The 57,671-nt window shown below is 43.6% G+C and carries 45 protein-coding genes, 1 tRNA gene and 1 pseudogene (2 of these 47 running past the window's edge); 32 read left to right on the top strand and 15 right to left on the bottom strand.

Translation table 11 applies throughout. The annotated features are described in order from the left end of the window. The 16 genes and pseudogenes from V1358_RS08125 to V1358_RS08050 form a co-directional block, all read left to right on the top strand. A pseudogene (locus tag V1358_RS08125) lies at positions 1-796 on the top strand (mannose-1-phosphate guanylyltransferase/mannose-6-phosphate isomerase); it begins 640 nt to the left of the window's first position. A gap of 257 nt (positions 797-1,053) precedes the next feature. Next, positions 1,054-1,827: an ABC transporter permease gene (locus V1358_RS08120; protein WP_347393158.1), complete on the top strand. Its 774-nt coding sequence runs from the start codon at positions 1,054-1,056 to the stop codon at positions 1,825-1,827. Next, positions 1,824-2,522 (top strand): ABC transporter ATP-binding protein, encoded by a 699-nt coding sequence (locus tag V1358_RS08115; protein WP_347393157.1) that lies wholly within the window; start codon positions 1,824-1,826, stop codon positions 2,520-2,522. The genes V1358_RS08120 and V1358_RS08115 overlap by 4 nt, the downstream gene beginning before the upstream one ends. Then, positions 2,522-3,430, top strand: a complete 909-nt coding sequence (gene rfbA, locus V1358_RS08110) for a glucose-1-phosphate thymidylyltransferase RfbA (protein WP_347393156.1) — start codon at positions 2,522-2,524, stop codon at positions 3,428-3,430. The genes V1358_RS08115 and rfbA overlap by 1 nt, the downstream gene beginning before the upstream one ends. Further along, positions 3,431-3,988, top strand: a complete 558-nt coding sequence (gene rfbC, locus V1358_RS08105; RefSeq protein WP_347393155.1) for a dTDP-4-dehydrorhamnose 3,5-epimerase — start codon at positions 3,431-3,433, stop codon at positions 3,986-3,988. It abuts the gene before it with no gap. After that, complete coding sequence (rfbD, locus tag V1358_RS08100) at positions 3,985-4,857, top strand: dTDP-4-dehydrorhamnose reductase (protein ID WP_347393154.1); 873 nt, start codon at positions 3,985-3,987, stop codon at positions 4,855-4,857. The genes rfbC and rfbD overlap by 4 nt, the downstream gene beginning before the upstream one ends. Then, entirely contained in the window at positions 4,844-5,932 is a 1,089-nt protein-coding gene (rfbB, locus tag V1358_RS08095) for a dTDP-glucose 4,6-dehydratase (RefSeq protein WP_347393153.1), read from the top strand. Before rfbD ends, rfbB begins: the two co-directional genes overlap by 14 nt. A gap of 18 nt (positions 5,933-5,950) precedes the next feature. After that, on the top strand, positions 5,951-6,880 hold the full coding sequence (locus tag V1358_RS08090) for an NAD-dependent epimerase/dehydratase family protein (RefSeq protein ID WP_347393152.1): 930 nt from the start codon (positions 5,951-5,953) through the stop codon (positions 6,878-6,880). A gap of 6 nt (positions 6,881-6,886) precedes the next feature. Further along, the gene (locus tag V1358_RS08085; protein WP_347393151.1) at positions 6,887-9,994 is read left to right on the top strand and encodes a rhamnan synthesis F family protein; all 3,108 of its coding nucleotides are present in this window, start codon (positions 6,887-6,889) and stop codon (positions 9,992-9,994) included. A 323-nt stretch (positions 9,995-10,317) separates the two neighbouring features. Continuing rightward, positions 10,318-11,613 (top strand): hypothetical protein, encoded by a 1,296-nt coding sequence (locus V1358_RS08080; protein ID WP_347393150.1) that lies wholly within the window; start codon positions 10,318-10,320, stop codon positions 11,611-11,613. 1 nt (position 11,614) lies between these two features. Further along, on the top strand, positions 11,615-12,622 hold the full coding sequence (locus V1358_RS08075; RefSeq protein WP_347393149.1) for a hypothetical protein: 1,008 nt from the start codon (positions 11,615-11,617) through the stop codon (positions 12,620-12,622). A gap of 2 nt (positions 12,623-12,624) precedes the next feature. After that, positions 12,625-15,225 (top strand): acyltransferase family protein, encoded by a 2,601-nt coding sequence (locus tag V1358_RS08070; RefSeq protein ID WP_347393148.1) that lies wholly within the window; start codon positions 12,625-12,627, stop codon positions 15,223-15,225. Beyond that, complete coding sequence (locus tag V1358_RS08065; RefSeq protein ID WP_347393147.1) at positions 15,218-17,107, top strand: hypothetical protein; 1,890 nt, start codon at positions 15,218-15,220, stop codon at positions 17,105-17,107. Before V1358_RS08070 ends, V1358_RS08065 begins: the two co-directional genes overlap by 8 nt. 16 nt (positions 17,108-17,123) lie before the next feature. Further along, positions 17,124-18,098 carry a hypothetical protein gene (locus V1358_RS08060; RefSeq protein WP_347393146.1) on the top strand — a complete coding sequence of 325 codons (975 nt, stop codon included), beginning with the start codon at positions 17,124-17,126 and terminating at the stop codon, positions 18,096-18,098. After that, entirely contained in the window at positions 18,091-19,062 is a 972-nt protein-coding gene (locus tag V1358_RS08055) for a glycosyltransferase family 2 protein (protein ID WP_347393145.1), read from the top strand. Before V1358_RS08060 ends, V1358_RS08055 begins: the two co-directional genes overlap by 8 nt. 27 nt (positions 19,063-19,089) lie before the next feature. Then, entirely contained in the window at positions 19,090-20,148 is a 1,059-nt protein-coding gene (locus V1358_RS08050; protein WP_347393144.1) for a hypothetical protein, read from the top strand. A 19-nt stretch (positions 20,149-20,167) separates the two neighbouring features. On the opposite strand, the gene V1358_RS08045 is transcribed toward V1358_RS08050, so the two are convergent. The 4 genes from V1358_RS08045 to V1358_RS08030 all read right to left on the bottom strand — a co-directional run bounded on the left by V1358_RS08045 (position 20,168) and on the right by V1358_RS08030 (position 23,730). Further along, positions 20,168-20,992 carry a sulfotransferase gene (locus V1358_RS08045; RefSeq protein WP_347393143.1) on the bottom strand — a complete coding sequence of 275 codons (825 nt, stop codon included), beginning with the start codon at positions 20,990-20,992 and terminating at the stop codon, positions 20,168-20,170. Continuing rightward, on the bottom strand, positions 20,992-22,200 hold the full coding sequence (locus V1358_RS08040) for a tail fiber domain-containing protein (protein WP_347393142.1): 1,209 nt from the start codon (positions 22,198-22,200) through the stop codon (positions 20,992-20,994). The genes V1358_RS08045 and V1358_RS08040 overlap by 1 nt, the downstream gene beginning before the upstream one ends. 8 nt (positions 22,201-22,208) lie before the next feature. Then, entirely contained in the window at positions 22,209-22,661 is a 453-nt protein-coding gene (locus tag V1358_RS08035; RefSeq protein ID WP_347393141.1) for a hypothetical protein, read from the bottom strand. A 130-nt stretch (positions 22,662-22,791) separates the two neighbouring features. Further along, complete coding sequence (locus tag V1358_RS08030) at positions 22,792-23,730, bottom strand: hypothetical protein (RefSeq protein WP_347393140.1); 939 nt, start codon at positions 23,728-23,730, stop codon at positions 22,792-22,794. A 230-nt stretch (positions 23,731-23,960) separates the two neighbouring features. Here V1358_RS08030 and V1358_RS08025 point away from each other — a divergent pair, with 230 nt between their 5' ends. The 6 genes from V1358_RS08025 to galE all read left to right on the top strand — a co-directional run bounded on the left by V1358_RS08025 (position 23,961) and on the right by galE (position 36,462). After that, positions 23,961-32,300, top strand: a complete 8,340-nt coding sequence (locus tag V1358_RS08025) for an Ig-like domain-containing protein (RefSeq protein WP_347393139.1) — start codon at positions 23,961-23,963, stop codon at positions 32,298-32,300. A 66-nt stretch (positions 32,301-32,366) separates the two neighbouring features. Then, a complete protein-coding gene (locus V1358_RS08020) occupies positions 32,367-33,251 on the top strand; it encodes a glycosyltransferase family 2 protein (RefSeq protein WP_347393182.1) in 885 nt (294 codons plus the stop codon). Between the two features lie 57 nt (positions 33,252-33,308). Then, positions 33,309-34,022, top strand: a complete 714-nt coding sequence (locus V1358_RS08015; RefSeq protein ID WP_347393138.1) for a glycosyltransferase family 2 protein — start codon at positions 33,309-33,311, stop codon at positions 34,020-34,022. Positions 34,023-34,025: 3 nt separating this feature from the next. After that, positions 34,026-34,391, top strand: a complete 366-nt coding sequence (locus tag V1358_RS08010; RefSeq protein ID WP_347393137.1) for a DUF2304 domain-containing protein — start codon at positions 34,026-34,028, stop codon at positions 34,389-34,391. 164 nt (positions 34,392-34,555) lie between these two features. After that, a complete protein-coding gene (galU, locus tag V1358_RS08005) occupies positions 34,556-35,431 on the top strand; it encodes a UTP--glucose-1-phosphate uridylyltransferase GalU (protein WP_347390294.1) in 876 nt (291 codons plus the stop codon). A gap of 14 nt (positions 35,432-35,445) precedes the next feature. After that, a complete protein-coding gene (galE, locus tag V1358_RS08000) occupies positions 35,446-36,462 on the top strand; it encodes a UDP-glucose 4-epimerase GalE (protein ID WP_347393136.1) in 1,017 nt (338 codons plus the stop codon). Positions 36,463-36,505: 43 nt separating this feature from the next. Here the strand turns inward: galE and V1358_RS07995 are convergent, their stop codons facing one another. The 3 genes from V1358_RS07995 to rsuA form a co-directional block, all read right to left on the bottom strand. Continuing rightward, positions 36,506-37,870 carry an MBL fold metallo-hydrolase RNA specificity domain-containing protein gene (locus tag V1358_RS07995; RefSeq protein WP_347393135.1) on the bottom strand — a complete coding sequence of 455 codons (1,365 nt, stop codon included), beginning with the start codon at positions 37,868-37,870 and terminating at the stop codon, positions 36,506-36,508. Between the two features lie 72 nt (positions 37,871-37,942). Beyond that, positions 37,943-39,574, bottom strand: coding sequence for a methyl-accepting chemotaxis protein (locus V1358_RS07990; protein WP_347393134.1), 1,632 nt, complete (start codon positions 39,572-39,574; stop codon positions 37,943-37,945). A 133-nt stretch (positions 39,575-39,707) separates the two neighbouring features. Continuing rightward, on the bottom strand, positions 39,708-40,412 hold the full coding sequence (gene rsuA / locus V1358_RS07985; RefSeq protein ID WP_347393133.1) for a 16S rRNA pseudouridine(516) synthase RsuA: 705 nt from the start codon (positions 40,410-40,412) through the stop codon (positions 39,708-39,710). 69 nt (positions 40,413-40,481) lie between these two features. Between rsuA and zapE the strand changes: the two genes are divergently transcribed. After that, positions 40,482-41,612, top strand: a complete 1,131-nt coding sequence (gene zapE / locus V1358_RS07980) for a cell division protein ZapE (RefSeq protein WP_347393132.1) — start codon at positions 40,482-40,484, stop codon at positions 41,610-41,612. Positions 41,613-41,614: 2 nt separating this feature from the next. Here zapE and slmA read toward each other — a convergent pair whose 3' ends face one another. Both slmA and coaBC read right to left on the bottom strand, forming a co-directional pair. Further along, positions 41,615-42,202, bottom strand: coding sequence for a nucleoid occlusion factor SlmA (gene slmA, locus V1358_RS07975; protein ID WP_347390301.1), 588 nt, complete (start codon positions 42,200-42,202; stop codon positions 41,615-41,617). Between the two features lie 94 nt (positions 42,203-42,296). Then, entirely contained in the window at positions 42,297-43,484 is a 1,188-nt protein-coding gene (coaBC, locus tag V1358_RS07970; protein ID WP_440589873.1) for a bifunctional phosphopantothenoylcysteine decarboxylase/phosphopantothenate--cysteine ligase CoaBC, read from the bottom strand. Between the two features lie 120 nt (positions 43,485-43,604). On the opposite strand from coaBC, the gene radC reads away from it, so the two are divergent. The 3 genes from radC to rpmG all read left to right on the top strand — a co-directional run bounded on the left by radC (position 43,605) and on the right by rpmG (position 44,952). Continuing rightward, the gene (radC, locus tag V1358_RS07965; RefSeq protein WP_347390302.1) at positions 43,605-44,279 is read left to right on the top strand and encodes a RadC family protein; all 675 of its coding nucleotides are present in this window, start codon (positions 43,605-43,607) and stop codon (positions 44,277-44,279) included. 268 nt (positions 44,280-44,547) lie between these two features. After that, entirely contained in the window at positions 44,548-44,784 is a 237-nt protein-coding gene (gene rpmB, locus V1358_RS07960) for a 50S ribosomal protein L28 (RefSeq protein WP_010364213.1), read from the top strand. A gap of 12 nt (positions 44,785-44,796) precedes the next feature. Beyond that, the gene (rpmG, locus tag V1358_RS07955; RefSeq protein WP_099643121.1) at positions 44,797-44,952 is read left to right on the top strand and encodes a 50S ribosomal protein L33; all 156 of its coding nucleotides are present in this window, start codon (positions 44,797-44,799) and stop codon (positions 44,950-44,952) included. 191 nt (positions 44,953-45,143) lie between these two features. Here rpmG and V1358_RS07950 read toward each other — a convergent pair whose 3' ends face one another. Next, the gene (locus tag V1358_RS07950; protein WP_347390303.1) at positions 45,144-47,000 is read right to left on the bottom strand and encodes a cation:proton antiporter; all 1,857 of its coding nucleotides are present in this window, start codon (positions 46,998-47,000) and stop codon (positions 45,144-45,146) included. A gap of 549 nt (positions 47,001-47,549) precedes the next feature. On the opposite strand from V1358_RS07950, the gene putP reads away from it, so the two are divergent. The 3 genes from putP to V1358_RS07935 are packed head-to-tail and all read left to right on the top strand — an operon-like array spanning position 47,550 to position 51,420. Continuing rightward, positions 47,550-49,046, top strand: coding sequence for a sodium/proline symporter PutP (gene putP, locus V1358_RS07945; protein ID WP_347393131.1), 1,497 nt, complete (start codon positions 47,550-47,552; stop codon positions 49,044-49,046). A gap of 23 nt (positions 49,047-49,069) precedes the next feature. After that, positions 49,070-50,176 carry a glutamate 5-kinase gene (proB, locus tag V1358_RS07940; protein WP_347390305.1) on the top strand — a complete coding sequence of 369 codons (1,107 nt, stop codon included), beginning with the start codon at positions 49,070-49,072 and terminating at the stop codon, positions 50,174-50,176. Continuing rightward, positions 50,173-51,420, top strand: a complete 1,248-nt coding sequence (locus V1358_RS07935; protein WP_347390306.1) for a glutamate-5-semialdehyde dehydrogenase — start codon at positions 50,173-50,175, stop codon at positions 51,418-51,420. Before proB ends, V1358_RS07935 begins: the two co-directional genes overlap by 4 nt. A 76-nt stretch (positions 51,421-51,496) precedes the next feature. Here V1358_RS07935 and V1358_RS07930 read toward each other — a convergent pair whose 3' ends face one another. From V1358_RS07930 to V1358_RS07915, 4 genes are all read right to left on the bottom strand, one after another. Then, positions 51,497-52,711 carry a methyl-accepting chemotaxis protein gene (locus V1358_RS07930; protein ID WP_347390307.1) on the bottom strand — a complete coding sequence of 405 codons (1,215 nt, stop codon included), beginning with the start codon at positions 52,709-52,711 and terminating at the stop codon, positions 51,497-51,499. A gap of 144 nt (positions 52,712-52,855) precedes the next feature. Further along, positions 52,856-53,554: a glycerophosphodiester phosphodiesterase gene (locus V1358_RS07925; RefSeq protein ID WP_347390308.1), complete on the bottom strand. Its 699-nt coding sequence runs from the start codon at positions 53,552-53,554 to the stop codon at positions 52,856-52,858. Next, complete coding sequence (locus tag V1358_RS07920) at positions 53,551-54,414, bottom strand: DMT family transporter (RefSeq protein WP_347393130.1); 864 nt, start codon at positions 54,412-54,414, stop codon at positions 53,551-53,553. The genes V1358_RS07925 and V1358_RS07920 overlap by 4 nt, the downstream gene beginning before the upstream one ends. Positions 54,415-54,972: 558 nt before the next feature. Further along, positions 54,973-55,048: transfer RNA gene (locus tag V1358_RS07915), tRNA-Ala, on the bottom strand. Positions 55,049-55,200: 152 nt separating this feature from the next. Between V1358_RS07915 and V1358_RS07910 the strand changes: the two genes are divergently transcribed. Next, a complete protein-coding gene (locus V1358_RS07910) occupies positions 55,201-55,593 on the top strand; it encodes a hypothetical protein (protein WP_347390310.1) in 393 nt (130 codons plus the stop codon). Then, a complete protein-coding gene (locus V1358_RS07905) occupies positions 55,593-56,126 on the top strand; it encodes a prolyl-tRNA synthetase associated domain-containing protein (protein WP_347393129.1) in 534 nt (177 codons plus the stop codon). Before V1358_RS07910 ends, V1358_RS07905 begins: the two co-directional genes overlap by 1 nt. On the opposite strand, the gene V1358_RS07900 is transcribed toward V1358_RS07905, so the two are convergent. Continuing rightward, entirely contained in the window at positions 56,072-57,214 is a 1,143-nt protein-coding gene (locus V1358_RS07900) for an MFS transporter (RefSeq protein WP_347393128.1), read from the bottom strand. The genes V1358_RS07905 and V1358_RS07900 overlap by 55 nt on opposite strands. A 227-nt stretch (positions 57,215-57,441) precedes the next feature. Here V1358_RS07900 and V1358_RS07895 point away from each other — a divergent pair, with 227 nt between their 5' ends. Beyond that, positions 57,442-57,671, top strand: partial view of a DUF2058 domain-containing protein gene (locus tag V1358_RS07895; protein ID WP_347390313.1) — the start only. The gene runs 313 nt beyond the window's last position; only the first 230 of its 543 coding nucleotides appear in the window; the start codon lies at positions 57,442-57,444; the stop codon falls past the right edge of the window.

Here is a 57,671-nt window from a genome sequence, read left to right as displayed (position 1 = left end):
TTCTTGATGAACTCAAAAAGTATGCACCGCAAATTTATCGTCATGTATTCAAAGCGCATGCGAATGCACAGCATGATCTTGACTTTATACGTGTGGATAAAAGCAGTTTTGAATCGTGTCCTAGCGACTCTGTTGACTATGCGGTGATGGAACAAACCGATAAAGGGGTAGTATTGCCTGTTGATATGGGTTGGCATGACTTAGGCTCGTATGATGCGTTATGGCAAATGAAAGAAAAAGATGAGCTCGGAAATGCGCATTTTGGTGATGTTAAGAATATTGACTCAATTGCTTAGTCCACTCAGAAAATCAATTTGTAGCTACTATTGGTATCGAAAACTTAGTAATAGTCGCAACAAAAGACTCTGTCTTGGTTACTCCGCGGGATCGTGCTCAAGATGTAAAGCAAGTAGTTGCCTATCTAGCCGGATCCGGTAGATGCGAGCATGAGCAGCATTACCAAGTTCACAGGCCTTGGGGGAGCTATGACACTATAACTAGCGGTAAACGTTATCAGGTAAAACGAATTTCGGTTAAGCCGGGCGGCACTTTGAGCAAGCAGCTACATCACCACAGAGCAGAGCATTGGGTAGTGGTATCTGGCACTGCGCTCGTGCAAATTGATGGGAAGGACAGCCTGCTAACAGAGAATCAATCTACCTATATCCCCGTAGGTAGTGTTCATCGCTTGAGTAACCCAGGTAAAGTAACGCTAGAGCTTATTGAGGTGCAAAGTGGTAGCTATTTAGGGGAAGACGACATAGTACGTCTTGAAGATAATTATCAGCGTAGTTGAGTCTCGGTTACTAAAATCAGTATTTTACAAAGTATGTGTTTGCTTCAAGTTGATGATGAATAGGGGGATTTTGATTTGCACCGAACATTACAGGTTTGAAACTGATAGGGCGCTTACTTTTTAGGAGTAGGCGGCATAAGTCTTAACATGGAAAGATACTCCCTTTGTAAAGGCATCGCTAGCAGGAACACGCTGGTAAAGACTTTGTGAATAATGTATTCTCCTGCGCTGTAGTTTAGTCAAAAGAATGGACTGTTTTGAACGTTTTTCAATCACTTTCTCTGGTGCATACTCAAGCTGTCATGAAACTGAAGTCTCAAGCAAATATGCTTGTACTGAGTTATCTGTGGTGGGTTTTAGAACCTTTGCTCTATGTACTGCTTTTTTACTTTGTGTTTAAGTATGTCCTTTACAGAGGAGGTGAGGACTTCTTTATCTTTCTCGTGGTTGGCAAAATTCCATTTTTGTGGTTTTCGAAAAGTGTTACCTCAGGGGCTAACAGTATCGTCGAAAATAAAGGGCTACTGCTGCAGAGGGTCATTCCTAAATACATATTTCCGCTTATCAACTGTCAAGAGTGCGTTTATAAACAGTTGATTTCATTTGCAGTGATGTTTATTGCATTACTTTATTCTGGTTACCATATCTCAGCAGGATGGTGGCAATTGCTGCCTCTAGTGATTGCTAACTACATTTTGATCTGCGGCGTAGCCTTATTCTTCTCTGTTTTTGTTACAGCTGCACCTGATTTTAGAATGGCGATTCAGCTATTTATGATGGGTCTGATGTTTACATCGGGAATCTTCTGGGATGTTAACTTGATTCAAGATGAGTCCATCAAAGAGTTGTTATTGATAGTGAACCCAATGGCTGCGTTAATCGATGGCTACAGGCAGGTTTTGATGTATAACGGTATATTCGAAACTCAATATCTTGTCTCTGTGTTGGCATGGGGTCTGTCTGCCGGAGTGATGGGGTTATTGGCGCTCAATTATTTTAGTAACCAGCTTACGAGGAAGTTATTGTCGTGAGCAATTCATCTATTATTGAATTAAAAAATGTTACCGTCGAATACAGCGCTAGAGCGGGGCTAATCAAAAGGTTTAAACACCAAGCGTTAAAGGGTGTGTCATTTTCTATTGAGCGCGGGGAAGTGTTTGGTGTTCTTGGTCGAAATGGCTCAGGGAAGTCAACTTTATTACAGGTATTAGCGGGTATCTTAAGACCCAATGAAGGGGATGTTGTGCTCGGCGGTGAAGTAAGTCGCTCGTTACTTACTTTAGGGCTTGGGTTCAATAACCACCTATCAGGCAGAGATAACGCGTTGATAAGCTGTATGCTTGATGGTCACTCCAAAAGAGACGCTCATTCATTATTGAATGAAATAAAAGAATTTTCTGAATTAGGGCATTTTTTTGAGCAGCCTGTAAAAACCTACTCCGCAGGAATGCGCTCAAGGCTAGGCTTCGCAACAGGTTTAATGTTGAAAGTGGACTTGCTGCTGATAGACGAAGTGCTTAGTGTAGGTGATGCCGAGTTTAAAGCTAAGGCTGAAAAGGCATTACTAGAAAAGATGAAAGGTGAGCAAACAGTCATTTTTGTATCACACAGTGCTGGTCAAATTCAAAAATTGTGTACACGTTGTATCTGGTTAGATAAGGGTAAAGTTAAAGCTCTGGGAGATACGAAAAACGTTATGAAAGAATATCAATTAGGAGGTAAGTAATGAATCGTAAAGGGATTATTTTAGCAGGTGGCTCGGGTACTCGGCTTTATCCACTCACTAAAGGTGTCAGTAAGCAATTAATGCCTATCTATGACAAGCCTATGATTTATTATCCGCTTACGACATTAATGCTGGCTGGTATAAAAGATATCTTAATTATCACTACAGAGCATGACCAAGAAGGGTTTGTGCGTCTGCTCGGTGATGGTAGTGACTGGGGAATTAATATTGAGTACGTAGTTCAGCCAAGTCCTGACGGCCTAGCTCAAGCATTTATCCTGGGGGAAAAGTTTTTAAACGGCTCGCCTGCAACCCTGGTTTTAGGTGACAATATTTTCTATGGTCATGGCTTTTTAAAGTTGTTACATAGCGCCAATGAGCGCAGCGGAGCAACTGTGTTTGGTTATCACGTTGACAACCCAACTGCATATGGTGTTGCAGAGTTTGATAGCTCGGGTAAAGTAGTTAGCTTAGAAGAAAAGCCTGCCAAGCCTAAATCTAACTATGCTGTCACGGGGTTATATTTTTACGATAGTGATGTGTGTGATCTGGCCAAAGAAGTGAAGCCCTCGGCACGAGGTGAGCTAGAGATCACAGACTTGAACATGCTTTACTTACAGCAAAATAAGCTTAATGTAGAAATTATGGGTCGCGGTTACACTTGGCTCGATACTGGTACTCATGGCAACCTTTTAAGTGCAGCTCAATATGTGCAAACAATTGAAGAACGCCAGGGCTTGAAGATGAGTTGCCCTGAGGAAGTCGCGTATCGTATGGGCTTTATCAATGATACCCAATTTGAAAAGCTAGCCACAGGGTTAGTGAAAAGTGGATATGGTCAGTATTTGCTCAAAGTTTTATACGATCAAAGCCGTCCTGCTGGTGAGTTATTTGATCGGTTCAAATAAATGAAAATACTAGAAACTAATATACCTGATGTGAAGTTGTTGGAACCAACCGTGTTTGGTGATGAGCGCGGCTTTTTCATGGAAACATTTAGAACAGACTGGTTTCAAAAGCATGTTGCAGATGTAGAGTTTGTGCAAGACAACCACTCGAAGTCCAAGCAAGGGATCCTACGGGGGTTGCATTTTCAAAAGGTGCAAACACAAGGAAAGCTGGTACGCGTTACTTCTGGAGAAGTGTACGATGTTGCAGTCGATATTCGTGAAGGCTCACCAACGTTTGGGCAGTGGTTTGGCACTTATCTTTCTGAGTCTAATAAACGCCAATTGTGGGTACCTGCGGGCTTTGCCCATGGTTTTTTAGTGACCAGCGAGTCAGCAGAGTTTGTTTATAAATGTACAGACTATTATCATCCTGAGTCGGAAGTTTCTATCGCTTGGAATGACTCTCAGTTAGGTATCGACTGGCCCTTAAATGGTGAAATGCCGAGCTTGTCTGCTAAAGATATTGAAGGCGTTTCTTTTTCATCGATTAAACCTCTTAATATTGGTGGGATATGATCGTTGTTATTGGTAGTAGTGGCCAACTAGCATGGGAAATCAAGCGGCTGGCGCCCCAGAGTGTGTGTTTAGGACGCGATAAAATAAATTTAGAAGATGTCGCGTCACTAGAGCAGCAATTGCAAGAATATCGACCCAAGGCCATCATAAATGCCTCTGCGTATACAGCGGTTGATAAGGCTGAAAGTGACCTTGACGCTGCATACCAACTGAATGCTAAAGCGGTCGCACACCTTGCTAAGTATTGCGAAGAAAACGCGTGTCACCTGGTACATGTATCTACTGATTACGTATTTCCAGGTGATAAGGGGAGCCCCTATCTGCCTGACGAACCGCTAAAACCAATCGGAGTATACGGTCAAAGCAAGGCAGAGGGAGAGAAGTACGTCCAGTCTTTGCAGACGAAAGGGTGTATAATCCGCACTTCATGGGTTTATTCAGAGCATGGCAATAATTTTGTTAAGTCCATGCTTCATCTTATGTCCAATAGAGACTCTTTGGGAATAGTGAGTGATCAAATAGGCTCTCCTACTTGGGCGAAAACATTAGCCAAAGCATGTATTGAAGCTGCGAACAACGAGTATAGCGGTGTTTATCACTGGACAGATTTAGGGGTCGCATCTTGGTATGACTTCGCACAAGCTGTATATGAGTTTGGGTGTGAATTAGACTTGCTTCAAGGCGGTGTTGATATTAATCCAATTCGTACTGAGGATTACCCAACTCCTGCCAAGCGGCCTAAATACAGTGTGCTAGAAAAGCATGATACGCAAAAAGAATTTAAAGAAACACAAATGCAATATTGGCGAAAGCAACTTAAGCAGATGTTGATAGAATTAAAAGAGAATGAGTTAAATGCAGGGAAATAAAACATTATTAGTAACTGGCGGTGCTGGGTTTATCGGTGCAAATTTTGTCCATTATTGGTTAGAGACATATCCAAATGATCGAGTGGTTGTATTAGACGCACTTACCTATGCAGGAAATAAGGCAAACTTAGACCCTGTATCGCAAAACCCAAATTTCAAATTTGTGCATGGTGATATTTGTGATCAACCATTAGTTGAAACGCTGCTTAAAGAGGAGGCGATAAATACAGTAGTTCATTTTGCTGCTGAATCGCATGTTGATCGCTCTATTACTGGCCCAGATGCTTTTATCGAAACAAACATTATTGGCACTTACACGTTATTAAAGGCCGCAAAAAAAGTGTGGTTAGATGAGCCTAAAGAGCAAGGGCTAGAAACGCCTTGGCATCGTTTTCACCATGTTTCTACTGATGAGGTGTATGGCACGCTGGAGCCTAATGACCCTGCTTTCACTGAAGATACGGCTTATGCACCTAACTCACCTTATTCTGCTAGTAAAGCTGCATCAGACCATTTGGTACGAGCTTATCATCATACTTATGGTATGGAAGTAACAACTTCGAATTGCTCTAATAACTACGGGCCATATCACTTCCCTGAAAAACTCATTCCGTTAATTATTACTAACATTCTGCACGATAAACCTTTACCAATTTATGGTGATGGAAAGCAAGTCAGAGACTGGCTGTATGTTGTGGACCACGCAAGAGGAATTGATCTAGTTATCAATAACGGTCGCGTTGGTGAAAATTATAATATCGGTGGTCACAACGAGTGGCACAATATCGATATCGTTAAGCTAGTTTGTTCCCTAATGAATGAAGCCTTCAACAACGATTCGTCATTGAGCGACAAATACCCACTCGCATCCAAAGCAGCAAATGGCCAAAGTGAAGAGTTGATTACTTTTGTAAAAGATCGCGCGGGGCATGATCGTCGCTATGCTATTGATGCAACTAAAACAACTGCTGAGCTAGGCTATAAGCCAGCCGAGTCCTTTGAAAGCGGAATACGTAAAACGGTGGACTGGTATCTTAGTACCCCAGTGTGGTGGCAAGAGTTGATTAAACAATAACGGAATAAGTAACTTGTTATGTTAGGGAATTTAGGGAACGAGAAGTCCACATCAGAACTTGGTAAAGTTTGTGTGTTTGGCGCAACTGGCTTTGTTGGTTCTGCGATCGTTAATGAGCTGGAACGCCAAGGTGTGGATTGGATAGGGATATCTAGGTCAGCAAATACTCACCCAAACATTGTAGAGGCTTCGTTATCAGACACTGCGTTACTCCAAGACATCATTTCTGAGTATAGCTGTGTGGTCAATGCAATGGGTTCATTTAAACCCGCTGATTTCGAGTCTAATACTAAACATGTATTCCAGACGTTTTGGGAAAACATTCAGCTATTCAGTGAGTTGCTTTCAAAAAGCAATATTACTCAGTTATTGCATATTTCTTCTGGTGGTACGGTATACGGTGAAAGTCAAGGTGTTGCTTCAGTCGAAACGGATTGGCTTAAGCCCATATCTTGGTATGGGAAAGCGAAAGTTATAGAAGAGTCAATGCTAGAAAAGGTCGCTCTTCAAAGTGGTTTTACTTATACCTGTGCGAGAGTATCTAACCCATTTGGGAATAGCCGTTTTTCCAGCCATGGTTTTGTTGATGTTTTGATCAATACAGTCAGAAATGGTGGCATATTTAATACTTTTAATAACCCATTATATTGCCGTGATTTTATCCACTGCCAAGATATGGCTTCCGCACTCGTAAAACTCCTCGAAAGTCGAAATAGTGAGCAAGTTGAAGTGTTTAATGTGGGTTCTGGCGAGAGCATTTCCCTGCTTGATATTCTATCCATAGCTCAGGCAGTTCGACCTGACTTTGAATATAAATTGGAACGGTTGACTACAGACTATGACGTGGTTCAAAGCATGCTAAGCGTCAATAAGTTAGAGGCTTTTGGTGTGAACACAAATAGCTTTATCACTGTAGAACAGTACCTGAAAGAAAAGTTGATGGGATAGATGTCCATGTTCAAAAATTTATTTAAACGCACGTATAAAAAAGAATTATCAGAAATCAGGTCCTATGAGATAGATTGGAGTGAGTTCTACAGCACTAACAATGTAGAGTCGTCTTTAGAGCCGGAAGAGTACTTTGTATTGAATGTTCAAAAAAGGAGTTTGATCGTTCCTAATGTACTTGATGTTGAGTTTTATCTGAGCCGATATGCCGATGTGCAATTTGAGCAAGTCAATCCCTTAATTCACTACATGCGTTACGGTCGCTTTGAGAATAGAAAGGCCTTTCCAGATAAAAAGAAGGTAATCCCCAAGTTATCCAAAGCGCAAATAGAGCATGACTTTAGTGTCATTGCCCAACAAAATATTAATTGGGAATCTTACATTGAACTTCACGCTCTTAGTTCAGAAAATGAGGCTATTGCTCACTACGCGACGTATTGGCCAGTGCTTCTGCCTGTTATCGATGATGTAATAGACAGTAAATTCTATGTCGATAAATACCCAGATATTTGGGAGCGAGGAGATAACCCCTTAGTCCACTATTTAACACATGGTAAAGAGGAGGGGCGTAGTGCGTTTCAGCAGGAGCAAAATTCAGGTGGTAAAGAATCTATAGACCTGAAGGAAGAGCCGATTAGCGTTGCGGTTAAACTTGAGCCTCAATCTCCCGTTTGTGAACTTGCAACTAAACTGGCCTCTCTTAGCGTAGATTGGCGTAAATTTTCAAAAGTAAACAACTTAAAAGGTGATTGTCATGAGCCGATTCAATATGTTGTGGAAAATCACGAAAAGATGATGCTAACAATCCCAGGCTTTTTTGATAGCAAACTATATCTAGAGTTATATCCTGATATAGCAAACGCCCCTATTAGTCCACTGCGTCACTTTTTATTTCACGGTAAAGCAGAAGGCCGGATAGGCTACTTTAATATTAAAAAGCACTTTGAGCTTGGCGCACACACTTTTGATAAAGAAAAAGAGCTTTATGTTGTAGTGAGCCATGAATCTTCTGCGACCGGGGCACCACTCGTTGGGTTTAACTTATCTCAGCAATTAGCTAAGCAGGCCAATGTAGTGAACATTGTTCTGAGAAAAAGTAAATTGCAACCTGCATTCGCAAAAGAGTGTGTAGCGAGTATTAGTGATTTGCACGTTCAAAGCCCTGTGCTTGCTAAAAAAGCACTTGAGTTCATAGCACAAGAGTTCAAGGGGATTGACGGTATAATTTGTAATTCAGTTGAAACCGCATATGTGCTGCACGCAGCAAATCAACTTGATATTCCAAGTGTATCGTTGGTGCACGAGTTTTCAGAATATACTCGCCCCGTAGGAAAAATTACTAATACCGTGTTTCATGCCGATAGAGTTGTTGTTCCTGCACAGGTTATAAAAGACTCCATGTGTCGCGAACTAAAGTCATTCCGTGGTGTAAAGGTTGTCCCTAATAATATTGCTATACAGCCTCAAGGGCGCTTGCCGTTTATTCCTGAAGGACACGGTAAGTTAGATTCAATTGAAACCCTTAAAGCCAAGCTAGGGTTGGATACTAGCGATGAACCACATGTATTGATTGGCGCTGGTTATGTGCAAATAAGAAAAGGTGTTGACCTGTTTATTGCTGCGGCCAAGAGAATAAAGGAACTTGCTGATAAACCGTGCAAATTTGTTTGGGTCGGCGAAGGGTACGAGCCAAATAAAGATTTGCATTACGCCAACTGGGTGCAAACTCAGATAACGTTGAATGGCTTGGAAGATGATGTGGTTTTCCTGGGGCATCAGCGTAATCTCGACAATATAATGACCTTGGCGGATGTGTTTTGTATGACATCGCGCTTGGATCCATTCCCTAATGTGGTTATAGATGCGCTCGATGCTGATGTGCACGTAGCATGTTTTGAGCAAAGTACAGGCTGTGCTCAATTCTTAAAGGATCATGACGCGAATGCCACAATAGCGGATTACCTCAATATTGAAGCATATGCGCAAGGAGTCGGTGCTTACTTGAATACAGGTAATAGGTGGGAAGGAAAGAACAAAGAGATTGTTACTAATCACTTGAATTTTGAGCGCTACACGGAAGTGGCCATTGAGCAGCTAATGAGTGCGATGGAGTTCAGAAAACGCGTTAGTCAGTGCATTGCGTTGATAAAAGAAGATAACACCTTCGACGCTGCTTTTTATGATCCAGCATTAACTCCTGAAGAAGCAATCAAAGAGTATGTACAACTGGGATTAAAAGGGATTCATTTATACAATCCTAAGCCAGGCTTTTGCGAGCGCAAGTGGCTAGCTAGAGCTAATAACCCTTATCAATCAGGATTGGCTGAGTCGCTACCTCTTGGCGAAGACACAACACACGACGTTTATACCGTCAACACAAACACCAAGCTAAGTGCTATAGATTTCAAATATGCAGTACATTTACATTTGTTTTATCCAGACTTGGCACAAGAGTTTGCCCGCTATTTGAGTGCACTCCCAAGCGGTTTTGATGTATATATCACCCACTTGAGTGATGCCGACACAGAGAGCATAAAGCTGGCTTTTGAAAGCTGTGGTGCAGACAATGTTCATCTTGTAATTGTTGAGAATAAAGGCCGAGATGTAGCCCCGTTTATTGATGTATTAAAGCCACACATTGATGCGGATGCTTACGCTGTAGTTGGTCACTTCCACTCTAAGAAGTCCTTAGAGGTAGGCGGTGATATGGGAGATAGATGGCGTCGTTTCTTACTCGATACATTAATTGGAGATAAGCAGCAAGCGGCACAAGTTTTAGCGCAGTTTAATGACTCCGAAATAGGGTTAGTGTTTGCCGAGGACAGGCACTGTGTTGACAGCGGCGAAAATATCTCTTTTATAGAGACTCTCTATGAAAAAATGGATATGAGTGCAGACCCTAATTGTTATTTATTCCCACTAGGGACGATGTTTTGGGCGCGCAGCGACGCAATCAAACCGTTGTTTAGCTTACCCCAAGAGCTGTACACACCTGACGAGCCTTTACCTTATGATGGTAGTTATTTACATGCTATCGAGCGCGCTCTTTTGCCTCTGTCCGAAAGTCAGGGGTACTTAGCCAGAAGCATATACTTAACAAATCGAGTTTGGTAACCATTAATACACAAAGCCAGCGTTATAGATATCGCCATTGAATGTATGATGGCCTTCTTTGAGAATTATCTTGTTGGTGAGATCGGGTTAAGGAGGAGGTGGGCGCCTCTTCTTATACTGAGCGACCCACGATGGACATGCCAATCAAAGGTATGCTTTGTGTTGAGCTGGGAAGCTGGTTATTCAGCTTAAGCTCAAAATGGCTCAATAATATAGATGAACATGAACTCAGATTAGAAGTTCTGTTTAAATAACACCAGTAAAGTCGTGGTGATAGCGCGAGCGTCCTTTACGAACATAAGAGAACATCGGTTAGTAAATCTATGAAAGAATGTATTCTCCACATTGGTATGCACAAGACAGGCTCTTCAGCCATTCAAGAGTATTGCACAGATAATAGTGGTTCTTTGGGAGACGGTATTGTTTACGCTGACTTAGGTACTGCGAATCATTCTGGACCTATTTGCTATGCGTATAAGTCAGAAATTGAAACACACCCTTACTTTAATCGTAGAGGTCATAGCACTGAAGAATTCCAGCGTTTAAGGGAGTTATATCAATCAAAAATTGAAGAGCAGCTGGCAAAAAATTACCATAAAATTATCTTTTCTGCCGAAGACTTAGTTGCTTTAACTAAGGTAGACTTAGACGCACTCAAAAGTGTCATATTACGGTATGTAGATAAGATAAGTGTGGTTGCCTATTTAAGATCCCCCATAGATTTTGCAGAGTCAGCTTTTCAGGAAATGGTGAAAGCGTATCCAGTTGAACCAGAGGCGGCAGTTATTTTTCCTAAGTACGAAAGCTCAATGGCCAAGTTTTGCGACCAGTTCAGTGATGTATCTTTTTATTATTATGATAAAAGCGCGTTTCCAAATGGAAGTGTAGTGCAAGATTTTTGCAAGAGAGTGGGGATTAAAATTGCAGAGGAGTCGCCAAAGAATGTTTCGCTGAGCGGTTTAGCCGTTAAGTTTTTATATAGGTATCAAAGTAAACGAGTAAAGGTCACCATCAGCCACGAGCAAACGCAGTTATTAGAGAGTATTTTAGCGCCTTTGCAAAGCGGAAAATTCAGATTAAATGAGAATGTGATTGAAGAAGCGTTAGTACTGAACCAAAGCGAACATGAATGGGCAGCCAAGCAACTGGATATGTCTGTGGATGAATTTATTAACAGGCAGCAGAGACCTGAACAGACATTTTCATTAGCAGAGTTTACTGAACAGGAAGTTGAAAAAATAATGAGCTTACCGCGAGTTATAGAACTTGCGCAGTTAGTTCAAAGCGAGTGTGGGGTGTCACTTCCCTCGTTTCTGAGTAATATCGTTGTCGATGAGGAAGAAACAAAGCCTGACTTACTAAAATATAGTTTGGACCGCCTTACCCCCGAACTAATCTCAGGTTGGGTTGTAAACTTGACAAACCTAGATGAAAAGGTGCTGGTTCAACTATATGTTGGCGATACATTATTAGAACAACAAAAATCCGATAAATTTAGAGCAGATTTGCAGAGTAAATCGGTTGGTGATGGCTTTGTGTCCTTTAGGTTTGATCTAGCAAGCCAGCCCGTTGATATCAACGAGGTAAAGGTATGTATTGGTGGGAAGGTAGTGAATTAAAATGCTTGACTTTATAGTTCATTTAGGTCGAGGGAAAACAGGCTCTACTTCGATTCAAGATACTCTGCGAGTGCATCGTGAAGAGCTTATCGGCGTTGGCATCAACTATGTCGGATTAAATTTTGAGTATGAGGCTCATGAGTTCCAGTGGCAACGTCCTAACGGGTGGTCATCACTCAAGTCGATGAAAGAAGAAGATGCGATAAGTCAGTTATCTAAAAAACTGAAAGAGTGTCTTAGGCATAGTTTAAAAAAAGGTTATAAAACGGTTGTTTGGTCAAATGAAAGCTTGTTGCAGAATTCAAAAATCGTTATTCCAGCACTTAGTTCGATTAACCAAAATAAAATTAATATAAAGTTTGTAGTCTATGTTCGTAATTACAGTGCTTGGATTCAGTCTGCATACTGTCAGTGGTCATTAAAGCATAAGACTTATAAAGGGCCCGTGCAAAGTTTTCAGCAGTGGAGTGAAAAAGATTTTTCACTCGGCTCTGTCTTGCGAGCTTGGGGAGCAGTTCCGGACACTCATCTGTATTTAAGAAATATGGACAGTACTGCCAATTTAGTTGATGATTTTATCTCACTGATCGGTGGTCCTGTAGGGATTGAGCAAATCCGTAATAATGATGCCCCCCAAAGTGTGGCATTGGCGTTGTGGGCGATTTATAACAGTCAGATCACGCAACCTGTCCCGCCTATTCACCTAAAGAGGTTACTTGATTCAGCCAAGGTCACCAACAAGAAATACATGCATGTGGATCTGCAAGGGTTAGGCGCAAAACCGAGTGATCTTGCTGCATTAGAAGATAGATACTCAGAAGACTTAAACAGTGTTAACGAGTTACTTTTAAGCCAAGGTCAAGAGCCATTAAGCAATGATTCAACCATTAAGCAAGCGGCCAACGTTTCAACTGAACAACTTATCGCTGGGTTATTGGATATATGCAAAAGCAACTATGAACAAATACAAGAATTGAAGTCAGAAATAAATCAGTTGAAGAGGAATTGAGTGTGTCTAAGGCGGTAAGCCGAAGAGCTGACATAGATCTACTTAGAGCTGCAGCTGTACTCAGTGTTATCCTCTTCCACTTTGATGTCCCGGGACTCCAAGGTGGATTTCTTGGCGTTGATGTTTTTTTTGTGATATCTGGCTATTTGATTACGACTCACCTAAAAGAGCAAATCACCGACAACAGCTTCACCTTTATTGGGTTTTATGGGCGTCGAGTAAAGCGCTTAATGCCCGCTTTACTGTTTACGCTATTATTAACATCACTCGTTGCATTATGGGTGTTACCAAGCACTTTGTTGTCAGATTTTAGCGAGTCGTTGATTACCACTTCGGTGTATGTTTCTAACATCTACTTTTATTCACAAACGGGATACTTTGATACAGCAAGTCACCTCAAGCCGCTATTGCATACGTGGTCCCTGTCTGTCGAAGAGCAGTTTTATCTAGTCTGGCCGTTGTTGACTCTCGTGGCGATCAAATTTTGTCGGTTACGTTTAGTTGTCGGGCTTTGCTTTGTTCTGTCATTGTTAGCGGCTGAACTGCTCTATGTGCCGGGGCAGAGTTTTACCTTTTTTATGTTCCCATTTCGGATTTTTGAGTTTGCAGTAGGTGCACTTCTATGTGGACTGACGCTTTCGAGTCTTAATCCTTTAAAGCGATCTCTAATCAGTGCGGTGGGGTGGGCCTTGATTGTTTTGTCCATTGCATTGTTAGACGAGCAAAATCGTATGCCAGGGCTGTTATCTTTGCCAGTGTGTATTGGCACGGCATTGATAATTTTGTCAGCCCAAAGCTATAACAAGTTGCCGCTACAGGCGTTTTGGCTGCGCATAGGGTTAACTTCCTACTCATTGTATTTACTGCATTGGCCCTTGATGGTTTTTTATAAAATTATGTTCCAGCCAGCACTCGACTGGCTGGATATATCAATACTTTTAGTTATTACGCTGATTGGTGCAGAATTTATGTACCGTTACGTTGAAAACCGCAAATGGCTTGAAAATCTATCTTTCAAGAGTTTTAGCCCTTTTTATTGGCCTATGTCACTGGTCGTTTTTGCATCACTTTTTTATGTGGTAAGCCCAGAGCTTCATAAGCACTTATTGAGTAACCCAGTTCAAAAGCTATTATCTTCAACACCAACCTACCGAGAAACAAAAAATAAACTAGATTACTTAGAGGTTGAATTTGATCTTCGTGAACATGAACAAACTATAGTTATAGTTGGCGACTCACATAGTAAAAATTTAGCGATGGCAATTGGCCCACTAATCAGTCATCGCGTTTTAATCCAAAATGATATGTGCGACCCACTCAGTGCTGAAAGTCTAAAAGGGGTCGAACTCAAGGAGCATTATAAGTTTCATACTAATAAAGAAGTAAGGAACACTGACTGCAGTGAATTTCACAAAAGCTTTATTGAGCGCTTAAAATCAGCCTCACCTGATTTTGTTATCTTTTCTGAGCGCTGGCAACGCGCAGCATTGCCTTATTTAGCAGAAACATTGGCGGAAATTAGGCGAGAAGTTACGCCACATATCATGCTGTTGGGGCCAAATATAGAATTAGTAAACCTCCCTTTGGTGGCGCTAAAAGGGGTAGACTCCGTAAGTGACATAAATGAGGTAATTCGCTCAAGACTGCTAGATTTAAGTGACGTAGAGTATTCAGTTTCTCGCATCGCAAAAGAGCAAGGGGTTCACTTCCTATCTAAAGCAGAAGCTGTGTGCCCTGGTTTTCAGTGTCAATTTTTTGATGACGAAATGCTTTTTTATTCAGATACTAACCATTGGTCTGAGGCTGGTTTGAAAGTATTTGGTGAGCGCTTGGTGACGAATGCTCGTTTTCAAGCGTTTATATCAAAAAGCGAGCCACCAGCAGGCAGCTATGACTCTTGGTATGGTAATTACGAAGAAACGATTGATTTGACAATGTTTGCTGATGTTCGCCAGCTATTCCAGCATAGTCAAAAAGCTCAGCGCTTTAATGGGCAAAGCAGCGTGTTAGTGATAGGTGATAGTTCCGTCACCGAGTTTGTCAGTGCGCTTTACCTTTCTAAAAGTAAACAGGGTGAGTCAATAACGCCGTTAATAAGTGCATGTCCACCGGTGTTATTGGATCTACCTTCTAAATTAAGAGAAAATATCTTAAGGGATAAAAAGCGAACATCAACTGATTGTACTAAGCATACAGAAATATTTAAGCGTGAATTAAAAAAGGGGCATATCAAGCAAGTGATTATTGCTTATAATTGGCCGCTTTATTTAATGGAAGAATTACCTAAAACGTTAATTGAACTGAAAAGTACATACCATGCAGATATTACTTTAGTCGGTATGAAGCCTAGGTTACTCCGTACTGATACTGGGGAGCCAAAGGTACAGTTATTACATAATATTAATCGCAAACTCGATGAAGTAAGCGCTAAAAGTGGTGTGCAGTTTGTTGATATGAAAAGTTTGTTTTGTGCATCTGAAGAGCCTGTTACTTGTGCAAAAGAAATGAAACCACTGTACACAGCACCTAATAGTTTGAGTCTGGCGGGTGTAAAGTATTCATCGGAACACTTGTCAATACTAGTTGAGAAAAACTATGAGTAACCAAAAGCTCACCATCGTTTTAGGTATGCACCGTAGCGGTACAAGCTTACTGTCAGCTGGCCTATCATATATTGGTGCGAACTTTGGTAATGAGCTTATGGGCAGAACCGAGTTCAACCTCAAAGGCCATTGGGAAGACAATGACGTAGTTGCATTTAACAATCGTGTTCTTACTATGTTAGGCTTGGAATGGGATAGCCTTGATTTTATTGATGACGCTTCGTGGCGGCGAGAGGATATCAGGTGTCTTATTAATGAGGGTGTTCAGTTAATAAAAAATAAGCTTTCTCAGAATGCTCAACAGTTTGCGTTTAAAGACCCACGCACGATACGACTATTGCCAATTTGGCTAGAAATAATCAATCGTTGCGACATCACTCCTCAATTTATTATCGCTTTTCGTAACCCACTCGATGTGGGTGTATCGCTCGCACGCAGGGAAAGTAAACCGCTGTCTTTGAGTCAGCTATTGTGGATGCATCACCACTTTTCATATTTAGACACTTTGCTTAGCCTCAAGCATGACGTAGCGTTTGTTGACTTTTACGATTTTTGTAAACAGCCCAAGCTGGTGCTTAGCGAACTAGCTGACTTTTTGAACCTTGAAAAGCAAGACGATACGATCGTTGAGTTTGCTGAGCAGTTTTATGATGAGTCATTAGTTACAAAGCAGACTGACCCTTACCAATTATCTGAAAATAAACGCTTATATCCTTTTGTGTTTGATGCTTATAGGTGTTTGCGGTTGCAACAAAAGTCAGGGACAGGCGAGGGGCTTAAGTTAGCTTCTGATACAGGCGAGTCGTGGATTACAGTCGGTCCTTTTTTGTGCCACCAATACGATGTGCTTAAAAAAGAAAACCTCGCTAATCAGCAGGCTGTGAGACAGCAAGAGCAAGAGAAGCAAAATGAGCTACGTAAGCAGCTTATGGTGATACAAACTAAAGAAGAAACAGCTCTTGAACTCCACAATTCAATCGCAGACATGTGTACAGAGTTAGCGCAAAATACTGAGCGGCTCAACAGCATGTGTGGCATGAATGACAAGGTGCATACCTCCGTTACAAACCTGCTAGAGCAGGGACTCGCTACAAACACTATGCTGCCCGAGTTGAATGCAAAACTAATACAACTTGTTCAGTCACATGAAGATAATGCAAGCGCAACACAAGCCCAAATAGCAAGCAATCTTGGCGATGTGTGCGAGTCGGTGCGTGATTCGTCTAAGTATGTGATAGAAACACTCAGTGAGCGTGTTGACGAGCTCTTTAAACAAAATGGCGAAGCTGCTCAGCAGCACAATGAAGTTACACATAAAGAGTTACTGAGTCGGTTTGAGATACTAGCTAAAAAATATGAGCTGTCTACTGACAGTGCAGCTGATTTAGAGAGTGCTCAACGTGACATCATCAGTCTACTTGAGGCACAAAATACATCTTCCTTACTCTCTGAAATAAAAGAAACATTAGAATCTAACACTATTGGCGAGCAGGTTCTTACTATCTCAACGCGGTTAGACGAGCTCTCTGCAGGGGTTAACAACAGTAATATTGATGATTTACTCGGTAAGTATGAAGCAGCTAGTGCTATACAGCACTCTAACTTGCTTAAAGAGTATAAGCAGCATTTAAACATTCTATTGGGTGAAGTTGAATCAAGCTCTAGAAGCATGGCTGAAAAACAGCAACGCCAAGGGGAGCGGCTTGTATTGCAACAAAAACTCATTCAAGAATTGCAAGAAGAAGCCCTAAAATTAAAAGAAGAAACCAGTGAATACCGAATTGTTACGCAAAGCCTACAGCGTAGGCTGTCTGATATACATGAATCACTTTCATGGAGAATTACATCACCCTTAAGAGGCTTACTTCGCCTTTTCAAGTGAAGTTGAATATTTAAAAATGTTTAAATTCTTAAAAAATGAAAAGAAACCACTTTTCTTTGTTCATATTCCTAAAACCGCAGGCACAAGCTTTAGGCAAGCGCTATCTTCCAAGCGAATGTTACATTTAGATTATGGCAAGGAGAGCCCTGTTACCACCAATGCAATTAAAAAGTATATTTACAAGAATGACGATTTTTACGCATTAAAGTCAGACATCACTGAGAGCAAAGGTTCAATTGCAGGACACTGTCATTTAGCTAAGTACCAAGATTTCGTAGAGAGCTCTCATATTGTAAGTTTTGTGCGCTCGCCAAGTTCACAGATAATTTCTCATTATAATCATCATGCTAAATTCAATGACTTCTCAGGAACGTTTGAAGACTTCCTTATGTCTCCCTCCTATCACAGCATTCAAAGTAAACTGCTCAAAGGGCTCCCCTTAACTTTACTCGGAGTAATAGGGGTGACAGAGCGATATTCAGAATCGCTCAAGTTGTTCAAGGCGTTTTACGGCGATAATCTTTCAGAGCATCAAAGTAATAGGAACACTTCACCCAAAGTCAGAAGTGAGCAAATTGATGTAAACTTGCATAAAAGGCTAACTAACAGAGGTCGGGCTGATCAGGCGTTATACGATGCTGCTGTAGAAATGCTTGATGAGAAGCTTTTATTTCTTGAAAATTGCTCTCCGCAACAGTGGGTGTATAGCCATGTAAAGCTCCTAGACAATGGCCATTTGTTCGGATGTGCATTTTACCATGGTGAAGGTTCTGGTGTCGTTGACCTAGAACTTGAAGTGGCTGGTGATTTAAAGCGTTTAAAAGCAAACAGATATTTTGGTGCCTTTCCCAAAGCGAACTTCCCTCGCGGGCGTTACATTGGCTTTTTGTCAGATCCTATTAATAAAAACGATTATGACAACCTAACTTTGAGAGTGGCGGGTACTAATCAAGTTATTTTTGACTCTAAAAAAGTTAACAGCCATGGATAAGCTTGCCGTGTTAGTTGCTACCTATAATGGTGAGCGATTTATAGATGAACAAATGGCGTCATTACTTTCCCAGTCCGTTATGCCCGAAGTCGTTATTGTGAGTGATGATAATTCAACGGATGGTACATGGTCTAAGCTGGAGCTTTGGCAGAGACGATTCCCTGATATTATTCAATTACACAGTAATAAAACGGGTAGAAATGGCCATGTGGGCAACTTTGCCAACCTTTGTGAACTGGCAAAGGAGACAGATTGTGTATATTTCTCGTTTAGCGACCAAGACGATGTATGGCTTGAACAAAAAACTCAAGCATTGATTGAGCTGTGCTCGCACCAAGAGAGTCAACACAGCAAAAGGTGGCCTGTATTAGTGCATTGCGACTTGGTGGTTGTTGATGAAAATTTACGAGAGATCGCTCCGTCATTTTTTAAGTATCAGGGTTTACCTTCAGCCGATAAGCTAAATTACCCCAAGTTCCTGATTCAAAATAATGTGACTGGGTGCGCAAGCCTCATCAATCGAGAGTTATTAGAGCTGGCAACACCCTTGCCTAATGACGTTATGGTTCATGATTGGTGGTTTGCCTTGGTGGCAAAAGCGCAGGGTTCAATAGGGTTTGTGGACAGAGCGCTCATTAAATATCGCCAGCACGGCGGCAATGCAATAGGTGCGAAATGCCGAGAAAAAAGTAATGTAGCGAAAAATATTTTTAGGTTACTTGTACAGGCTAAGCACGGATTCATTCACATACGAAAGAGTGTAAAGCAGGCTCAACATTTACAAAAGCTAGTGAGTAGCCCTGAAGAAAACTCAATAAAAGAGTTTGTATACTTTCGTCAATTAAGTTTAAGTAGGCAAGCCCAGTTCACGAAACAACTGGCAAATAATGCATCCTCACTAATAGAAAGGATCTTAATACAAATAGCGTTGATAGCCTATTCATCGAAACCGACACGTAAATAGTCTCTAACTATTTTAGGAACCAGAACTTTGAAGCAGCTTATCATTCACGTTGGACCAGGGAAGTGTGCATCCTCGACTATCCAGCAGTTTTATAAACTTTATGCCTGTGAGTTGGTGGTTCCAACCGTATTTAGAATGTTGCCAGCTGCAAGTGTGAATAGCTCGTCACTGCATGAACTAAAAGCGTTGAGTAAACGCTTGCCACCACTTAGTAATTTGATTGTAAGTCATGAGTCGTTATTTAAATTTCCTGAGTTAGTTAGGGCTATCGCTCAAACTATATCCCCTAATGTAGAACGCGTTATAGTTATAGGGTACTCAAGAGAGCAGTCTTCGTTTATACGAAGTAGCTTTAAGCAGTGGTTGTTTCGATCAGTTGAAAGAAAACGTGAAGTTGAATCTCTCTTTGCGGATAAAGGTTTAAACATTGACCTTTTTACTGGCATGGAACAAGCACTTATAGCTGGTTTGCTCTCAAACTTTAAAACGACACGTCAGCTTTCAGGACATCTTATCCATCAATGGCACAAGAGCTATAGCCACCTTGAAAGAAGCTTAAAAGATCTAAATGTTGAACTAAGTGTTGGCACCATTAAACCGCTATCGCAGGGCTTCGATTTGTTGCATGATTTTGCAGATAGGGCTAATTTTGATTTGGGGGAACTCGGTGCTCTCGCTTCTGACTATAGAGCCAACGAGAGCTTCTCTGAAGCTGTGGTTGAGTATGCTTACAATAATGTGGAACGCCTCAATATAGGCCCCCATGACGGTAACGAGTTACTAATTGAGCTGTCTAGGCTTGATGTTGAAAGAACACCGGTTGCAAATTCAAATATACTGATAACTGCGCTATCGGGTTACATTCAAAAATATTATCAGGACGAAAATTTACAATTTTGCCGTCAATTTAATGTCCAACGCTTTTTTTATAACCAGTCTAAAAGCATCAATCAGACAGAAGCACTGATCGATGCTTTGCAGGTCTTTACAGCTCAAAGGAAAACGCTACGTTACCATGAGGGTTATCTGCGTTTTATATCTAAACATGAAGACGAGTTGCAGCGGCTGTTGGTCCCCGGCTCCTGATCGAACGCGAAATGCCTGATTAGAAACTGTCAAACCCAAGTCGTTCTAGTAAGTCTGCACCTTCTCGTGTTAGATATGACGTATCTTCATTTTTTGCACGCCCTATGCTACTTGGTGCAGAGAACAGAGCAAGTAACGCAGGTTCCATCTTCTGATTAAGTGATCTCAAGCCAATAAAATCGAAGAAATTTGCTAGTTCTTGCTCATGCTTTTGAGCAAATTTATCATAGTTCAGAATATGAACCCGTTCGGGAAAACTGTCTTTGATTTTGATTATGCGTCGATGAACAGCGCACCAATAATTAAAGGACTCTTCGGGTGTTATCTCTGGTGTACGCCATAAAAACAGCGGTCCCCAAACCTTTAGCTGATTTTGATTTGAACTATACGCCATATCTAAACCATTACGAACAACATGAATGTATTTTAAGGAGGGATCAAGCTCTAGTAGTTTGTCGATAAAGACGTGGGTATTTGGTTCTTTCCAACCCCAAACTTGTTGCACTTTATTATCAACAGGCGCAGTGTTGGCATTCATTGCTCGTTGCTTTAACCACTCGCAATCGTGCAGAGGCCTATGTGTTACGCACTCGGTTAGTAGTTCTTTTTGTACATCATTTAATTGCTGCTTTTGTAGATTTTGTTTCAAAAGGTTATATCTAGACGATACTTCCTCAGTTGTTAAAGTGGCAAATAAAGGATCTTTGAATAACAGGGTAAATAATAGCGTGTCGGTAGATTCATTTAGATCGTGGCCTAAAAATAGGCCACATTCTTTAAGTATATTTGCAATGAGGCGAGTGCCACTACCACCGACACCACCTACACATATTGGAGAATACATTAATTCTTTGTTTTCTCTAAATTATCTAAGCGTTCTTTAATTAAAGAAAGCTCCTGTTCCTTTGCTTCCAACTTAGTTTGTAGCGCTTTCACTGCTGCAATCGCCACACCGGTAATATCTGTGTAAGAAATTTTATCGGTCGCATCGCCGTTTAACCCAAACGCCTTATGAAAGTCTTCAGCCATTGGTCCTAAGTGCGAGATATTATCGTTATCTTTAATGTAGTTCCATGTAAATACATCAAGGGTTGCTAATTTATCCAAAACAGAACTCACGTCAACATTGGCTATGTTCTCTTTGATTGCGCGACTAGACGCACCATTTACAGTGCCTGAGGTTGTTAAGTTGCCTTGTAAATCTACCTCAAACTCTTGTCCATCCCCTTGGGGTGAGACTATGAAGAAACTGTTGTTATACGTTCCCGTTTTCCATGTTGCAGCTCCAGCACTAGTGTTTTCATACACTATTTGAGAGTCTCCGGCGTTTTGCATAGTAATGAAGTTTTTGTCGCTAGCTGCAGCACCAGTTGATTTTATAAGAATAGATGGGTCGACTGATTTTGATATAGTTAAAGAGTCACTCGGGTTGTCAGTACCCAAGCCAATGTTATTGTTCGCCGCAATAAATAAGGCATTTTCGTCAGCACCAGGCTTGATTCTAAATGGTAATGCACTCCCATTTGTCACATCACGAACAAAGAAATTGGTTTCGTTACCGGCGATATCCCATGTTTGAGACGACCATCCCTGGCTTCCATCTTGTTGCAGGCGTAGTGTTGGTGTGTCGCCGTCGGTTACTTGTAGCTCTACTACAGGGCTACTGGTACCTATGCCGATATCACCCTGAGCATCAATGTAAAGTGCGTTACTCCTCGCGCCGGCGTCGATTTTAAATGGGTAAGCATTTGTGTCAGCATTCTGAATTGCGAAATGACTACCTCCTCCATTTGTGGAGTCGTTTATTTCTATACGCCAGTCAGTTGTTGGGAATGATGCTGAGTTACTGGTATCTTGAAAATGAATACGCAAGTTATTTTCTTTTAAGCGAATAGTGTCCGCGCCAAAACTCTCACCATTAGCGCAGTCCACACCAACACATAGACTTCCATCTATAATTAGATCATCAAGAATCTGTTGGTCAGCGTTTACGCTGAAAGAAGCGGCTATCGCAACGCTTAGTAAGCTTGCCTTAAATGTTGTCTTGTTCATGCGTGCTCCTACCATTGATTACTTGCGTTGGCTGATTGCTCTTTAACATTGTCAAAGCGCTGTAACGTATTATGTTGCGAATTAAACGAGCCATTGATGACTTCCACACGCGTTAGTTTACGTTTTGCGTCTGCACCTCGACCGTTATTTAGATAGCTTTGCTCTTGCACCTCACCTAAAAATTCAATGGCTTTCACCTCATAGTTGAATTCACCATCATAAGGAAGCGATACCGAGCTTACATCAATATACGGTGAGTTGCTTTCAAAGCTCGTGGTAAAGCCGTCTTTACCTGTGATCGTAACAAGGTAGGTGTCGAAATGTTGCGCAGTTTCTAGCGTTATTGCGCTTTGTGAAATAGTGGCGCTCAGTGTCTTCGCAGCGATATTGCTTTGCGTATTGGCTGTAGCGCTCAGTGCTAAGCACATAGGAGCTACATATATTAGGTGACGCATATTCATTTTTGGGTCTCTTATCTTGATGTTGTGTGAGGTGACTATGTACTACATTAATATTAGTTTAACAGGCTTATCAAGTTGTGAAAATATGTAAATAAATTCATATCGAATTGATAGTGAAGCATTTTCACTATCAATTTTGCTTCTGCAAACGAATAGAGGCAACAAACTGCTTTAGCTTCGCCTCAAATTCTGAACTACTTTGCTGATTGTCCACTGCTTGAATAAGTAAAAATTTACCAGGGTTAGTTACAATCACTTGATTGATGGAGCGAGGCGCACCTTTATACAGGCAGTGAGTAGTGATCTGCGTTGCAGGAATTGAATCAACCGAGATTGCCGTATAGCTTCTTTCTTTGCAATCAGTTAATGCCTTACTGTGTTTCAGGAATAAATCGGAAAGCACTTTATGTTCCACTTTCTCTTTCTTTAGCCCACCATGGCTTAGAGTAATAAGTTCATCATTTTGACCATACAGCACTACCGAGTTGGTAGCGCGTTTACTAATAGTAAAGTAATCCACCGTATCAAAGCTAAATGGCAGACCGAGCAGTGCGCGTTCAGACATACTCGGGGCGTAGCTTGAGCGCAACAATGCTTGCTTCATCGGCGCGGCCAATTGATTTTCTAGGCTTTCAGGATAAGATGCCACGGCTCTCACTGTAGAAATTTCATCACCTGTAAGCAGCCAAAGCTTCTTATAGTAGAGACCATTTATCGCTTGCCTGAGTGTAAATAACCACGCTTCACCATTTCCATAGGGCACTTTTTGTTTGCTTTCTAATGTGAGTTTAAGTGTGGTTAGCTGCTCTTTAGAAAACGTGACGTTCACTAAGGACAAGGGCAGAGGTAACTCAGAAACTTCAATCTGTGCTCGCTGTTCGGTGTTTTCAAAACCTAAAAATTCCTGAGCAAGTACAAAACCTTTAGGTGGCGTGATGGTGATATCAGTGCCTTCATTGAGTTTAAAACTTTGAGCAACAGGCGTGCTTTGTTGTGTTGATTGGCATGCACTCAACAATAAAACCAACATAATGAGGAAACCTGATAAAACTGTGCGCATTTTGATCATTCATTACTCCAAATAATGCATATTTTACACTAAAATGTTTAAAGCTTGTTAATTACAGATCGTACCAGCTTACGCTTTCAGGGTAGATGTGAAATTTTTGATATAAAAAATAAGACTTTATAATTATACCCAGATACAATAGTAAAAGTTACATATTTTAATAAAATGTTGTTGCCGGATTAGCGACTAGACTAAACTTAAGCTTCAGCCGAAGGATCCAAGGGTATATTATGATAGTTTTTAAACGTGTAGGTAGAAAAGCCTTTGGGCGTTCCTTGCATGCATCTCTTTTTTCACTTTTGAGTATGTGGGCTAGTGCAGTAATGGCACTGCCAACCATAGAAGCGACCTTTGCGCCTACCACTATTGATAAGAGCACTTACACTGTACTTACGATAAGTTTAGATAACCCAGATCCAACCCCCTTTACCGATGGAGCTTTAACAGCAAACCTACCTGCTGGGTTAATACTTGGTGATGAGGCGTTTGTTACCCATGACTGTGGTGTTGAGTCTACTATCACGGCTCCTACAGGAGGCACTAGTATATCTTTTGCTGGAGTAGGATTAGGATTGTCACAAAGCTGTGATATATCTGTGTTAGTTAGCCCTACAACAGCGGGTGATTTCACGTTAACTACGGGAGATTTTACCTCATCAGCTGGTAACTCTGGGCCTGCTACAGATGATCTTTCGGTTCCAGATTTTGCTCGTTTTTCCTTGTCGGCTGCGGATGCGAACCTTAATGTTGGTGAATCAACTACATTAACTTTTTCCTTTAACTATCCAGCTGACACTAATTTTGTTCAATTTTCAGGCTCTTTGATATTGCCCGATGGGATGGCAGTGGCTTCAATACCGAATTACTCTACAGATTGTTTGTCCGGGCCAAGCATAACAGCAGGAAGTTCTTCAATAAATTTAAACACGACACTATTAAATACTAACCCGAACTGTTCGTTCAATGTAGACATAACGGCATCATCTGTGGGAACAAAGTTACTACAAACATCCTCCTTAACCATGCCGCCAAGCACCAACATTGGAATACAAGCCGCTGTTGTAGATGTACAGGTACCTGTGTTTGATGTAACCAGTGCCGCACCTATTGCTGCTGGTGGTGTCGCACAACTCGATTTTACTCTTAACAACTTTACCCGAGATACCGATTATACGAATGCGACATTTACGTTAGATTTAGATGCTGCACTGACAGGCTTGACAGCCCTAAGCTTACCACAGTCTGATATATGTGGCGCAGGCTCAAACCTTTCGGGTACCGACACGGTTACTTTGAGTGGAGGAAGTATTCCAGCTGGCGGTCAGTGTGAGTTTTCAATAATGGTCCAGGTGCCTGCTGGTGCAGCTGCGGGTACTTATCCATTGACTACATCAACATTGACGGCAGACGGGTTAACCGACACACCTGTTGCTACCACAGAGCTAATTGTTACATCTGCACCAAGCGTCACATTTGACTTACCTGTAAGTAGTATTCTGGCGGGTGAAGCGTTTGACTTGAATGCTACGTTGACCTCTAACTCTCTAAGCGATGATGCTACAAACGTTGCTTTCATAGTCGACATGCCAGCCGGATTCTCATTTTCTGGTCCTGTGAGCAATTTTTGTAACGGCAGTGGAACTATGAACCTGGCGTCTTTGGGGATTGATGACTTTGCTGTCAGTATTACCAATGTCACACTTACTGCAGGTTCAAGTTGCACCTTTTCAATACCGATGACTACCAGTACCGATCTAGGCGCTATAACCTATGGTTTTACGAGCGAAATAGGCAGTAGTTCTGTTGGCGGTCAATCAACGCCAATCTATCCTGCACCAACCGTAAACCTTGATATTCTCCCTCTGCCTAAAGTTAGGGTTAGCTTACCAAATGGTATCAAGCCAGGTGAATCAGGAAATGCGATCTTTGAGTTATCTTTAGCAAATGCCACAGGAATGCCGAACGCGGATAGTGTTGCATTTAACTTTGATTTGAACCAATTTGGCTTATCTACTACTCAGCCAAGCAATGGTAATGCTGACACTTTCTGTGGCGGTACTTTGCAAAATACTAATCAGGCATTAGCGTTTTCCAACGGTCAATTAGTCCCCGGTGAAACATGCAGCTTCAACGTCCCTGTTGTACTTGATAGTAGCGCTATATCAGGAACGAAATCATCTAATTTTGACCTTACCGCAAATATGGGCGGGGTTGCTGTTACCGCTGCTGCAACCGCGACCATGATCATCACTAGCTTTGAAGCCACAATGGAGGTAGTAGGTGATGTTCTGCCAGGCGAGATTGCTGTGCTTCGATACACGCTAAGCAATTACTCTGCAACTGAAGCAATGCAGGGAATCTCTTTTACACAAAACCTGAATTCTTCTATTAATAGCTTGTCTGCAAGTAGTTTGCCTGCAACGCCCTGTGGCGCGGGTTCCACGATAACAGGCACAACGAATCTCGTATTCAGTGGGGGCGAGCTGGCAGCAGGAGACAGTTGTGTATTTGAAGTTGATGTACTCTTGCCTGCGGCCACGAGCTATGGAAGTTATGAAACAATCACATCTAACTTTAACTTGAACGAAGGAGCTCAACCGATATCTGTGAGCCCAGCGCGCACCGTATTTGAGGTGATAGAGCCAATTACTCTCAGCCATACTTTTGATAAAGATGTTTATGTTAGTGGAGAGTCAATATTGCTTACATATTCATTAAGCAATATCACGAGCACCAAAAACTTTACCGCTGTTGGCTTTACTCACGACCTTGATGCTGCTTTGACTGGATTGCAGCGCCAAGGTACAGCGGTAAGTTCAAATACCTGCTCAGCTGATGTGTCTGGTACATCTGCACTTACTATCAATAATATCAGTTTAAATGCGGCGACTAGTTGTGAAATTCAGTTAGAATTAATCGCGCCAACAGTGAGCAACACTACATTATTTGACTCTGTGACATCTGCGCTGAGTGCAACTCTTGGGGCGAGCAATTACCAGCTCTCAAGCTCAAGTACGCAGGCGAGTGTTATTGCAAGTGCGGCTATCATCGCGACATCAATTGCGACGCCATCGAGTACCGCAACCAATTCAGGTCCTGTTGATTTTCCAGTTACCTTCACTAACGCTGATCAGGTCAATTTAATCACCAGCAATATCGAATTAATTTCATCAGGCACGGCGACCGCTACTGTGAGTGTGACAGCTGGTGATACTGCAACACCCACGGTTACACTAGGCAATATCTCGGGCGATGGTACGCTGGAATTCAATATTCTTGCCGGGGCAGCTAGAAACAATGCAGGCAACACCTCAGAGCTAGTCAGCTCGGCACCTATCACTGTGGACAATACCTCTCCTCAACTTTTGCTTAGCTCGGCGGATAACGGAAGTATTATTAATAGCCCATTTACCATCAGCTTAGACTTTAGTGCTGAGTCTGAAGTGCTGACGTTTACTAACAATGATTTGCAGCTGACCAATGCAACCGTTGAATCATTTACTGTTACCGCGGGAAATAGCACTACCGCAACAGTGACTCCTATCACCGATGGAACCGTGACTGTTGCCATACAAGCTGGTGTAATTAGTGACGCTGTTGGCAACCCTGTTAGCGCGCAAAGTGTGTCGCTTACTTATGATGATACTCAACCTACCGCTAACATCAGTGCGCCAGCCCAGAATATTAATGCGCCAGTGACAGCGACAGTCCAGTTCTCTGAACCAGTCACTGGCTTTGGCTTTGCAAGTTTAACGGCGTCGAACGCCAACCTTTCTAACATCCAAACTATTTCGACAAGTGAATACACCGTTGATATCTCACCAAATAATGAGGGGGCAGTTACTGTTGATGTAAATGCAGGTGGTGTATTGGATGCTGCGGGCAACGGTAACTTAACTGATTCATTGGCGCTTACCTATGATATCAGTGCGCCAGTATTAACAATAAATGGGCCTGCTAGCGCTCAATCCATGCCATTTAATGTGTTCTTTAGCTTCAATGAAAGTGTACAGAACTTTATTGTTGATGATGTGCAGCTAACGAATGCCTCAATAAGTAACTTCTCAGGCTCTGGTGCAAGCTACAGTGCATTAATAACACCAACCGCTGATGGCTCTGTGGAAGTATCTGTTGCTGCCAATATAGCAACCGACTTAGCGACTAACCCTAATACTGCAGATACCTTCAACGTGGTGTTTGACTCGGTTGCACCTACCGTGCAGTTGGTTGGCCCTACAATCGATGTTAATGGTGTTTTCACCATTGATATTAATTTTAATGAAAGCGTGACTGGTTTAGCTCTTGATGATTTCACGCTCGATAATGTCACGCTGTCAAATTTGACAGGTTCGGGTAATGCATATCAAGTGGACGCTACGCCAATTCAGCATGGACCGGCATCAGTAACACTTAACAGCGCAGCTGTTGAAGATGTTGCGGGCTTAACAAATGCTGCAGCAAACTACAGCGTTAATGTTGATATTGTGCCGCCAAGTGTCGCAATTAATACTAATAGTTCAGTGGTTAATGCCGCCGTGACTGCAGTAGTTGCATTTAGCGAAGATGTGAGTGGCTTTACTGCCAATGACGTGACTACAGCAAATGCTCAAATCACTAATTTCAATGCGATATCTGCATCAGAATATGAACTGGAAGTGACCCCGGTTGCTGAAGGGGACTTTACCATTCAAGTTCCAGCAAATATTGCGAGTGATACCGCTGGTAATACTAATACCTCTAGCCAAGAAGCACTGTGGAGTTACGATATAACAGCCCCTGTGGTTGAGATCGTTGTGCCAACCTCTGAGCAATCAGGGGCCTTCCAAGTTGAGTTTAATTTCAACGAATCAGTGTCAGGGTTTGATGCCACAAGTCTGATAATTAACAACGGTGTGCTATCTAATTTTGCTGGGAGTGCACAGGCATACAGCGCCACCGTCACCCCCACCGCTGATGGTTTGAGCACAATTACCGTTGTTGCTGGCACCGCCGCTGATGAGGCGGGTAACACTAATATTGAAGCAAGCGCGTCTGTTACAGCTGATTTAACAGCGCCAACGGCTACTCTGACAGGCCCTGTGGGTATTCAAACTCAAGCATTTGATGTGAACATCGCATTTTCTGAAGCAGTCACTGGATTTGCACTAACAGATATCAATGTTGCTAATGGTGCTGCTAGTAACCTTGTTGGTGGCGCGCCTAATTACACGGTGACTATCGAGCCGGCTCAAGATGGAAATGTACTAATTACGGTTCCAGCAGGCGCAGCACAGGATAATGCAGGTAATGATAATCTCTCGGCAACAACGTCGATTGTGTATGATGGCAGTGCACCGAGCTTGAGTATTTCAACTGCGAATAACTCCGTTACCGCGCCTTTTGTTGCAACCTTTAGCTTTAGTGAGAGTGTGCAAGGATTTGATGCCGCAGATATTAATGCTATTAACGCAGAGGTGAGTGACTTCGCCGGAAGTGGTAGCCAATACTCAGCGCTGGTTACGCCCAGTGCAGACGGTCTTGTCACTATAACTGTTGAGGCAAATGCCGCGGTTGATGTAGCGTCAAACGGCAACGACTATGCTAGTTTAGCTGTTACCTATGATGGTACACCACCAACGGTAGTTATCTCTGGCCCTGCCAGTGTTAGTGAGGCGTTTACTGTAGACTTGAGCTTCAGTGAGACGATTACTGGGCTTGATAGCAGCGACATAACTATGATGAATGGCCAAGTATCCAATATTACTGGCTCTGGGGCTAACTATAGTGCGACAATTTCACCAACTAGCGTGGGTGATGTGTCTATTAGCATTGAGGCGGGTAGGGTCGTCGATTTATTTGGCAATGCTAACCTTGCGTCTGCTGCGTTTGTTACCAACTATGCACCAGAGGTATTAGAGCTTTCCTCTCGATTCCCAAGTGGTGGTGCAAGTGGTGTCGCCTTAGATGCTGTAGTCTCCTTTACCTTCAATCAGTCAATTAGCGCTGTTGGCGGTAAAACGTTGACTCTAAGCTCTGCTGCGGGCCAAGTATTTAGCGTTGATGTAACAAACTTGAGTCTCTCAGGTAATACACTTACAGCTGCGGCGTCTGAACTAAAGGCGAATACAACTTACACTGTGCAGCTTGAGCAGGGTGCCTTTGTTACCGAATCGGGAGTGACGAATAAAGCTATACAGTGGCAATTTACTACTCTATCGGCCGACATTAAGGCAGCTGACGACTTTGTAAATACTGATGAAGACACTGCTGTCAGCTTCTTCCCTCTTGCGAATGATGATGGCGGTTCGAGCGACATTGATACGTCATCCTTAGTGATTTTACAAAGTGCCTCGGGTCAGGTTAGTGTCGTTGCGAGCACTGGTGAGGTTACCTATACACCTGTAGCCGACTTCTATGGTACCGATTCGTTTACATACCAATTCAGCAATCAAGATGGTGAGACCTCAAATGAGGCTACTGTGTCAATCACTGTTGCTTCAGTGAATGATACGCCTGTCTTTGTCAGTGAGCCGTTACAGAGTGCGATTGTTGGTGAGGTTTATGAGTATCAAGCTGAAGTAGAAGATGACAGTGATAACCTAACCATAACGGCAGTAACGAAACCGGATTGGTTAACCTTCGATGGCATTGATACTTTATCGGGAACGCCTTCCGACGAGCAACTCGATCAGACGTTCACAGTGACTCTTGAAGTTTCTGATGGAGAATTAACACAAGAACAATCGTTTAATATTGAAGTTGTTGACGTTGCACTCATTGAGTTATCACTTCATTACAAATGGTCTCAACGTCCGCTTGTGATTGGTGAGACACAAACATTGACGCTAGACGTTAAGAATGATTCTGATTTGGATGCCTTGGTGGATGAGTTATCACTCACCATTGTTGGTGGAGAGTTCAGTTCAATGGATGAAATATGCTCAAAAGATGACGTTTTATCTTGTTTGAGTGGTCAAACAATACTGTCTGGTGAAACGACATCGTTGCAGTTTGAAGTCGGCGCTTCGGAAACAGGCTCTGTAAAAGTTAATGCGAATTTGTCTGGCTCTAACATTGAGACTGTCAGTAAGTTCACACAGGTTCTTGTGACAAATACACGCTCAGATCAAGGTGGTGCTCGTTATGAAAATATCAATGCCTCTAAGTTAACATTTGGTGATATTGACAATGATGGTGACATCGATGTTATTCTGCTATCCGATAATTCAGTTACAGCGTTGATAAATGATGGCTCAGGTCTCTTGTCTGAGGCTCTGGTTATCAGTAATGAAATATCAGCCAAGACAGTTCGAATTGCAGATATTAATGCTGATGAGCTCAATGACGTTGTATTTGCTGGCGCAGAGGGTGTTGGCCTTATACTTGCGAGTGCGAGTGGAACATTTGATAAACCTGTAATGCTCAATACGTTGGATACACGTTCTATTGAAGTTGTTGACGTGGACCTAGACGGTGCGCTTGATATCGTGCAACTTTATAAGGCGCAGCCCGGATTCAATGTTATTCTCCAACCATTTGAGCCAATAGAAGGAAACGGCCCAGCATTGACCAGTCTAACAATCACGGCTCCGAGCATTGATTTGATAAGCTCAGCGCTATTTGATGTGAATGGTGATGGTAACCTAGATGTTGTTATGGGAGCTGATGGGGCTAATGTTCACGTGATTGTTGCTGGAAGTGATGTTCTTAGTGATATTGCCGTGGACTCTGCTGTTAGCGTCGCTGTAGCTGATGTAGACCAAAATGCAGAAGACGAGCTCTATATGACTAATGGAGAGCAGTTGTACGCATTCAGCCAAGGTGAGCTGACTGAAATTAACTTGGGTGTAGCTTCCTATCTATCCTTGCAAGGTATTGGTAAGACATTGATTATCGAAACGCAAGAAAGTGAGTTGGTATTCTTAGGCTTTGATGGCGAGTACAGGTTGGGTACGGGTGTCTTCGAGCCTTCAATGAGCAACTATCTGATCGTAGATTTAGATCAAGATGGCCAGCCAGAGCTATTGCTGTTGGACGAAGTTCAAGCGACACTTGATGTAAGGTTTAATCAAGGTGAAGGTAACTTTGGTGAGCAGAAAGCTGATGTCGCACTTGAATTGACTTCGACAGATGAGATCAGTGTGTTCATCGGTGATGAATACACGATTGAGGCCGATGTTATGATTGCTCTGGGTTATGCTAGTGATGTAACACTGCGCTTTAACACACCGCAATCACTGGTATCTGTATCTGTTGATGGAGAAAGCTGTGACCTAGTCACTGAAGGAGCTAATACAGAGTGTATGCTTGGCTCCCTTGGTACAGAGAGTGTTAAAACAGTATTGGTAACCTTTAAGGCGCAAAGTGAAGGTCAATTCACTCACAACTTTTTAGTCGAGTCTGTTACAGATGATACTAATGTAGACAACAACACGTTTGAAGTGTCAGCTAAGGTTACTCAAAAGGCTGAACCACCGGTTGTTGAACCTGAACCTAAAAAATCTTCAGGTGGTTCTTCTTCGCTGTTGTTGATCTGGCTATTGTTGGCGATGGCACCCCTTAGATTTAAAGTTAAAGGACGTAGACTGTAGATTTAACTAGTTGAAGTGATAATATCGGGCCTGTATCAATAATTTTGGGCAAATGTTTTGATAACAGTGGCGATACCTTGTTACAGGTCCGATCCAGAGAAACTAAAATCAGCGGTCCAGTCAGTATTAGAACAAAGCAGTGGGGACTGGACGTTGCATCTCGTTGATGGCAATCAACAGCCTGATCCATTCCTACACCAACTTGTAAAACGTTGCTCCTCTAGTTCTGTACACTATGTCCGTAATGAAACCGATCGCTCGATGGCTGGTAATTGGAACTTTGCTTTTGCTAGTGCTAAAACGGAGCTTGTTGTTTTACTCCATGATGATGATTTCCTTGCCCCAGATTACATTTCTGAAATGGTCGACTTAACAACGCGCCACCCTAACGCGAGTGCTTACTTCTGTGATGTAAATTTAGTCAATGATGATGGAGTTAAAACGTCAACATTGGCAGATACCATTAAAAGCCACATTAGGCCCAATACAGATGAAATTGAGTTGGTTGGCGATTCAGGGCTCGCATCATTGCTTAAAGGGTGCTTTATTTTTTGTCCCACTATAGTTTATCGCAAATCCAAGCTACCTAATCAGCCCTTCGACAATACTTGGCAAATGGTCACTGACTTGCAATTCTATGTACAGTGCTTGATAAATAATAAAAGCATTGTGGGAACAGGAAAAAAACTATTCTACTATCGGCGACATAGTTGTAATCAAACTGCAATTCTTACAGATAATTTACTTCGTTTTAAGGAGGAGTTGAACCTCTATGACCGTCTTATACCTGAGCTTACCCACGCTGGATGGAGCAGAAGCCTGTTTCACGCAAAATATAAGGTAATTATTAGATTACACTTGTTGTACCGTGCCACAATAGAATTGTTAAAGGGCCGCCTATCAAAAGTGAAGCAAATTATCGCACTGGCTGCCTCTAGGAGAGCAAGGTAGTCAATCAGGGCGATACGAGGTAAACTTGGAGCCTAACAAAGATTCAAGGATATAATTTTGTCGTCGCCACTGGTTGTAATTCCTGCGCACAATGAAGAAAAATCGATAGCAGGTGTTATTCAAGATTTAAAAAAAGAGGGATTTTGCAACATTCTTGTGGTAGACGATGCTTCAACGGATAACACGTATGCTGTTGCCTCTGAAGAGGCTCTCGTTATCTCTCTTCCATACAATCTAGGCGCATGGAAAGCTACTCAAACAGGTATCCGCTATGCGTATGAACAAGGCATAGAGCAAGTCATTACCTTTGATGCTGACGGTCAGCATCTTGCTTCGACTTTACATCCTCTACTTAAATTTCATCAAGATAATAAGTGCGATATCGTGATTGGTTCATGCGTGTCTCGGGGGAGTTTTGCGAGGCATATCGCATGGGGAATGTTTCGAAAGTTATCAGGCGTAGAGGTGCGTGATTTGACATCAGGGCTTAGAGTTTACAATCGTCGAGCAATGGCGGTATTGAGTTCAGAGCAAGCAACCTTGTTAGAGTATCAAGATGTGGGTGTTTTATTATTACTAAAGACCTTCTCAGTGTCTAAAGCTGAAGTTAAAGTACTAATGAGTAAAAGAAAAGATGGAATTTCTCGTATTTTTTATTCTTGGGGTGCTGTGGCTTATTACATGGCATACACAACGATGCTGTGTTTGAGTAAAATAGCCAAAACACATCGATTTTCGATGAAAGAATCATCATCCTTTTTGAGGGATTAAGCTTTGGCGTACTATCAAATATTTACTTCTTTTGTCGCTGCCATTTTTTTCATCGTCGTTTTTGTACTTATTCGCCGTGATTCAATCTTGATGGGTGCTGCATTTAGATGGTTTGCCATTGCCTTGATTGCACTTGTTCTTGGGTTTTATCCAAAAATAGCCGATATTGCAGCTTCTTGGATCGGGATATCTTACCCGCCAATATTACCCGTCACACTTGCTTGCCTGTTACTAATGGTCAAGGTGCTTATTGCTGATATTGAAAGAGCAAAAACCCAAATTAAGTTGGACAGGTTAGCTCAACGAGTTGCTATATTGGAGCTCGAAGTGAAGCAAAAAGTCCGCAGTGATAACAGTGGAAGCATATAGCCGGCAGCTTCGAAGCAGATTCTAGTTTGTGAAAAAGAGCCAGCGATTAATTTTACACGTTCGAGACATTCAGATAAATTATTAAACAGTCTTGTTAATGGTAATCAAGTTATATAAACCGGCAAGTTTATGTAATCTAAAGTAAAAAATAGGGAAAATGTTAGATGAAAGCTGTTATCCCCGTCGCAGGTCTTGGCACACGTATGCTGCCTGCAACCAAAGCTATTCCCAAAGAAATGCTTCCTCTGGTTGATAAACCGCTCATTCAATACATCGTCAATGAATGTGTGAACGCGGGGATCAAAGAAATCATCCTAGTTACCCACTCGTCTAAAAACTCCGTTGAGAACCACTTCGATACCAGTTTCGAGCTTGAAGTGACCTTAGAAAAGCGTGTTAAGCGCCAGCTTCTCGATGAAGTGCGCTCTATTTGCCCAGCAGATGTTACGATTATCGGTGTACGCCAAGGCGAAGCCAAAGGTCTGGGGCACGCGATTATGTGTGCGCAGCCGATTGTTGGTGATAGTCCATTTGTAGTGGTTCTGCCGGATGTGATTTTAGATGAATATAGTGCAGACCAAACAACAGAAAATTTGGCAGCGATGATTAAGCGTTTTGAGCAAACTAATGCCAGCCAAATCATGCTCGAAGCGGTTGCTCAGCAAGATGTGAGCAAATATGGTATTGCGGATGTCAACGGCGAGCACATTGAGCCGGGGCAAAGTACTGTGATCAAAACCATGGTAGAAAAGCCGAAAGTTGAGGATGCGCCATCAAATCTCGCTGTAGTGGGGCGTTATGTGTTGTCTCATAACATATGGCCTTTATTACGCAAGACCCCAGTTGGTGCTGGTGGTGAGATTCAGTTAACTGATGCGATTGATATGCTGATTGAACAAGAGCCAGTAGAGGCGTTTCGTATGAGTGGTATTTCCCACGATTGCGGCGACAAGATGGGGTATCTAAAAGCATTTGTGCGTTATGCTCAAAAGCACTCAGAATTGGGTGAGCAATTCACGCAGCACATTAAAAGTTTGTAATTTAAGGCAGTAGTATGAGCATCTTAGTCACAGGCGGCGCGGGATATATCGGTTCCCACACGGTATTAGAGCTATTGAATCAAGGCGCTGATGTGGTGGTTTTTGATAACCTCAGTAACGCATCAAAAGAGTCTTTGAACCGTGTTGAAGTGATTACTGGTAAGTCGATAACCTTTATTGAAGGAGACATCCGCGATAAAGCTGCGCTGGACAAGGTGTTTCGCGACTTTACTATCACCAGTGTGGTTCACTTCGCAGGTCTAAAAGCGGTTGGTGAGTCGGTTGCAAAGCCTGTTATGTATTATCAAAACAATGTGCAAGGGTCACTCACTTTGATTGATGCGATGCGCGATGCAGGTGTTTTCTCCTTGGTATTTAGCTCATCCGCAACGGTCTATGGTGACCCTGAATACTTGCCGATTGATGAGCAGGCAAAAGTGGGCGGCACAACGAATCCTTACGGCACCTCAAAATTAATGGTTGAGCAAATCTTACAAGATGTTGCTAAATCAGACTCGCGTTGGCGCTTTGCTATTCTTCGCTATTTCAATCCTGTTGGCGCTCACCACAGTGGTCAAATTGGTGAGGATCCTAACGGTATCCCAAATAACTTACTGCCTTATATCTCTCAAGTTGCAGTGGGTAAACTGGCCCAGCTAGGTGTGTTTGGAGATGACTACAACACCAAAGATGGCACAGGGGTACGCGATTATATCCATGTGGTTGATTTAGCGCTTGGTCACTTGCGTGCGCTTGAGAGATTAGAGCAGCATGCGGGTGTTCATATTTACAACCTAGGCACGGGAAATGGTTATTCCGTGTTGGAAATGGTGCATGCCTTTGAGCAAGCATCTGGCAAGCCAGTCCCTTATAACATTGCGCCTCGTCGAGACGGTGATATAGCTTCATGTTATGCTAGCCCGCAAAAAGCCTGGGATGAGTTAGGGTGGAAAGCTGAGCGTGGTCTCAACGAGATGATGATTGATACGTGGCGTTGGCAAAGTCAAAACCCCAACGGGTACCATGATTAGAAAGTGAAAAGGAGTCGTCAGGCTCCTTTTTAATACGGCAAGGTTATGTTGCTATTTCTATTTTGACATTGTGACTGAGTATGTCTTTTAACTTCTGAGCCAATGCCGCCTTTGCGTCTTCGTCCCCATGTACAATTTTGATATGGCTGGGCTTTTTTCTTATTCCTTTTACAAAACGCACTAAGTTAGCTTGGTCGGCGTGAGCACTGTACCCACTGATGGTGTGAATTTGCGCACGTATATCAATGCGTTGATTATTTAGCACAACATAACCGCCTCGAGGTCCGTACTTTTGAATATCTCGCCCCGGCGTGCCGCTTCCTTGATAACCAACAAAAATAACGTCTGCGGTGGGTTCATCTAAAAAGGCTTCCAAGTAATTAACGATGCGACCGCCACTGCACATGCCGCTGGCGGCGATGACTATGGCGGGTTTATGTCGGCGCTTGAGGTATTGAATCGTTGCCTCATGTTCTTGATGTGTGTCGATTGTATATAGATGCTCAAAGTTAAGCGGGTGGCGCCCTTTAGCCACTCTAGATTTTGCTTCTTCGTCCCACAGAGATTTAAAGCGGCGATATTGCGCGGTGAAGTTAGCCGCCATGGGTGAGTCAACGATTACTTCAATGTCATGCCAAAATGAGCGTTTTGGCGCGCTGTGGATCATTTGCTCTAACTCGTAAAGCAACTCCTGTGTGCGGCCAATGCTAAATGCGGGTATCAGCACTACACCCTTATCGGCCACTGCACGTTCTATCACTTGTTTGAGGCGTTTAGCGCGTATTTTCCGCCCTTCGTGGAGCTTGTCACCGTAGGTTGACTCGATAACCAAAGTATCAGCTTTGTAAGGTGGCTTCGGAGAGGGGAGTAACGGCGTGTAAGGCGCGCCCAAATCACCTGAAAAAACAAAGCGATGTGTGTCATTGCCATTTCCCACGTCAATCTCTATATAGGCTGAGCCGAGAATATGCCCAGCTCGTTGTAATCTAAATCGCGCAGGGGAGCTTATTTCATCCAGTGTCTGCCATTGTTTGAAGGAGATGGGTTTCAATTGGCGTTTAAGCAGGCGTAAGCATGTTTCAACAAGCTCGGGGTCTTGTGTTACACCAATTTTAAGAGCGTCTTCTATGACCAAAGGCAAAAGCTCGGCGGTAGCTTGTGAGGCATAAATAGGCCCAGTGACCCCCGCAGCAAGTAGGTAAGGTGTGCGTCCAACATGGTCGATATGGCAGTGGGTGACGAGTAAGGCTTTAACTGTATTTATATCGAAGTCTATACTGAGATCGTGCCTAGACTCTTCGCCTTGAAACATCCCACAATCCACTAGGATTGACTCGGTGTTGCTGATAATAAGTTGATGGCATGACCCAGTTACCCCCTTGACCGCTCCGTGGTGAATAATACGCATATGCGCTCCTTCTATGGTCTATAAACAAACTATAGGGGAACGCTTAGGGTGTTGTAAATGTACCTGAGTTCGTTAAATTTCGAACTTGTCAGTTTCGTTTTCTAAGCGCGCAGTCAAATCGCGCATGCTCTCCGATGCCGCATGAGCATGTTTAGATACTTTTGCTGTGTTTGCAGCAGTATCTGAGATCACCACAATGCGCGATGCAGTGTCTTCGCCAGCTGCCAATTGCTCCTTGGCCGCACCTGCAATCTCAACACTCATACTCGCCAATGAGCTTAATGACTGAGCAATATGAGCAAGCTCATCACTGACGCGTTGCGACTTACTCACGGTTTGCTCACTGGTATCTACACTTTGTTGCACAGACTGTTTTGCATCTACAGTGGCGTTTTGTAACTTTACTATCATGCTACGGATTTCTTCGGTGCTGCTTTGGGTGCGCTGCGCCAATTGCCTAACTTCATCGGCTACCACGGCAAAGCCTCGGCCTTGCTCTCCTGCTCTGGCTGCTTCAATCGCGGCATTTAAAGCCAGCAGGTTGGTTTGTTCGGCAATACTTTGGATAACCGCAAGTACGTTGGCAATATTATTCACTTCTTCATCTAGGATCTGAATGTTATTACCAGCGCTGTCAATTTGTTGCTCTAAAAGGGAAATGGCATGCATTGCCTCTTTTGTCAGTGCATTGGCGGCTTGACCTTGCTGCTCTGCATCATTAACTGCGAACGCGGCCTGGTCGGCTAAATCCACCACACTTTGCGCTGAGGCGGTGAGCTCTGTAATCGCAGATGCGACTAGCTCAGTTTCTTGTTGCAGTGATTGCGTAAGCTGCTCCAGTTCTAACGAACGCTTATCCGAATCACCACTTTGCTGCATCAGCACTTCACTCACGTCTTTAATACCACTGACCACGCCCTTGAGGCCTTGCTGCATGTATTGCATATTGGCGACGATGCTATCCGTTTGCGTACCTTGCGCGGTAATCGGAGTATTGAGACGACCACGAGATATTTCGGTAACTACGTGCTTTACAGTACTCAATTCGCCACCTAACGCGTTACTTAAAGCAAAGCCATATTTAGCTAATGCGAGCGTTAATAGCACGGCGATGGTGAGTGAGAAGCCTAATAACCAGCTCGCAGTTTCCCAATAGCGCTCATCGACTTCTTTATAGCTAATACCGGTGCCAATATACCAACCCCAGTCAGGCGTTTTTTGCACCACAGAGGTGAGATCGACCACTTCGCCGTTGCGTTCAGAGTTCCAATGGTAGGTAATGATTTGCCCGGTTTTACTCCCTACAAGGGTTTGAACCATCTCACCAATGCTTTGCCCTTGAGCATCGCGGAAGTCATTGAAGCTAGTGCCATGCAGTTGTGGGTCATGTGGCGCGGCGATAAAGTTTAACTCTTTATCGACCACATAGACGTATTCGGAGTCGTGATACTTATTCTCACGTAAAATTTGGCTGGCGAATTGCTGCGCTTGCTCTGCGCTTAATTTGCCTTGTGCAGCCAGTTGTTCAAATTCTTCGACAATATTAACTGTGCTACTCATGAGCTGGTTAATACGCGCGATATTGTCCTTTTCACTGGCATGGCGCAGTGCTTGAAGGCCCATTAGCGAGACCGCAACGAGAGCGACAAACAACATTGCCGCAAAGGCGATAATTTTGCCTCGTAGAGAAAGAGATAATAACAAGGTGCACCCCTAATTATTCGACTAATTAGGATACAAGTAACACCTTTTTAACTTAGATTTAAGTGCAAAACGTCGAAAACGGATATTCGAGAGATGAAAAAATCTAATAATCTTTTTTAGGAACAACAATAAGTTATAAAACTGACGTCACTTCTTGCTCAGTCAAAAAGCGGTACTCGCCTGGTGCAAGGTCATCATCTAGCGCGATCCCCGCAATCGATTCACGATGCAGAGTAACAACCTTATTACCCACCGCTGCAAGCATGCGCTTCACTTGGTGATATTTACCTTCCACGATGTGTAACCTGATTTGGTATGGCGCTATCACTTCTACTTTGGCAGGCAGAGTTAGTTCGCGCTCACCATGCAGTTGCACACCTGTTTCCAGCGCTTCAATATCAGCATCTTCTAAAGGCTGAGCAATTTCAGCCAAGTAGGTCTTGTACTTTTGCTTTTTCGGGCTCGTGATTTGGTGAGTCCATTGGCCATCGTTGCTGATTAGCACCAAACCCGTTGTGTCTATATCCAATCGACCGGCGATATGCAGTTCGCTCATATTAGGCTCATCCAGCAAGTCCAACACGGTGTCATGCAAATCGTCACTGTTGGCACACACATAGCCCTCTGGTTTATTGAGCATGATGTAACGTAATCCTTGATAAGTAATCACCTCACCATCGAGCATGATTTCGTCCTGCTCAGTCACTTGTTTATCAAGCTGTCTAGTGACTTCGCCGTTAACGGTGACACGCTTTTTTTTAATTGCCGCTTTGGCATGCGTACGAGGTATTTCAGCTAGGTTGCTAATAAACTTATCTAAACGGCAAGGGAACTTCATTGGGCATGGACTTAAACTTGGTTACAATGGCGCGAGTATAGCCTATGCCAGAGAGCGAAAACAGCAGACTTGAACAAAATCATTGGTCAATATAACCAGCTCGTTGCGTCGCAAAAGATAGTGCCTGACGCTGCGCAGCTCAGTGCACTTGAGCGCTTATCTGAGTTGGCGCAACAACTTGAAAGTGCAGCCGCCAAGTCCAGCTTCTTTTGGCAACGTAAAAAGCGAATCAAAGGCGTGTATTTATTTGGTCCCGTAGGCCGAGGTAAATCCATGATTATGGATTTATTCTTTGCTCATGTGGCCATTACCAACAAACAGCGCCTGCATTTCCATCATTTTATGGCTTGGGTTCATGAGCGTTTGCAGGCTTTGCAAGGGCAAAAGAACCCGATGCAACGCATCGCAAAAGAGTATGCTGTGGATACTCGGTTACTGTGTTTTGATGAGTTTTTTGTCACCGATATCGGTGATGCCATGATCATGGCCCGGTTATTTGAAGCGCTATTCGCACATGGTGTGGTGCTGGTGGCAACCAGCAACTGTGAGCCGCAGCACTTATACCGTAATGGCTTGCAGCGCAGTCGTTTCCTGCCGACCATTGCTTTACTAGAAGCCCATTGTGATGTGTATGATGTCAGCGGGGAACAAGATTATCGCCTGCAAGGATTTGCTGGATTTTCCCATTATTTTCAATACCGTCCTGATGTTCTTATACAACGATTTGAGAAAGAGCAGGGCACTTCGCAACAAAGCCGCTCACTGACTGTACATCACCGTAAGATCCAGTTTTTAGGCTTGTCGGCTAGTGCTGGATGTATCGACTTCTTTGAATTATGTGGATTGGGCAGGGCAAGCGCCGATTACATGGTACTGGCGCAAGAGTTCAATGTGCTGTACGTCGATAATGTGCCCGCTATGGGAATGCAAGCATTGCAACAACACACGGTTCAGGGCGTAGAAGAAGGTTATATTCGTGAGCGTGATGCAATTAACAGCTCTGTTTATGATGATGAGGCTAGGCGTTTTATTGCCCTAGTCGATGAGTTTTATGATAACGGCAAGCTTATCGTTATTGCTGCACATGCGGATATTGATCAATTATATCAAGGTGAGCGGTTGGCATTTGAATATGCGCGAACGCAATCGAGGCTGATAGAAATGCAACGCTGGCCATTGCCTGACCAGCACCAAGACTGAGCTTATAACCAGATTTTCTGTAACTCTTGCCACTGCTTCTCAAATTGTGCACTTGGCTTAGCGGTGAAGTTTGAACGCACAAATTGGTTCATTTTCCCTTCAACGTACGCCAAGAATAAATTAGCGAGTGTGCCTTCATCGCTGGCAAAGGCTTTACCTTCGCGTAATTTGCGCTCACGTAGCACTTGCTTGAATTGCGTTTCGAGTTTTTCGAATAAGCTCTGGATACGCTCACGAAGACGCTCGTTTTCACCTTGTAGCGCATCACCGGTAAGAATCCGCGTAATCCCTGGGTTTTTCTCAGCAAATGCCAAAAGCAGCATCAATATATTGTAGACACGGCTTTGCGTTTCTTTTTCATTCTCTAGGATGATGTTGATACGCGAGAGTAAGGTATCTTCGATAAACTCAATAAGTCCTTCGAACATACGTGCTTTACTTGGGAAGTGACGATAGAGGGCTGCTTCAGATACGCCGACTTCAGCGGCGAGTTTCGCAGTGGTAATACGTTGACCCGGACTGGTCTCCAACATTTGCGCGAGTGATTGCAGAATCTGCTCTTTACGATTAGTGCGACGAGTAGCAGCCATGACGTTCCTTAATAATGCTTTTAGTGGTCGTTGACCTTTATTATGAACGCCATATTAATGGTTTCTGAAATCCCTTTCCAGTCTTTTAATTGCTTTAAATTAACTTTGTTGCAATCTCTTTCATGACAGTGAGTGCTAACTTACGCTTGTCTGTTAGGCCTAAGCTTGTCTCACTATCGGCACTAAATAGGGTAAGGGCATTTTCGTCGCTATTGAATCCTTGGCCTTGAACAGAGACGTCATTCGCACAAATCATATCTAAGTTTTTATTTTTGAGTTTGCCCTTAGCGTAGGTTGCAACATCTTGCGTTTCGGCTGCAAATCCAACGGTAAATGGGCGATTAGCTTTGAGTGCTGCAACATCGGCAATGATGTCAGGGTTTTTGACCAAAGTGAGAGTGAGCTCATCACCTTGCTTTTTCATTTTTTGCTCGGCGATGTCCGCAGCACGATAATCAGCAACGGCTGCACAGCCAATAAATACATCAGATTGTGGGGCTAAAGCCATGGCTTGTTGATGCATCTGCTGTGCGCTTTGCACCGGATAAAGTTGGCTTTTTATGGGGGCGGTCAATGTCACAGGGCCTGAGATCAGGTTTACTTTTGCACCCAATGCTAATGCCGCTTCGGCCAAGGCATAACCCATTTTGCCTGAGCTGTGATTTGAAATATAACGCACTGGGTCGAGCGCTTCACGGGTTGGTCCAGCGGTGATTGTCACGGTTTTTCCAAGTAATACTTGTTCATTTGGTTCCTGACATACTAGTTCCACCAATTCCATTGGCTCAAGCATACGACCAGCGCCCACATCACCACAGGCTTGCTCGCCGCTACCTGGGCCCCAAATTTTGACGCCACGTTGCTCAAGGGTGGCTAAGTTTGTTTTGGTTGCAGGGTGGGCATACATTTGCTGATTCATCGCTGGGGCAATAGCAACTTCAGCATCTGTTGCCAGTAATAAGGTAGTAAGTAAATCATCGGCAATGCCGGCGGCCATTTTGGCAATGATATTGGCGGTGGCCGGTGCAACGAGAATAAGATCTGCCCACTTCGCGAACTCAATGTGGCCCATCGCTGCTTCAGCTTGTGGATCGAGTAGTGAATCAGACACCATTTCGCTCGATACAGCTTGCATCGTTAATGGGGTAATAAAGTGCTTAGCGCTTTGGGTCATCACGACCTTTACTTCGCAGCCTCGTTCTTTCAAACGACGAGTCAATTCAGCACATTTGTAAGCGGCAATACCACCGCTGATCCCAAGGACCACTTTTTTATTAAGCATATCGAGCAGTAATCTTATATAAATCTTATAGCGGTATCAGGTACCTAACATGCTGTAAAAGATACCAGATGTCACGTCTTTGCACTATAGTTTAGCTAAGGTAGCAAGCAAGGAGTGCTTATGCGACTAATGGACATACCCGAGCAACAAAGGCCTCGGGAAAAGCTTTTGAGCCAAGGAGCTCAATCCCTCAGCGATGCTGAATTGCTGGCAATCTTTTTTCGCACCGGTATTCGAGGTGTGAATGCCATTGAACTTGCTCAGCAAGTGCTTAATCATAGCCAGGGGCTGTCTGCTTTGCTCAGTGCGAGCCATGATGATTTTTGCCAGTTAATGGGAATGGGCACTGCAAAATATACCCAACTCCAAGCGGCTATCGAATTAGCAAAGCGACATTTGCTCTGTGATTTGCAGCGAGAAACCGTGTTCACTTCAGTGCAGTCGGTCTCCGATTACCTCAAGCTTGAACTAAAGGGATTACAGCGCGAAGTGTTCTTGGTGTTGTTTTTAGATTCGCAAAATCGACTCATCACACAAGAAATATTATTTAGAGGCACATTGGATGCTGCTTCTGTGTACCCGCGTGAAGTGATCAAGGCGGCGCTGCAATATAACGCTGCATCACTCATTTTTGCGCACAATCATCCCAGTGGTGTGGCTGAGCCGAGTCAGGCAGATAAATTGATAACAAACAAGCTGATACAAGGATTGTCCTTGGTAGATATTCGCGTTCTTGATCACATAATCGTGGGTGGTAGTCAGAGCGTCTCATTTGCTGAACTCGGACTCATTTAAATCGTCTTTATAGTCAAAGAGACATGATGTGGTAAAGATGCCATCGTTTAGTGCAATTTAAATGCAGTTTTTGCTTTCCCTTTGCTGCCTAGATCTCTATAATTAGCCGCTATCAAAATTCATACATGAGCTGATTCTTAGATCAGATTTCTTGATCTTTGCCTGTCTATGCTGTATAAAGAGCGCCCTTCGATTTATCCCGGGGCAGTATACAAAAAGGCCATAAGGGAAAATTAAGCTCGAGCGAAGTTATTGGAGATAAATAGACATGTCTAAAGTCTGTCAAGTTACAGGTAAGCGCCCAGTGGTAGGTAACCACCGCTCACACGCGCGCAACGCGACTAAGCGTCGTTTCCTACCTAACCTACAAACACACCGTTTTTGGGTTGAAAGTGAAAAACGCTTTGTATCACTACGTACTACTACTAAAGGTATGCGTATCATCGACAAAAAAGGCATCGACGCGGTACTTACTGAAATCCGTGCTCGCGGCGAAAAAGTTTAAGGAGCCTGAGTCATGCGTGATAAGATTCGTCTAGTTTCAACTGCCGGTACTGGTTATTTCTACACTACCGACAAGAACAAGCGTAACATGCCTGAAAAAATGGAGATCAAAAAATACGACCCTAAAGCTCGTAAGCACGTGATCTTCAAAGAAGCGAAAATCAAGTAATCTGATTTACCGTTTAAAAGCATATGCTAAAAAGCCCGACCTAGTGTCGGGTTTTTTGTTGCCTGAAATACATGTTAGTAGGAGGACAGAGACCCTAAGCACTGTTATGTGCTTGAGATTATTTGGCAAGGGCAGAAATTAAAGAGTAAAGGGTTGTGCCGTTACTCTTCAGGTATAGACAAAGCCCGACATTATGTCGGGCTTTTTGCTGTTGGTATTTGTGGGTTCTTTGTTGTTGGCACTTGTTGCGCATCTTTGATCACCGACATTTTTGGCGGCTGTAGCGCAACAATCTTTTCGCCAGCTTCAGGTGGGCGTTCCATCTCAATCGTAATGATACGCACCATCTTTTCGGCGCCAATAATGAACAACGGGATTGCCTCGCTATTCATCTCTTGGTATTTCTCCCAATCAAACTCCTCACTCAGACGTGTTGAGCTTACTTTACCGCCTTTGGCGATTAAGCTGCTGAGCTTGGCGTAAGAGCCATTCTCACCGAATAAAATCTGACGAGATAAGAAGGTTGCACTGTCTTTGTTTGCCTTCGCATGGTTCTGTGATGAGCGTAAAGAGAATACCTTGTTCTCACCCAGCAAGTGGCTGAAATATTGAATCCCAAGTGCATTGTGATGACGGTTTGGCGACAAGGCGATGACCTTACTCAAACTAGTAAGTGGTAAGTAGCGCTCTGCGTGCTCAGATTGCGGATTGCCGTAATAGCAGGGCAAGCCATCCATACGTGCCATCTTACAGTTTTCCCATGCCGGGTCAGATAAATGCACGTCGATTTCTTGCTCTTGCAAACCGCGCGCGATGGCACGTGACACATGGTTAGCACCAATAATAAGGATGGTTGATGGGGCGGGCTGGCGCACTCCAAGCAATTTAGCGAGCGGGACCGCTGTGAGGCTATTTAACACCACAGTTACGATGATCACCGTGAAAATCAGCGGCACCATTTTGTTGGCATCAAAAATACCGGCTTCAGCCATACTAAGGGCGAATACAGAGCCAACCGCTGCCGCAACAATACCTCTAGGAGCTATCCACGCAAGCATGAGGCGTGACTTCAGGGGGAGGTCACTGCCATAGGTAGAAAGTAGAATGTTCAGCGGCCTTGCTATGAATAACACGATAGCAAGGAAGATAAACACTTGGCTATCAAGCGCCAGCAAGTCATCAAGCTCTAAGCGGGCCGCAAGCAAAATGAATAGGGTGGAGATAAGAATCATGGATAAGTCTTCTTTAAACTCCAACACCGAATCTATTTCCAAATCATCTTGGTTTGCTAGCCAAATCCCAAATACAGTTACTGCAAGTAGACCTGATTCATGGCTAAGGTGGTTTGATACCGTAAAACTGATAAGTACCAAGGCAAGAATGAAGAATTTATGTAGTTCGTAGGGCAGCCACTCTCGACGAATAAGCTGGGTCGTAATCCAACCAGCGGCAGCACCTAGAGAAAAGCCCACGCTCAGCGTAGTGACTAAGGCTCCGATGGTATGGCTGAATACGCCACCACTCGTACCCACAAGCATAACGGCTTCGAACACCAATACGGCAAAGAGCGCACCGATTGGGTCGATAACAATCCCTTCCCAGCGTAAGACTCTATCAATATCTTCAGTTGGACGCATGGCGTTGAGTAGTGGGGCAATGACCGTAGGCCCCGTCACTACAAGTACAGCGCCGAGTACTGCAGCCACGCGCCAATCTAAGTCTAGTAACCAATAGGCGCTGGTACTGATAACAGCAAAAGTCGCAATCATGCCTATTGAGCATAAATTTCGGACGACTTTGCCGATCCCTTTGAGTTCGCGAAAGTGCAGGGTCAGTGCGCCTTCAAACAAGATGACCGCAACTGATAACGACACTACGGGGAAGAGCAAATCTCCCAATAGTTCGTCTGGTTTTAAATAAGAAGTTGCGGGCCCAAGTAATAAGCCAGTAAGAAGAAGAAACAGAATTGCAGGGACGCGGAAAGTCCAAGCAAGCCACTGTGCAATTACGCTACATAACGCAATACCTGCAATGTAAATTGCTGACATAAAGACCCTTGTAGTCTATCCATGAAACTTAAGTATGAGGCAAGCATGCAGCAATAACAACGTCCTGTCACTAAAATGGGCATAGATTGTTGAATTAAAATAATCGTACTCAGCGTGCGCATAAATTAAAAAGTGTTTATTGGTTAATTGTTTCAGTTGAAAGTATCTTGGTTGGTTTAAACCAGCCTGACAGTCTTTTTTATATGCGTAATTATCTTTTCTTTCCTGTTATAAAGACCATGAATACCCATAATATGAGGGTTTATCTTGATCTTTCGCGCTGTATCCGCATAATATGCTTCGTGAACTAAACATTAGAGTGCTAATTAATTGTGGTTTTCCATTGATGTTTTATGCATCAAACCGTAACACTGTTACGTAAACCACAACTGTTAGTGCTTTCCTTTTAACCTTTTGGGACATGCCATGCCTGTACTGCAAACGAGTACTCGGGCAGGGCAAAACACATGTAAAAATAGGCGCTCTGATAGAGCGGTTTTTTTGTTCCCAAAGCAAAGTCCGCCGTCTTGGCGAACAGGAAGATAAGGAATGCATTTTTATACATACCTCTCTTTAGCTTTGTATTTCATTGCCATGCTTGGCATTGGCTTGTTTGCTTATCGCAATTCTACAAGTGATATTTCTGGCTACATTCTTGGTGGCCGCAAAGTCAGTCCGCATGTAACCGCGTTGTCCGCAGGTGCGTCAGATATGAGTGGCTGGATGTTAATGGGCTTACCAGGGGCTATGTTTCTAAGTGGTTTCGACACAGTGTGGATAGCAGTAGGTCTTGTCGTTGGGGCATTTGCAAACTACATGCTGGTGGCGCCAAGGCTGCGTGTTTACACCGAAATGGCTGATGATGCCCTAACGCTGCCGGACTTTTTTGATAAACGTTTTAATCGTAACAAGAGCGCAATTCGCGTGATTTCAGCTGCGGTTATTATCTTGTTTTTCACCTTGTACACGTCAGCTGGGCTTGTCGCTGGCGGTAAGTTATTCGAGTCGGCTTTTGGTTTGAGTTATCACATCGGTCTTATCGTGACCGTATCTGTGGTGGTTGCTTATACCTTACTAGGTGGCTTTTTGGCTGTGAGCATGACGGACTTTGTGCAAGGCTGCATTATGTTTGTGGCGCTGATTTTAGTGCCCATTGTTGCCTATACGCAGTTCGATAGCTCTGCGCAAATGCTCGACGCTGCGCAGCAAACTATTCCAAGTTGGAGCGAGTCGTGGCAGAGCATTACCTTATTGGGTGTAGTGTCGAGTCTGGCATGGGGGTTAGGCTATTTCGGCCAGCCACATATCATTGTGCGTTTTATGGCAATTCGCTCGGTAGCAGATATCAAAACAGCCCGCAATATAGGTATGAGCTGGATGACAGTGACCATTATTGGCGCATTGGGTACGGGTCTTGTTGGTGTTGCCTATGCCAATCAATTTGGGTTGCAAGTGGACGACCCTGAGACAATCTTTATTTTGTTCTCAGAAATTTTATTTCACCCGTTGATCAGTGGTTTCCTACTGGCGGCTATTTTGGCAGCAATTATGAGCACCATTTCTTCGCAATTGTTGGTGTCTTCAAGCTCGCTAACTGAGGATGTGTATCGCGCATTCAGCAATAAGGAAATCGAACAAGGGACACTGGTAAAAATTGGTCGCGTAGGGGTATTTGCTGTAGCGCTGGTAGCTACCTTGTTAGCCCTTGATAAGTCAAACAGCATACTTTCATTGGTAAGTAATGCATGGGCTGGTTTCGGTGCGGCGTTTGGACCACTGGTGTTATTCAGCTTGTGTTGGTCGAAAACGACCTATCAAGGCGCGCTAGCTGGCATCATTGTCGGTGCTGCGACTGTATTGTTTTGGATTTTCGCCCCAGTACTTAGTGACGGGAGCACGCTAAGTAGTGTGATGTATGAAATTGTTCCCGGTTTTATTGCAAGTTCAATTGCCATTGTTGCGGTGAGTAAGTTCTCACAAGCGCCGAGCACACAGGTGCGCGAGACGTTTTATGCGACAGAGCAAAAACTTGAGCAACTTAGCTAACGCTAGTAAGGAAGATTTACAGAATGCAAAATTTTAAATGGCAACGCATCGTACTCAAAGTCGGCAGTGCCTTAATTGCACCAGAGCAAAATGGCTGTAGTTCTCGCTATTTACTCACCATTGCTCAGTTTATTGTTCGCTGTCGCGCACAAGGTATTGAAGTGATATTGGTATCATCTGGCTCAGTAGCAGCGGGTTCACATCTGTTTCCAGAAGATAAACCTCGCTCTGTGGCATTGAAAAAGGCAATGGCTGCTGCAGGTCAAACAGAGATGATGGCTATGTGGGATCGTTTCTTCGATTTTCCATCGGCGCAAATCTTATTGACCCATGGTGATTTACGTGACCGAGAGCGTTACGAGAGTATTCGTGAAACCATTTTCACCTTGCTTGATCACGGTATCTTGCCAATTATCAATGAGAACGACACGGTAACAACGGACGATCTCAAAGTGGGTGATAACGATAACCTTTCAGCAATGGTGGCTGGTGCCGCTGATGCTGATGCCCTTATGATTTTTTCGGATGTCGATGGCTTGTTCGACAAAAACCCGAACCTTCATACGGATGCTGTGTTGTTGCCTGAGATTGATGAAATCAATGAAGATATTTATGCCATGGCTGGCTGTGCCACCAGTGCTGTTGGTACCGGCGGTATGAAAACTAAGATTGAAGCGGCAGAGAAAGCCACTTCACACGGAATTACTACCTTTATTCTAAATGGTTTTAAGGAACAAACATTTAATCGTTTACTTGAAGGTGATAATCCGGGCACTATCTTTAAGCCGTATGAAAAACCCATGCAAGAAGCTATTCACTGGCGCACACATACGGCAAGTGAGCAGGGGGAGGTCATCGTTGAAGGCAACTTTAATCAGCCTTTAGACGAAAACAGCGAGCAGCTTAACCCAAATGAGATCATTGAGGTTCGCGGTGAATTCTCAGTAGGAGATACCATTTTAGTGCGCAGTGATGACGGTACGAAGATAGCGAAAGCAAAGGCAAACTACAGCAGTTGCTTACTGAACTTTATCGCTGAAAACGAAAGCAGTGAATTCAGCGAAGAAGTACAAGATTCTATCGGCCCAATTATTTCAGATGAAGATATAGCAGTATTGGAGAAATCATGAGTTTAATTAAGGACATTTCAGCTCAAGCAGCGAAAGCCGCAAAGGTTCTCGCGCTGCTTGATACCCAGAGTAAAAACACCGTATTAAAAGATATGGCTAATGCGCTTCGCGCTAACAAAGACAAGATCAAAGCTGAGAATGAAAGCGATCTTGCCCATGCACGAGACAACAATTTGCCTGCGGCCATGGTTGACCGCCTAACATTGACCGATGAGCGCATTGAAGACATGGCGCAAGGCATTGAAGTGATTGCGCAACTAGATGACCCTGTGGGTCAGCTTCGTCCGATGGGCGAGCGCCCAAATGGTATTAAAATTAACAAGATGCGTGTGCCGCTTGGCGTAATCTGTATGATTTACGAAGCGCGCCCGAACGTTACAGCGGACGCCGGCGCTTTATGCTTTAAATCGGGTAATGCAGTTATTTTACGTGGTGGTAAAGAGGCGCTAGGGTCGAGTATGGCCATCGCTTCTGTACTGCACAGCGTACTTGAACAGCATAATCTGCCTACAGCATTGATTTCTGTGATCCCAGATCCTGACCGTGGTCTACTGATGGAATTGATGCAGCAGCGTGACACGATTGATTTAATTATTCCTCGCGGTGGTGAAGGTTTAATTAACTTCGTTACAGAAAACAGTACGATCCCGGTGATTCAACACTTTAAAGGTGTCTGTCACCTGTATGTAGATAAAGATGCGGATTTAGATATCGCATTGAACTTGTTGCTCAATGGTAAAACGCAACGCACTGGAGTGTGTAATGCGCTAGAAGGTCTGGTTGTGCACCAAGATATTGCCGATGCATTTTTGCCTATGGCGGCGAAAGCTTTGGCAGAAAAGGGTGTGCGCATTAACGCAGATGCAAAAGCTGCAACCTATTTTGATGGTGCGAATGTTATCGCTGATGATGAGTTTGGTGAAGAGTATCTCGACCTTGAGATAGCTGTGCGCATTGTGCCTGACTTTAATGGTGCGGTGGAACACATCGATCGTTTTGGCAGTTATCACACCGAAGTGATTTGTACTCAGAACGAGCAAGCAGCAGCTTTATTCCAACGCAGTGTGGATGCATCTGTGGTTATGGTCAATGCATCTTCGCGTTTTTCTGATGGCTCACAGCTTGGCCTTGGTGCCGAAATTGGTATTGCCACCACTAAGTTGCACGCTTACGGACCAATGGGACTTGAGTCTCTTACAACAGAGAAATACCTGGTTAATGGCGTAGGCCAAGTACGCGACTAATCGCTTAAGTTACCCAAATAATTGCAACAAAAAAGCCAGACAATGTCTGGCTTTTTTATGCTTGAAACTATTACAGCTATTGCACAAAGCGCTGCAAGTCATTTTGTGTGGTACGCGTAAGGTGCTCAGAGCGCGCGCATTGCTCTGCTGCTTGGTCAATTTGCGTTTTGGCATCTTCACCTAAGCTGCGTATTTGCTCCACCGACATTTGGGTATTCGCTTGGGTTTGCTCAAGCTCATGGACCGCCGCGACAATTTCCTGTAATTGCTGTTGGTTTTTCTCAAAATCACCGACCAATTGTACGAAACCATTCGCTGTCGTGTTAATAGCATCTTCTGCCTGCGAAGAGTGGTTAATCAGCAACTCAGACTCTTCATTGGTATCAGCTACGAGAGAGTTCATTTGACTAATGAAATCGCTGATTTGTCCGGTCGCGTCGCTGACTTTGAGCGATAAACTACGCACTTCGTCGGCCACCACGGCAAACCCACGTCCAGCTTCACCAGCGCGAGCTGCTTCAATAGCTGCGTTCAATGCCAGTAAATTGGTTTGATCGGCAAAGCCTTCGACCATTTTTAGAATATTACGGATGTTCTCTGAATTCTCTTTTAATCCTGCCACTGTGTCTGCAAAGCGACTGAGCAGATGGGTAATTTGCTGAATTTGCCCGACGAGTTGCGTGAGTTCCTTCGAAGAGGAGTGCACGAATGTGAGGTTTTCCTTGTTGGCGCTAAATACCATATCTGTACTGGCAACAATTTGTTCTAAGCTGTGGGTGACCTGCGTAGTGCTTGCGGCGATTTCATTACTAAATTGCAATTGTCGGGCACCCAAGTCAGCGGTGTTTTGCATTGACAGGTTTACTTGTTGATTGCTGCTCGCGGCTTGCGTTGCGCCCTCATAAGTGGTTGCCAGCAATTCTGAAAGGTGGTGTACAAAGTGGTTATATTGTTCACTGAGTTCGCGAAATTCATCAAAGGTAAATTCCGGCAGGTGTGCGCTGAGGTTAGCATCTTGTTGGTTGATTTCAATGAGGGTGTCACGCATCGCTTGCACGGGGCGCACAATCAGATGACGCATATAGAAAATAGTGAAAATAAAGCCCGCGAAGATAAGCGCTGATAACAGTAGTAGAGCACCTACTCCTTTTTCTTCTAATTCGTTGTATAGCCAAATCAGTGTGATCAGTTGCAGAGTGAATAGGAACCCGAGATTCCCAACAATCTTGCGCGTTAGCGTGAAGAAAAAAGTTTGTTCGATAAAATTGTAAATGCGCATAAACCAACTCATTAGGTGTGGCTCCATCTGCTTACTGAGCATGAGGTAACATGCTCAGTATTGTATAAAGCAAAATATTTTCAAGTGTTTAGCTTTAATACCTGTGCAGATCTGAACTGATAATAAGCTCAGCCCGACACGTACCTAACACTGACTTTACGCTTCTTGGGCTAAGACCATTTTTGTGTTGCAGGGAAAGTTAGTGAACACGCCGTCCAGCCCAAGCTCTTTCATCGCGATGATGTCTTGAGGTTTATCGACAGTGTATGCGTAAACCTCCAGTCCTCTCGCCTTTGCATCTGCAACAAATTCATGATTAACAAAGTTTTTATCCACATGCAGGCTAAATGCATTTAAGCGTTGTGCAAATTCAGCATAGCCCAGTGGAATCGATGATGTTAAAGCGCCAATTTTCACCCAAGGAAGGTGCTGCTTCAACCACATGAGTTGATGGTGATCAAAAGAAGAGACGATAAGTTGTTCGCGTTGTAAGTTTCCCTCGGCAACGCTTTGCTCAAGTGTGGCGACTAGCTTATCGAGAGAGAATGTGTGCTTGAGCTCAAGGTTAAGCATGGTTTGATTTCCGACCCAACCTATAACATCCTGTAACCCGGGTACGCGTTGACCGAGGCCCGCATCAAAGTTTTGGATGTCAGCGTAGGCTGTGGCATTAACCTTGCCCTGTCCTGAAGTGGTTCTATCCAACCAAGAATCATGAATGATCACATAATCATCCAAACAACTTTGCAAATCGACTTCAATACCATCTACGCCAATAAGCAGCGCATTTTCTATGGCTAGCTGGGTATTTTCTGGATAGTTGCCGCTTGCTCCGCGATGTGCAAACACTTTCATGTTTTTTGCCTCGATACTGACCAAGTTTCAAATAAAGCCGCGCTGACGACCAGCAAACCGCCAAATAACGTTGCTAAATCAGGACGTTCTTGTAGCAGCATAAACGCCAAAATTGTTGCGTACAAGGGTTGTAAGCAAGAGATTAATCCTGCTGTGGTTGCACTCAATCCTCGCAAAGATGCTGCAAATAGTGCATGCGGGGCTGCTGTAAATATAATGCCGACTAACAGCAGCAGGGCAATATCTCGCTGAGCTATGTCATACACAGGGACTTCAACAAAGGCACATAGCAAAATAGATGCGATGGCTGTTTGGTAAAGCATGGTTTGCGGGCCGCTATAGTGGGTAAAGTAGCGCTTTTGAAGAATATTACGCATGGCAAAACAAAGCGCTGAGAACACGCCGGTAACAATCCCAAGGGTCACGTCATTACCGAGGTTCGCTTCAGGGACGAGCAAATAGATACCCAAGCTCACCACCATTGCGCTGATGATGTCTTTGAGCTTTGGCAACTGGCGGTTAAGCAAGGGCTCAATTAATACGGTTAAGACCGGATAGCTGAAAAAGGCGATAATACCAATGGTAACGCCTGCTAGTTGCATGCCTTGGAAATAGGTGACCCAGTGCACCCCAACAATCGCACCAAGCATCAACACCACGAGATAGTCTCGCGCGCTCGATAACTTCAATCTTGAACCCTGAAAAGCCAGTAGTACACCTAACGCCACGGCGGCGATAGCCGTGCGATATACGGTAATGTCTAGTGCTGATAGGTTTATGAGTTTGGCAAATAACGCGGTGCCACCAAACATCAATACAGCAATATGAAGGTAAATAAGGCTTTGTTTATGGGGGCTCATTTAAATTATTTGTTCTAAAGCGTAAGAACTTAATAATAAGAGTTATTTCGAGCGGATGTAAGCATTAACGCGGTGAAATAGGCGATTTAGATGATGTGTGTATATTTGAGCCGGGGGATGGGCTTGGATGCCTGACGGCAACAATGGGTAAATCAAAAGAAAGTGGTGGAGCTAAGCAGGGTGAAAAACGCCCGAAAAAAGCACCGTTTTTTTAGTTTTGAACGCGAGATAAGGATATCGAGCTGGGGGATGGGCTTGGACGCCTGACGGCAATAATGGGTAAACCAAAAGAAAGTGGTGGAGCTAAGCAGGGTGAAAAACGCCCGAAAAAAGCACCGCTTTTTTAGTTTTGAACGCGAGATAAGGATATCGAGCCGGGGGATGGGCTTGGACGCCTGACGGCAACAATGGGTAACCAAAAGAAAGTGGTGGAGCTAAGCAGGGTGAAAAACGCCCGAAAAAAGCACCGCTTTTTTAGTTTTGAACGCGAGATAAGGATATCGAGCCGGGGGATGGGCTTGGACGTCGGACGCCGACAATGGGTAAACCAAAAGAAAGTGGTGGAGCTAAGCAGGATCGAACTGCTGACCTCCTGCGTGCAAGGCAGGCGCTCTCCCAGCTGAGCTATAGCCCCACTTCATTGGGATATTCCCGAAGGAACGATGCGTATTTTATAAATTTTTGTGTGGCGGTCAAGCTTCAACTACAAAAAATTTTAATAAAGTGCCAAATCCTTTCATTGCTTTGATACAGTAACTGATAACACTCAGATAGTTAGTATAGATTATGGTCAGAATTTTAAGTGTGGTCATTCTCGGTTTTGTGCTTTCGGCATGCTCTTCATCGCCGGATGAACCACCCTATGAAATCGTTAATAAGCAGTTTTACGACAAAACAGGTGAGCAAGGTGAAAAGCTCTTTGCCTACGTCATGTCGGTCAAGGCGAATAAGCGCAAAGGGCTACGTTTAGATAGGCCTGTTAGTCGCAGCCAGATTAAAGACTATTTGGAACAAGAGCACTTCGATGAGTCTCGAGTACTGAAGCTACAGCTCGAGGACGAGGCTGCGGAAGAGCTAAAAAAAGAGCTCCAACAACGAAATTATTGTGCGGACGGTTATGATATTAACGAAGTTTTGTGGCGAGATTTTAGTGTACAGTTGCGCGGAGCTTGCAAATAGTGGCCGCAGATATTGACGCATTATCAGCGTTATTCGCTGAGTTAAAGATAGACTGTGAGAAACTTGTACATCCGCCATTGGCCACCGCGCAAGCTGCCGATGAAATTGCATTACATCGCCCGGGTGTTCGCCTGAAAAACCTCTTTTTGCGCGACAATTATGGTCGTCGGCACTTTTTACTGATCACAGCGCATGATGCCTTGGTCGACCTCAAAGCGTTATCCAAAGCGCAGCAAATATCTCGCTTGGGATTTGCATCGGACGAAAGGTTGGCAAAATACCTCGGCGTTCAACCTGGTTGTGTGTCCATGTTGGCATTAATGAATGACCCACAGCACCACGTGGAGCTATGGCTTGATGAACAAATTTGGGCGGGCTTTGATGAATATGCCTTGTACCACTGCCATCCATTCGATAACGAGCAAACTTGGCTTATGCCTAAATCGGCATTGCTGCAACTGTTTGCGCATTGGGGGCATCAACCTTTGGTTCTGGAGGTTGCTAGGCGCTCAGGAACAACGATAAACGCGTAACCGGCCAGACACACAAAGGCTAAGCAGGTCAAAAATGCGCGCTCGCCATAAGCTTGATATAGCAATCCAGGTAAAAACGAACCTAAGGCTCCGCCGCAGTAATAAAATGACACATACACACCATTGGTTAAGCTTGCACTGGCTCTACTTAATTTGTTGACCAAAGGTGCTGCGGTGGCATGGATAATAAACATAGAGGCGCAGAAGCAAGTAAAGGCCATTAAGAACAATTCAAATTGTTGCCAGTACATCATGGCAATTGTCACCGTGTAGAACACAAACATGGCGCCCAAAAAGCCAAATAAGTTGTTGCAACGTTTGTGCAGGTAAGGGGTGAGTAAGGTGGCTAATGCCCCCAATAAATAGCCGCTGTAGACCAAGCCGATATTCTTAGTACTGGTCATGGCATAGGTGCTGCGTAAGATAAATGGCAAGTAGTTCAGCAGTGCGGCGAAGCAGAAAAACATACAGAAAACCGCTGCGTACAAACTCATTATACGCGCATTGGCCAGTGCTTTTAAATTCCCTCTCAGTGGAGAATGAGCTTGACGGATAGGGCTTTTTTTCGCGCGAATGAGCAGGGCCAAAAATATCAGTAACGCCGAATTAAACCAAAAAAAGCTCTGCCAATTAATGTATTCACTGAATGCCGCCGCCAACGCTCTTCCGAGAAAACCGCCGGCAATTGTACTGCCGATATAACCACTCATTTTGCTGCTGATATCAGCGTCTTTGTATCTTAGGGCAATGCTTGCGGTCATCGCCGTAAGGGCTGCAGGTAAGGCAATGCCCTGAATAAGTCGGAGCGTTTGCAATTGCCAAAACTGTTCTGTGAAAGGAATGAGGGCATTACTCAACGCTAAGATCACCATGATCCATTGCAACACCTTGTATAAATTACGGCGGTTTAACAACACGCCATAAAGCAAAGGAGCGATGGCCAGCGGCAACATGGTTAATGTCATTAATGACCCTGCTGTTGCAGGACTCACGTTGTATTGCTCGGAAAATAAGGCAAGTAGGGGCTGAACTGCGTACAGCACAAAAAATATTACCACCGAGCAGCAAAGCAATAACCAATATGACATAGCAGTGTAATGGTCTAATAAGGCTGGGTAAATTGTATCATAGGCTGGATGTGTATGGGTAAAGCTTGCGATTAATCAAAGCCTTGTACAATTTAGCATGCTAATTTTGCCAGCATAGATAAACGGCGAGCTGCACGTGACAATTTAATTTCTAATTCGGTGGTCAAAATCTTAAATCAATTGGTATAAACTAAACGCATTCAGTTTGTTTGTATGAAGTGACAAAAATGGGTTCTTTACAAGATCAATTGCTCAAAGCAGGCTTAACCACCGAGCATAAAGCGAAATTAGCTAAAACAGAAAAGCGCAAAGCACAAAAGAAAAAGAAGAAAAAAGGTGCGACGAGCGATCAGAGCGATTTGCAAAAGCATATTGAGGAAACTAAAAAGGCGCAGCAAGAAAAAGCCGCTCAGGTCAATGAGCAGCGTCAAGCTGAATTGAAAGAGCGAGAGCAAGT

Source organism: Pseudoalteromonas pernae (assembly GCF_039831865.1).
Lineage (GTDB): Bacteria > Pseudomonadota > Gammaproteobacteria > Enterobacterales > Alteromonadaceae > Pseudoalteromonas > Pseudoalteromonas pernae.
This window is presented reverse-complemented; position numbering and strand designations above follow the sequence as displayed.

Excerpts from the sequence above, each read along its gene's own strand:
- putP (WP_347393131.1), top strand. The coding sequence starts at position 47,550 with ATGCATTTTTATACATACCTCTCTTTAGCTTTGTATTTCATTGCCATG.
- V1358_RS08065 (WP_347393147.1), top strand. The coding sequence starts at position 15,218 with ATGAGTAACCAAAAGCTCACCATCGTTTTAGGTATGCACCGTAGCGGT.
- V1358_RS08060 (WP_347393146.1), top strand. The coding sequence starts at position 17,124 with ATGTTTAAATTCTTAAAAAATGAAAAGAAACCACTTTTCTTTGTTCAT.
- galU (WP_347390294.1), top strand. The coding sequence starts at position 34,556 with ATGAAAGCTGTTATCCCCGTCGCAGGTCTTGGCACACGTATGCTGCCT.
- V1358_RS07935 (WP_347390306.1), top strand. The coding sequence starts at position 50,173 with ATGAGTTTAATTAAGGACATTTCAGCTCAAGCAGCGAAAGCCGCAAAG.
- V1358_RS08025 (WP_347393139.1), top strand. The coding sequence starts at position 23,961 with ATGATAGTTTTTAAACGTGTAGGTAGAAAAGCCTTTGGGCGTTCCTTG.
- V1358_RS08040 (WP_347393142.1), bottom strand. The coding sequence starts at position 22,200 with ATGAACAAGACAACATTTAAGGCAAGCTTACTAAGCGTTGCGATAGCC.
- V1358_RS08075 (WP_347393149.1), top strand. The coding sequence starts at position 11,615 with ATGCTTGACTTTATAGTTCATTTAGGTCGAGGGAAAACAGGCTCTACT.
- V1358_RS08090 (WP_347393152.1), top strand. The coding sequence starts at position 5,951 with ATGTTAGGGAATTTAGGGAACGAGAAGTCCACATCAGAACTTGGTAAA.
- V1358_RS08085 (WP_347393151.1), top strand. The coding sequence starts at position 6,887 with ATGTTCAAAAATTTATTTAAACGCACGTATAAAAAAGAATTATCAGAA.
- V1358_RS08030 (WP_347393140.1), bottom strand. The coding sequence starts at position 23,730 with ATGATCAAAATGCGCACAGTTTTATCAGGTTTCCTCATTATGTTGGTT.
- rfbC (WP_347393155.1), top strand. The coding sequence starts at position 3,431 with ATGAAAATACTAGAAACTAATATACCTGATGTGAAGTTGTTGGAACCA.
- V1358_RS08055 (WP_347393145.1), top strand. The coding sequence starts at position 18,091 with ATGGATAAGCTTGCCGTGTTAGTTGCTACCTATAATGGTGAGCGATTT.
- V1358_RS07930 (WP_347390307.1), bottom strand. The coding sequence starts at position 52,711 with ATGAGTTGGTTTATGCGCATTTACAATTTTATCGAACAAACTTTTTTC.
- V1358_RS07950 (WP_347390303.1), bottom strand. The coding sequence starts at position 47,000 with ATGTCAGCAATTTACATTGCAGGTATTGCGTTATGTAGCGTAATTGCA.
- radC (WP_347390302.1), top strand. The coding sequence starts at position 43,605 with ATGCGACTAATGGACATACCCGAGCAACAAAGGCCTCGGGAAAAGCTT.
- V1358_RS08045 (WP_347393143.1), bottom strand. The coding sequence starts at position 20,992 with ATGTATTCTCCAATATGTGTAGGTGGTGTCGGTGGTAGTGGCACTCGC.
- rpmB (WP_010364213.1), top strand. The coding sequence starts at position 44,548 with ATGTCTAAAGTCTGTCAAGTTACAGGTAAGCGCCCAGTGGTAGGTAAC.
- rfbA (WP_347393156.1), top strand. The coding sequence starts at position 2,522 with ATGAATCGTAAAGGGATTATTTTAGCAGGTGGCTCGGGTACTCGGCTT.
- proB (WP_347390305.1), top strand. The coding sequence starts at position 49,070 with ATGCAAAATTTTAAATGGCAACGCATCGTACTCAAAGTCGGCAGTGCC.
- V1358_RS07900 (WP_347393128.1), bottom strand. The coding sequence starts at position 57,214 with ATGTCATATTGGTTATTGCTTTGCTGCTCGGTGGTAATATTTTTTGTG.
- V1358_RS08035 (WP_347393141.1), bottom strand. The coding sequence starts at position 22,661 with ATGAATATGCGTCACCTAATATATGTAGCTCCTATGTGCTTAGCACTG.
- coaBC (WP_440589873.1), bottom strand. The coding sequence starts at position 43,484 with ATGCTTAATAAAAAAGTGGTCCTTGGGATCAGCGGTGGTATTGCCGCT.
- rfbD (WP_347393154.1), top strand. The coding sequence starts at position 3,985 with ATGATCGTTGTTATTGGTAGTAGTGGCCAACTAGCATGGGAAATCAAG.
- V1358_RS08080 (WP_347393150.1), top strand. The coding sequence starts at position 10,318 with ATGAAAGAATGTATTCTCCACATTGGTATGCACAAGACAGGCTCTTCA.
- V1358_RS07920 (WP_347393130.1), bottom strand. The coding sequence starts at position 54,414 with ATGAGCCCCCATAAACAAAGCCTTATTTACCTTCATATTGCTGTATTG.
- galE (WP_347393136.1), top strand. The coding sequence starts at position 35,446 with ATGAGCATCTTAGTCACAGGCGGCGCGGGATATATCGGTTCCCACACG.
- rsuA (WP_347393133.1), bottom strand. The coding sequence starts at position 40,412 with ATGAAGTTCCCTTGCCGTTTAGATAAGTTTATTAGCAACCTAGCTGAA.
- V1358_RS07910 (WP_347390310.1), top strand. The coding sequence starts at position 55,201 with ATGGTCAGAATTTTAAGTGTGGTCATTCTCGGTTTTGTGCTTTCGGCA.
- slmA (WP_347390301.1), bottom strand. The coding sequence starts at position 42,202 with ATGGCTGCTACTCGTCGCACTAATCGTAAAGAGCAGATTCTGCAATCA.
- rpmG (WP_099643121.1), top strand. The coding sequence starts at position 44,797 with ATGCGTGATAAGATTCGTCTAGTTTCAACTGCCGGTACTGGTTATTTC.
- V1358_RS07995 (WP_347393135.1), bottom strand. The coding sequence starts at position 37,870 with ATGCGTATTATTCACCACGGAGCGGTCAAGGGGGTAACTGGGTCATGC.
- V1358_RS07925 (WP_347390308.1), bottom strand. The coding sequence starts at position 53,554 with ATGAAAGTGTTTGCACATCGCGGAGCAAGCGGCAACTATCCAGAAAAT.
- rfbB (WP_347393153.1), top strand. The coding sequence starts at position 4,844 with ATGCAGGGAAATAAAACATTATTAGTAACTGGCGGTGCTGGGTTTATC.